A 55710-nucleotide genomic window follows, 5' to 3' on the forward strand; every position below is an offset into this window, starting at 1 on the left:
GGGTCAGGCTGTGTCCGAGCTGGAAGTGGTGTTTGCTCGGCTTTTAGCGGGAAACCTGGGTATTGAGAGGTTCCCCAGCGCCTGCGCCCGGGCACCGTTTCGTGAAATAGTTGCCTGTTCCACGCTTGGGGACATGGCGCCCCCTGATGGTGAAAGCGCCCGATGCGCGCGCCATGGCTACGCCTGCGCGAGATCGAGTATGCCCTGGAAACAGGCCCTGCCAGCACCCGAGATGTTCAAGGAGATGGATGCGCAGCTAAACCCACTTTCCTCTCGCCTTCGACAACCTCGGAAAGCCAAACTCTTTGGCTCGTTGAACAGTCCGATCAATCTCGGTGGGCAGAGCCAGTAGATCAACTATCACTTCGCCTGTCTCGCTAGCCTCATGGGCCTTAGCATTTTTTGCAAATCACTCCACCGACTTATTGCGGCGCACAATTAAGGACCAAACAAGTAGTACAAAAAAAGACAAAAGACCAATCATCAAATCAAAGCTCTTTCCCAAAATAATATCCATAGTCCACGGAAAATCAACAGGGAAAAAAGAAAAAATAACAAGAAATGAATAAAAAAACAAAGAAAATAATGAAAATAATGAGACTCCAATAAAATTGAATTTTACAACACCCCTCAAAGCACTTAAAACAACAACCCCAAAAATAGGAATTATTGTCATAAAAAGTATCACAATCGCAGCAAAAAATTTATCCATCGCCCCCAGCAATAGCCCATCGCGATATATCCACCAATTAACAGCCACCAAGCCCGCGCCAAAAGCTTCAAGCAAAAGAATTGCCAACAACACGCCTTGCGCAGTCGATGCCACTAAATTCCATTTTTTATTCATCAAAAGCCACCCTCTATTTTGGCATGATGTAATTCGTAAAAACATCCAAAATAACATTCGTCAACGTACATTTAGCCTTACAGTTCGCAACTCGGCGCAGTCTATCCCCATCAAGAATATCCTGTCTTTCGGGGTCGCCGCAGGCTTTAACTGAATCACCTTGTGTAAGTTCACAAGTTCTTTCACACTGTTTAACAGCGGACAGAGTGGAGTACGCTCCAACTCCTGTGCCTACGATTCCAACAACCGCAACTACTGGGAAAAGGCCTTGAGGGTCCATGCTCAGAAGCGGGTTGCCCCCCACATACCCAAACCGATTAAACCCACCATCCAGTCCAATCGGATCAGCCTGCGTATACCGCCCCCTCTCCGCACTGTAACTGCGGAAGTAGTTGTAGTGAAGCCCGCTTTCCTTGTCGTAGTACTGCCCCGGATAGCGCAGGTTGAAGGTCACCTCGGGGATGGGGGTGGTGCCCGTGGTGGGGTTGGTGGTTGCGTCGGTGAAGCGCTTGGATCCCAGGGTGGGCTGTTCGTCGCCGAAGGCGCTGTACGCCCATTGCCAGGCCACCTGGCCGTCGGCCTGTGTCAACTTGCGCGGGGTGTTCAGGTGGTCGCTGTGCACGGCATACGCCACCCCATTGACGATGGCGGCAATGGGCATGGGGCCGTTGGCAGTCGGCAGGTAGATGTACTGGGTGGTGCCGCTGCTGTTGCTGCCGCCCATGCCGTATTCGCCCAGCAGGGTGCCGTCCTGGCCGTAGACATACGCGAAGCCGAGCTTTTGCGCGTCGCTGCTGCCGGGGCTCCACAGACGGGTGAAGAATTCGTACGCGGTCTGGATCAGGCCTTTGTCCTGTTCTTTCTCCGCTTCTTCCTGGTCTTCGGGGTCGGCCAGGAGGTTGTTGAGGTTCTTGCCGCTGGTGGTGCTGCCCGAGCCGGAGCCGCCGCTGCCCGAGCTTGCAGCAAACAGCGGTTCGGTCTTGAACACGCGCTGGCCCAGGGCGTTGTGGGCGTACTGAGTGCTGGGGGCGTCTGCGCCCGTGCCAGTGGTGACTTTTTCCAGGCGTTCCTGGCTGTCGTACTGGAAGGTACGCAGGCCGTCGCTCAGCAGGTCGCCGGCGGCGTTGTACTGGTAGGTAACGCTGGTGCTGGCGGTGCTGGCACCTGTTTGGGTCTGGCTGAAGCCGGTCTGTCGGTTGGCCGTCAGGGTGTAGCTGCGGTTGGTGGTGGTGCCTGCGCGCTGCTGGCTGCTGGTGAGGCGGTTACCGTTGGGGTCGTAAGTGTAGGTAACGGCATCGGTGGCCGTCTTGGTGAAGCCGGTGATGCGGCCTGCGCGGTTATAGGTCACCGTCCAGGTGGCGGGGGCCTGGGTCACCGTACTGGCTTGCGCATCTGTGCTGGCGGGCTGCATCAGCGATTGCGTCAAGCTGGTGATTCGGCCTGCGGCGTCGTAGACGTAGCTGCTGAACTCGGTGGCGGTGAGCTGGCCCGCGGTGTTGTAGGTGCGGGTGGCCGGGATGGTGGCTGCGCCGCCGGGCAGGTTCCAGCTCCAGCCGGTGGGCTGACCCAGGGGGCTCCAGGTGATGCCGCTGACCAAGGGTTGGCCGGCCCAGGTGAGGCCGGTGAGTTGGCCTGTGGCGTCGTAGACGTTCTGCAGTACCTGGCCGCCCGGGTAAGTGGTGCTGGCGAGCAAGCCCGTGGTGGCGTCGTAGCTGTAGGCCAGGGTGCGGGTGTCGTTGTTGATGAGCTTCTGGGTCTGGCTCGTCACCCGGCCGTGCACGTCGCGCTGGTAGGTGGTCAGGCCGCTGGCATCTTCGATTTCGGTGAGGTAGCCCTTGCTGGCCGGGGTCTGGTCGTAGCGCAGGGTGGTGGTGCCGCCGCTGTGCACGATGGAGGTGGGGCGGCCCAGCAGGTCGCGGGTGATGGTGGTGGCCTGGCCCAGGGCGTTGGTGATGCTGGCAGGCAGACCCAGGGAGTCGTACTGGGTGCTGCTGCTGCCGCTGTCGGCGCTGGTTTCTGAAGTGGCGTTGCCCAGCGAGTCGCGGGTGTAGTTCGTCACGACCCCATTGAAGTCAGAGACCTTGGTGACGGCATCGAGAGCGTCGTAGGTCAGAGAGACGGTATACCGCCAGAATTCAGGACTTTCAATTTGCGCTATACGGCGCAAGCTATCTCTCGTATAGCTGGTGCGGTCCCCCAGGTCATTGCTGACGGTCGAGACATCTCCGTTGTAATTGAAGCTGTAGCGCGTGGCAGTCTGTGCTCCGGCAACCTCGGCCGTGACACGGTTCATGGAGCTGATGGTTCTGGCCAATTGCCACGCCAGTTGGCCCTGGCCGTTGCGCACTTGCTCGCTGGTGCGATTGCCCATGCTGTCGAGCACATAGGTCCCCGAGTTGCCCCGATTGTCGCTCCAGCCGGTCAGGCGAAAGGCAGCGTCATAGGTGTAGGTCACACTATGCCCGTGGGGCAAAGTGGCTGATGCCACCTGGCCTCCGGGACTGTAGGTGAGTGCAGTCAGCAGCCCCCCACCGGAGCTGCTGAGCAATCGGCCACGACTGTCATAGGTATAAGTGGTCACCAAGCCGTTGGGAGCGGTGTGGCTGAGCACCCGACCACCCAAATCGTGGGTGTAGCTATCTATGTGGCCGATGGCATTGGTGCGCCGGGTGAGGTTGCCCAGCGTGTCATACGCATAGCTGGTGATCCCGCCATTTGGGGCGGTTTCGGTGGCAACAAGTCCAGCGGCGTCGTAGATCCATGCCGTAGTACGGGAAGCACCCCCAGTTCCAGCTTCGGCGATAGTCTGGGTCAGCTTATTGCCGGCGCTGTCATAGGTATAACTGGTGGTTCGTGCGGAATTGGATATGGACGTAAGCAGGGGCAAGTCCGGATGCCAGGTGGTAGTGGTGGTTCTTGCTTCCGGGCGGCCATAGGCCTCCGTTACGCTCAAAGGCAGCCGACGGGCGGTGTCCCATTGGAAGGTGGTGAAGATCCCGTAGAAATCGCTCTCCCAGCCAATCAACCCATCGCTATTTTGGTTGCGCGTCTGCGCATCCGGACGTCCCAGCGCCGAATAGCCACTACCATCCGTTACCGCGAAATAACCATTTTTACGCCCGTATCGATAATTTCGGGTTTGACCCAAAGGATCAACAACGTTCGCACTGGTGCCCAAACTTGGGTACGAAACTGTATATTTGTTGACACCGCCCGCATACTCAGTGCTCACCGCGAGGCCAGCCTGATCATATGAAAATGTGGCAAACCTCTGTCCTTGAATGCTGATGCCGGTAAGAAAATGGGGACTGAAAGTGCTTTCGTAGTGATATCCTCGGGTTTCTCCGCCTGGATAGGTCACCGTCTGAAGCCTGCCATTTGCATCATATGCATAGCTGATGGACGACCCGTTTGACGGCAGAACACTTGTCAGCTTGCCTGCGTTGTCATAGTTGAAGTCCAGAGTCTGGCCAACGTGGTTGCGAACCTGTTTCAACAACCTGTTGGTGTTGTATGTGTACTGGGTCTTCCAGCCATTCTTTCTTGTATTCGAATCCAGAAGATCATTTCTAAAGATCAGCACACTGCCATCGGCTCTGCGCAGTTGATAGTCCTCACCAATTTTTAAAAAGACGTCATTGCCACCAAGAATACGCCAGGGGCCTGGGACTTCTTCGAAGGTATCTCTCACAAGATTAAAACGCTCACCATCAGGCAAATACATTTGAAGCACATTTTCATCGATGTGTTTCAAATAAGCATGGTGATTGTGGCTCCATGCGAACCCCAGCCCTGAGTTTTCATTCTCAACTGCTTTGACCCGGCTGCTACGGAACAGGCGATTCAGCTGAAGGCCAAACATCGATCCACTGGGGTGATCTACCTCAGTCTGGGCTTTTTCGCCTGTTACCGGAAAAATTGGATTTCCGACAATCCCCCCATCTGCTTTTGAAAAGCTTTGATTTGAAAAATCAAAGCTTGGCCTATTTCCGCCGCCACCGCCAATTCCTGGTGCCGCGCACATATTACCACCAGGACTACCTCCCCCATTGTCACCACTTGGAGGCTCTGGCGGAGGTGGGGGAGGAAGCAACGGTGTTACATCTATAGTTCTGACACATCCCCACTCCTTCTTCACCGCATCCTGATAAAACACCCATTCACGCCCGGAAGGATATACGATACCATTTTGATCACAATAACCGTATGCCTGTATGGTTCTATCCATGGACACGTCAGTCCATTGCGCGGTCGTGCGCCGCACATCCCACTTGTACGATGTTGGAATACCGCTAAAGACCGGATACTCCGGCTCAGGCCTTAGATTGAATCCCTCATATACGATACCATTCACACTCCACGAGGCATACCTAGCCTGAACGTCGGCAAATGCCGACGACAAGGTTTCATGGCGCGCATAACCAGGATTAACACCAGCAGAAGTTAGATAATAAACTTTTGCCTTTTTCTTAATTTGCACTTCCTGCGCAGCAGAAGCACCCGCTGCAATGGTCACAGCAAATATTGCACACCTTGCAATGCAATTAATAATACTCACAACCCCTCCCATTTCCCATTTTCCCATTTATTCAAATATATCTTCCACCGAAAATATCAGCAAAACCCTCTGCACCCCACTTTAGCAAACACACGTAAAATATTTATAAAATCCACAAATTTAATGCAACAGAATGTTCAAATCTTGTAAAACGTAGTTTGCTGGCGTCACCCATTTGGGCGATGACGACCCAGAGAGCTGGTCAGCCCCCGTCAGGCAGAGTTGCATGTTGCAGGCGGCAATGCACATGCCAAGTCCCATTCAACTCATGCAGAATGCCGCCACCTGCCCCAAGAGTAGGAAGGAGCTCCATGGAACGCGCCCTTGAACTCGCAGGTTTCTTTGCCGCACACGGCATCTGGTGCGTGGCCGAGGGGGAGCCCCTGACGCCCATGCTGGCACAGGAGTCAGCAGCCTATGGGCGCAACATGCTGCGCTTTGCGGCGGACTAGCTGAAGAAGGCGTGGCCCAGGCGCAGGACTACCTGGACCAGAACCCGGGCCAGGCGGAGCGCGCGGCAAGGGCGTGTCATCGCCCATTTCGCCCCCGCGAAAGCCTGCAGCGCGGCGCAGTGCAAGGCGCCCTGAGTGCCGCGTAGCCCAGCTACGCAAGCGAAGGGCAACGCCGCAATGCGCCGCGCTGTAGGCTTTCCCTTCGGGCTGGCCCCGGCATGCGGCGTCTGCTTTGTCGCACGGCTTGCCAATAGCTCGCTATTGGCTGCGCCGCGCTTCGCGCATCCATCCGCATGCCGGGGCCAGCGCGGGGGTGAAATGGGCGGTGACACGCCCTGTACGACGGCTTCGTCACCCTGCCCTCGGGCCGCACCGATGCGCTGATCATTCTGGTGCGCTCGTACGCCAAGCCGGCGGCCAGTTCGACCACCCTCACCATGGCCGTACCCTACCGCAACGCGCAATCGTCCGCCGGCTTTGCCGTGCACCGGCCCAAGTTCATGGGCTGGCAGGGGCCAGGCACGGCAGACTACCTGGTGCTGGGTGCCGCGTTCTTTCGCGGGGTCGAGTCGCACGAGGCGGCGGCGCCGGTGTGGGCGCAGCACAATGATGATTCGATATGAGGCAGCGCGGCGCCTCGCCTTGCGCACTGCTCAGAGCACGCAAGCCGCCCGATGAACTCCCGCGCCTGCGCCGGCCTGGTGATCTCGGCCCACTGCAGGTGGGCATAGGCCGAGTCGCGCCGCAGCCCCGCAAACTTGACCCGGTTGCGCGCAAAGGTCGAGAACGACCACCACAGAACCGAGTCGCGCCCCGGCCTGGGGGCTAGATGCAAGGCGCCCGTGCGCAGCAAGGCTTGCGCCTTGCAAGCGCGGGCAACGCCGCAGATGGCCCCCAGCGCCGGGCAACCTGAAGGGAAGGCCCTTGCCGGCGCGCCACAGTCGTTGCGCTCCTTGCTTGTGCAAGGGCACACGCTGCGTCACGCGCCTGGATTGGCACCCTGGCAAGGGCCTTCCCGACCCCGAAAACAGGGTGAACAGGCCCTACTCGGAAGGTGGGGGTGATCACCGTCACGCATGACCCGTGCCGCTTGCTGCAGCCAGCATGCCGCATGGTGTATCTTCAAAGATTCGCGCACTGCGCCGCCCGCAACACTTTGTGACACCCTGGGCATGCTACCCCCGAAGTCCCATTGAACGACACCACATTTTCTTTCCCTTCGCCAAGCCGGCCCGCGGTTGATCGCAGCGGCGCCCCTGCCCTGTTGTCCGTGGTCTGCCCCATGTTCAACGAAGAGGCCACGCTGGACCTCTTTTTCGCGCAGCTGCTGCCGGTGCTGGCGCAGACCGGCCTGGCCTTCGAGATCGTGTGCGTGAACGATGGCAGCCGCGACGGCACGCTGGCGCGGCTGCAGGCGCTCACCGCCACGGTGCCGGGCCTGCGGGTGATCGACCTGTCGCGCAACTTCGGCAAGGAGGCGGCGCTGACCGCCGGCATCGACCATGCGCGGGGTGCGGCGGTGGTGCCCATCGATGCGGACCTGCAAGACCCGCCCGAGCTCATCCTGGAGATGGTGCGCCTGTGGCAGCAGGGCTTTGACGTGGTGCTGGCCCAGCGCACGGACCGTAGCGCCGACCATGTGCTCAAGCGCAAGACGTCGGAGTGGTTCTACCGCCTGCACAACCGCATTTCCGACTCGCCGATACCGCCCAATGTGGGCGACTTCCGGTTGATGGACCGCCAGGTGGTGGATGCGCTCAAGCGCCTGCCCGAGCGGCGCCGTTTCATGAAGGGCCTGTTCGCCTGGGTGGGGTTTCGCCAGGCGACGATTCCCTACACCCGGCCGGCGCGCGCGGCCGGAGACACGAAATTCTCGGGCTGGGGCCTGTGGAACCTGGCGCTGGAGGGGCTGACCTCGTTTTCCACCGTGCCGCTGCGTGTGTGGACCTACCTGGGCCTGGTGGTTGCGCTGCTGGCGTTCTGCTATGGGCTCTTCATCGTGGGCCAGGTGCTGCTGTTCGGGCGCGATGCGCCGGGCTATGCCTCGATGATCACGGTGGTGCTGTTCCTGGGCGGGCTGCAGCTCATCGGCCTGGGCGTGCTGGGGGAGTACCTGGGCCGCATCTACATGGAATCCAAGGGCCGCCCGATCTACATCGTGCGCGAGGACGGATCTCCGGCGCAGCAAGACACACCGAAGCAACACCACCATGCGCCCTGAACTCCTTGCCCAGATGGCCGCGGTGCAGCAGACCCACTGGTGGTTTGCCGCGCGGCGCGACATTCTCTCGGCCGTCATCGACGGCCTGGCCCTGCCTTCCGGCCAGCCGCGGGTGCTGGAGATCGGCTGCGGCCCCGGCGGCAACCTGGCCATGCTGGCGCGCCACGGCACGCTGAGCGCCATGGAGTACGCGCCCGAGGCCCGCGCCGCCGCGGCCAGCCTGGGCCTGTGCCCGGTGGAGGCCGGGGGCCTGCCCGAGCCCGTGCCCTTTGCCGATGGCAGCTTCGACCTGGTCTGCCTGCTCGACGTGCTCGAACATGTGGAGCAGGACGATGCGGCCCTGGCCCGCATCGCCCGCCTGCTCAAGCCCGGCGGCCGGCTGCTGGTCACGGTGCCAGCCTACCAGTGGCTCTGGTCGGACCACGATGTGGACCACCACCACCACCGGCGCTACACCGCCGGCCGGCTGCGCGCCAAGGCGGAGCGGGCCGGCCTGGCGGTGCACCGCGTGGGCTATTTCAATACCGTGCTGTTCCCGCTGATCGCGCTGGCCCGGCTGGCGGCCAAGCTCACCGGGCGCAAGGGCGGCAATGCCGACACGGCCTTGCCCGCGCCCTGGCTCAACCGCACGCTGCGCGCCCTGTTCGGTGCCGAGCGCCCGCTGGTGGCGCGCATGGGCCTGCCGTTCGGCACCTCGGTGATTGCGGTGCTGGGGGTGCGTGCGTGAGCCTTGCGCGTTCGGCCATCAGCTTTGCTGCCGTGGGCGTGCTGTCCACCCTCACCCACGTGTGCGTGGCCACGCTGCTGATCGAGTGGCTGGGCACGCGCCCGCCTGTGGCCAATGGCGTGGCCTTCGTGGTGGCCACGCTGCTGTCCTATGTGGCCAACACGCGCTTCAGTTTTGGCGCCCGCCTGGGCGCTGCGACGGCCGGGCGCTTTGCGCTGGTGGCCTGCACGGCCGGCCTGATGAGCATGGCCATTGCCTGGCTGGTGGAGCGCGCGGGCGGCCACTATGCGCTGGGCATCGCGCTGGTGGTGGTGTTCGTGCCGGCCTTCAGCTTCATCGGCCACCGGACTTTCACCTATCGATGACCCCTTCTCAGAGCCTGCCCCCACCGGCATGGCGCATGGGCCTGCTGGCCCTGGCCCTGCTCTGCGCCCTGACGCTGCTGCTGCATGGCAGCGCGCTGCAGGCCCACTGGCGCTGGGACGATGGCACGCACCTGTTCAACGTGACGCAGTACACGCCGTGGTCCGTGTTCCTGGACCCTGAGGTGACGCGTGCGGTCTCGGGCAACCAGCTGGCGCCGTGGAACCTGTTCATCTACCAGGTGAACATCGCCCTGTTCGGCATGCGGCCGATGCCGTTTTACCTGCACCACCTGCTGTCGCTGGCCCTGGCCGCAGCCGCGCTGTACCTGCTGCTGCGCCACTGGCTCAGCCCCTGGAGGGCGCTGCTCCCCGCCGCCCTGGTGCTGCTGGGCGCTCCAAGCGTGCACATGGCCCAGCAGCTGATGGTGGGGCACTACGTGGACGGGCTGGTGTTTGCCTGCCTGGCGCTGTGGGCCCACGTGCATGCCGTGCGCCGCGGGCAATGGCGCTGGGCGGTGCTGGCCGCGGCCCTGTACCTGATGTCCACGCTGTGCAAGGAGGTGTACGTGCCGTGGATCGCGCTGACGCTGTTCGTGCCGCTGCCCGCAGGCTCGCCGCCTGGCATGGTGGCACGCTGGCGCTATGCCCTGCCCTCGCTGGCCGTGGCGCTGGGCTACGCGGTGGTGCGCATCCAGGTGTTCTCGGGCGCGGGCGGTTACCACGACAGTTCGCTCAAGGGCTGGCAGGACGTGCCCGGCGTGCTGCAGACCGTCGCCCGCATGCTGACCGAAGGCCTGCTGGGTGCGGGCGTGCTGGGCTGGGTCGCAACGGCCCTGTGCCTGGCCTGCGTGGCCGCCACGCTGGCGTCGCAGTCCGCACCGGGGCAGCGGCTGCGCGCCGCGGTGGGGCTGGCGGCTGCGGCCACGGTGGTGGTGTTTCCGCTGCTGTTCGTGGCGCGCCCGGGTTTTCAGTGGATGCTGCACGGGCGCATCCTGTTCATTCCCTGGGTGGCCCTGTGCGTGCTGTGGTGCCTGCCCTGGCCGCAGCGGCTGGCGCGCTGGCACACGGCAGCCCTGCTGGTCTTCGTCGCGGCGGCGGCGCAGCAGTCCTTGGCGCAGCGCCAGCACGACCGCCCGATCGAGGCCATGCTCGACGCGCACTATGGCTTCGTGCTCCAGCCCCCGGCCGGCCAGGTGCTGCTGCCCGCCGAGTTCAACTCGCCCGGTTACCTGAGCGCCGTGGCCATGAGCGCCTACGCGGCGCGCCAGCGGATGGAGCCCCTCACGGCGCACCCGGCGCCGGCGCTGCTGCGCCAGGAGCCTGCGGATGCCGCCGAGCGCGCCCGCATCCAGGTCTGGCAGGACGGCTGCCGCTGCTTTGCTCCCCTGGCCAGCCTGGCGCCCGCAGACCAGCAGGCGGCGCTGCAGTCGCAGCTTGCGAGCCAGGCGTTTGGCGTACCCGTGCGGCGCCCCCTGCCCTACCTTGCCAACGCATGGGGTGGTGCCATCGATACCCTCACCGTGGCCGACCGGCAGGTGCGCGTGGCGGGCTGGACACCGACCACCGGGCCGGGGCGCAAGCTGTTCTTCACGGGCTTTGCCGAGACGCCCCAGGTCACCATCACCGGCGTGCAGCGCCCCGATGTGGCCGGTGCGCACCAACGCCCCGACATGCTGGGGTCGGGCTTTCAGGCCACGCTGGATTTTTCAAGCGCCCAGGCCGCGCAGGCCGCCAGCACTGCGCTGTGCGCCATCGTGCCCGGGCAACTGCCGGGGCAGGAGCACCAGTTTCTGCTGCTGCCGATCACGGGCCGACCGCAGCAGTGCGCTGGCGTGCTGATGCCCCCAGCCACCCGGCGCATGTAACAGGATAAAAATGCAGAACCAGGCCACACCCCAACCAAGTCCCTGGAGGCGCAATCTGGCAGTGCTGGGCACCCTGTGCCTGCTGAGCTTCGCGCTGCACAGCAGCGCCCTGCAGGGCTACTGGCGCTGGGACGATGGCCTGCACCTGTTCAACGTCAGCATGTACAGCCCGTGGTCGGTGTTCTTCGACCCGCAGGTGACCCGGGTGGCGTCGGGCAACCAGGTGGCGCCTTGGAATCTGTTCATGTACCAGGTCAACCATGCCCTGTTCGGCCTGGACCCGTTTCCCTACTACCTGCACCACCTGCTGTCGCTGGCCGGCGCAGCGGGCGGCTTGTACCTGCTGCTGCGCCACTGGCTGGGGCGCTGGCAGGCGCTGCTGCCTGCGGCCCTGCTGCTGCTGGGCGCCCCGTCGGCCCACATGGCCCAGCAGCTGATGGTGGGGCATTATCTGGACGGGCTGCTGTTCGCCTGCCTGGGCCTGTGGGCCTATGTGCATGCCGTGCAGCGGGCCCAGTGGCGCTGGGCCTTGCTGGCCGCGGCGTTCTACCTGCTGTCCGCGCTGTGCAAGGAGATCTATGTCCCCTGGGTCGCGTTGACGCTGCTGCTGCCGCTGCCTGGGCGTTCGCCGTCTGGGGCTTCAGGTGCGCCTGCCGTCTCGGGCCCGCCTTCGGCGTGGGACCCGTCCTGGAACATGGCGCGCTGGCGTTTCGCGCTGCCCACGCTGGCCGTGGCCGGGGCCTATGCCGTGCTGCGCATCGGCGTGTTTTCCGGCATGGGGGGGTACCACGGCAGCGCACTTGGGAGTTGGCCGGATCTGCCCGCATTCGCAGCCAAGCTGGTGCACCTGCTCGTCAGCGGCCTGGTGGGCGACGGGGTGCTGGGCATCACCGCGGCCTTGCTGTGCCTGGCATGCCTTGTGGCTGGCCTGGCCGCACAGCCGGCACGCGGGCGCCTGGCCATGCTGGTGGGGGTGGGCACCGTCGCCGTGGTGGTGGTCTTTCCGCTGCTTTTCGTGGTGCAGCCTGGCGTGGATCCGGTCGGCCATACGCGCTACCTGTGGGCGCCCTGGGTGGCCCTGTGCGCTCTGTGGAGCCTGAAGTGGCCCGCCGCCCTGGGGCGATGGCACGCCGCGGCCTGGCTCGTCTTTGCCGCGGCAGTGGGGATGCAGTCCCTGGCGCAGCGCGAGGAGGACCGTGCCGCCAACACCATGTTCGATACCCACTATGCCTTTGCGCTGAACCCGCCGCCCGGCCAATTGCTGGTGCCTTACGAACTCGTCTCCGCGACCTCCACCAGCATCCAGATCATGTATGCGTACGCGGCGCTCAAGCGCCTGGAGCCTGGCAAGACGCATCCCGAGCCGGCGCTGGTGCGCAGGGAACCGGCCGATGCGGCCGAGCGCGCCCGCGTCCGCGTATGGGACGAAGGCTGCCTGTGCCTGGTGCCGCTGGACAGCCGGCCGACCGAAGAGCAGGAGTCCATACTGCAAGCCCACCTGGCCAATGCCACGCATGCCTTCCCCATCGACGCCCCGCCCCCGCGCGTGGCGCATGGCTACGGGGGCTCGATCGACTCGATCACCGTCGAAGGCCGCCACATGCGGGTGAAAGGCTGGACGCCGACCCTGGGCACCGGCCGCAAGATGGTGATGGGCGTCGCCTCCCCGGACATCAAGGTCCGCCTGGAGTCGCTGGTGAGCACCGAGAGGCCGGACGTGGTGCAGGCTTTGCAGCAACCGGGTCTGCTGATGTCGGGCTTCGAAGCCACCCTGGAGTTTGCGGACGAAAAGATGGCGCAGACGGCCAGCAAGATGCGCTGCGCCGTCGTGCTGGGCCACTTGGCGGGCCAGCAGCACCAGTACCTGCTGCTGCCCGTGAAAGGCCACCAGGAATGCGACGATGCGCTGATACCCGAGGCGACCCGGAAGGAGAGTCAGGCCGGATAAGCAGCCTGCGGCAGGCTGGCTTCGGGCAATAACCCAAGCGCTCTTCCGGCGCCGCTGGGGCTGGTGCCCATGCAAGCAGCCGAGGCGCCAAACATTCCGGATGCATCGGCCCGATTTCGCTCCAACCCGAAGGGCAGCGGCTTTGGCAGCCAGTGTGCGGCGTTGCGGCGCTTGCCAATAGCCGAGCTACCGCGCCTTGCACACCACCCGCCAAGGCCGCCGCGCGCCCCCTGGGAGATCACAAACAGGTTCTGAAGGCTTACCGCCCCTTGGACGACGACGGCTTGCCCGATGACAGCGGCGCCTGCTTGCTGCTGGGCGCGCCGCCGAGCTTGCCGCGCGCGGTTTCCAGCGGCGCGGGCAGGCTGCCGCGGGTGGTGGCGATGCCGCCTGCGCGCGTGGCGGCCGGGGCGGGGGGCCGGGCCTTGGGAGCGGGCACCACACGCAGGGAGCCCTCGTCGGCCAGCTTGTCGCGCATGCGGCGCGTCATGGACTGGGTACTGTTGTCCGGTGCGGTAAAGAGGAACAGCGTGCCGTGCGGGCTGGTCCAGGTGAGCTGGGTGCGCACGGCGCGGCCATTGGTGATGAGTTCGACCCATGCGCCGACGACAAATTCGGCATACGGCTCGGCCGGGGCCGCTGGCGCCGCCGCCGGGGCAGCGCTGTCCACGGGGGCCTGGGCGCTGTCGTCGTAGCCAGCGACCGCCGCCACGGAGTCCATGGGGTCGCGCGAGTCCGGCGCGCGGGAGTCCTCGGGGTCGAGGGTGATCTTGGCGAAGTTGGCGCGCTCGAAGGCATCCTGGTGCAGGCCCACCAGGCGCTCCAGGAAGGCACTGGTCTTGGCGGCCGGGTGCTCGATGGTCTGCAGGCCCTCGCGCAGCTTGACGAGCAGGCCGGGGATGGCTTCGGACAGGCGGTCGGGCTCGGTGCGGGTGAGCTCGGGCTGGGCGCTCCAAAGCAGCACGGGCACCAGGGCCAGGTAGCCGCCGGGGTCGTCCTCGCCGCCATCGGCCTGCGAGACCTGGGCCAGGGCCACCACTTCGGCCCAGGGGCCGGCGGCGAAGTCGAGCACGTCGGCGGGCACGCGCTCCAGGTCGGGGAGCTTTCGGATGTCGGCGGCGATCTTGCCGGCCAGCATCTGGCGCTGCTCGGCCTGCAGCTGGGCCTTGTCCTTCTCGACCTGGCGGGCCTTGGCCTTTTGCGCCTGCGAGTTCCAGGCGGCCTGCAGGGCCTTGAGCACGGTCTCGAACGGCGTGGCGTCCTTGATCTCGATGCCGGCCAGGTAGCCCACGGATTCGTTGAGCAGGCGGCTGAAGCGGGCGAAGCCGGGGGCCTTCTCGTCGGGGAAGGCCAGGCTGCGCTGGGTCATCTCGTCGAGCAGCACGCGCGCAGGGTGCCCGGGCTCGGTGAAGAAGCTCTGGTCGCGGCGCACCAGGTGCTTGAGCGCGGGCTCAAGGTTCTGCACGGCACGCTGCACCGACGGCAGCAGGCGCGAATCGCGGGCGATGTTCTCCATCATGCGGCCCACCACTTCGGCGGCCATGGCCGGCGGGTCGTGCGGGGCCACCACGGGCACGGTATAGATCTGCTGGTAGGGCCGGCCCGGCACGGTGTACAGCTGCTGCGGTGCGGTGCCGGGCACGGTGGAAGCCCAGCCGGCCTGGGGCACCACCTGGGGCACGGCCGCCACGGCGGCGACCTGCGGCCCGCCAGCCAGGCGGCCGACCAGGCGCTCGAGCTGGGCCATGTCCTCGATGGCCTCGGCCGCTGCCGCAACCGCCGGGTTGTTGTAGCCGCTGCTGCCGCCCAGGCCCGAATGCATGCTGGCGGGCTGCGAGGGAACCACGCCGGCCATGCCCGGCATGCCACCGCCGCCGCCATAGGAGCGCGGGTCGAACGGGTCGCCGCCGGCCAGCATCTGGCGCAGGATGCCCACGGTGAGCAGCGCCTCTTCGGCGGCTGCGGCCTGCGGCGACATCATGGGGGGCATCTGGGGCTCGCCGCTCCAGTTGTTGTTGGGGTCCCCACTCCAGTTGTTGTTGCCGCCGCCATAGCCGCCCCGGCCATAGCCGGTGTTGCCATATCCGGTATTGCCGTAGCCCGGGCTGCCATAGCCGCTGGGGCCGGCCATGGGGCCGCCGTGGCCATGGCCCACATAGCCGCCACCATTGCCACTGTGGCCGCCGCCCTGCAGGCCGCCGTAGCCGGTACGGCCACCGGGTGCGCCGACGACGGCGTAGCCCACGGGCTCCACGCCGTTGTCGCGCAGGCTTTTGACCATGCCCTTGTATTCGTCGACCAGCAGTTTGCCCAGCAGGTCGCGCATGTGCTGCATCCACAGCCCGCGCACCTCGGCGTTCACGCCGGTCTCGCCCACCACCTGCTGGAGGGCGCGGATATAGCTTTCGGGCCGCAGCGGGTTGCGCTCGGGCTGCACGCTGCGCAGGCCCTGGGCAGAGCTGACCAGGGTGTTGAGCTCGGCCAGCACCGCCTCCGTGGCGTGCGCGGCCAGTTGCTGGGCACGGGCCAGCTCCACCTGGTTCTGCACCTCGCTCTCGTCCATGAGCGAGAGCTCGCCGAAGTCCATGCCCATGTCGTCGGCAGGCCGCGCCTTGCTGCCGGGCGCGGCGGCCGGGCCTTCGGCGAATATTTCCAGCAGGGCCATCGAGTAGCCCTTGACCAGGGCCGCCTCGTGCTGGCCCAAGAGGCGCAGGCTGTCACTGGCCAGGTTGCGCTGCTGGATGTTGCGGACGGTGCTCTCTTCGGCGGTCAGCGCGCTGCGGGTGACCGCGACCAGCTTTTCCATGAGCGCCTCGCCACCACGCACGGCGTTGACCACGCAGGCACGGAAAACGGTTCTCGATCGGGACGCGGACTGGGACATGGGTCGGATGAGGGCAAGCGGGAAGGGGAAAACCGAAAAATCGTTTCCAGCTGCAATCCTACTTGACCTGAAGACCCTGTGCACAAATCCCCGCCGGCCGGTGGCCACAGAGCCCCCGGCGGCGGGCAGCGGCTTTACATATCCTTACCCACACCCCGAAAAAAGCCGTGGAGTTGGGCCGGCAAGGGTCGCCAGTGCCCCGTGCAAAACTCGCTCCGCCACAGGGGTAACAACTGGCGCGCCCAAGGCCAGCGCTCCCGCGCAAGAGCCGCCCCGCCGCGCTGGGAGCGTCCCCCTCAGGGGGGAGCCTACTTCAACGCCTTGTAGCGCATCCGCTTGGGCTTGGCGCCCTCTTCGCCCAGGCGCTTCTTCTTGTCGGCCTCGTACTCCTGGTAGTTGCCGTCGAAGAAGGTCCACTGGCTGTCGCCTTCGGCGGCCAGGATGTGGGTGGCGATGCGGTCCAGGAACCAGCGATCGTGGCTGATTACCAACACTGTGCCGGCGTACTCCAGCAGCGCGTCTTCCAGCGCACGCAGGGTTTCCACGTCCAGGTCGTTCGAGGGTTCGTCGAGCAGCAGCACGTTGCCGCCGGCGATCAGGGTCTTGGCCAGGTGCAGGCGGCCGCGTTCACCACCGGACAGCATGCCCACCTTCTTTTGCTGGTCGCCGCCATTGAAGTTGAAGCGCCCGGCATAGGCCCGGCTGGCCATGGTGAACTTGCCGATGTTGATCATGTCCAGGCCGCCGGAGATGTCTTCCCACACGGTCTTGTCGTCCGACAGGGCATCGCGGTGCTGGTCCACGAAGGCCATCTTCACCGTGGCGCCGATCACGACCTCGCCGCTGTCGGGCTGCTCGCGGCCGGCGATCAGCTTGAACAGGGTGGATTTACCGGCACCGTTGGGGCCGATGATGCCGACGATGGCGCCGGCCGGGATGGTCATGGACAGGTTGTCGATGAGCACGCGGTCGCCGAAGGACTTGGTGACGTTGTGGAACTCGATCACCTGGGTGCCCAGGCGGTCGGCCACGGGGATGAAGATTTCCTGCGTCTCGTTGCGCTTTTGGTATTCGTAGTCGCTCAGTTCCTCGAAGCGGGCGATACGCGCCTTGCTCTTGGCCTGGCGGCCCTTGGCGTTCTGGCGCACCCACTCCAGCTCCTTCTTCAGGGCCTTGGCGCGGGCTTCCTCGCCCTTGTTCTCGGACTCCAGGCGGGCCTGCTTCTGGTCCAGCCAGGTGCTGTAGTTGCCCTTGTAGGGGTGGCCGTAGCCGCGGTCGAGTTCCAGGATCCACTCGGCCGCGTTGTCCAGGAAGTAGCGATCGTGGGTGATGGCCACCACGGTGCCGGGAAAGCGGTGCAGGAACTGCTCGAGCCAGTCCACGGACTCGGCGTCCAAGTGGTTGGTGGGTTCGTCGAGCAGCAGCATGTCGGGCTTGGACAGCAGCAGCCGGCACAGCGCGATGCGGCGCTTTTCACCGCCGGACAGCAGGCCGACCTTGGCCTCCCATGGGGGCAGGCGCAGTGCGTCGGCGGCGATCTCGAGCTGGTGCTCGGAGTCGGTGCCGGCGGTGGCGATCACGGCTTCCAGGCGGGCCTGTTCGGCGGCCAGGGCGTCGAAGTCGGCATCGGGCTCGGCATAGGCGGCGTACACCTCTTCAAGCTTGGCCTTGGCGGCGAAGACTTCGCCCATGGCCTCTTCCACGCTCTCGCGCACGGTGTGCTCGTTGTTGAGCTGTGGTTCCTGGGGCAGGTAGCCGATCTTGATCCCGGGCATGGGGATGGCTTCGCCTTCGATTTCCTTGTCCACGCCGGCCATGATCTTGAGCAGGGTGGATTTGCCCGAGCCGTTCAGGCCCAGCACGCCGATCTTGGCGCCGGGGAAGAAGCTCAGGGAGATGTCCTTCAAGATCTGCCGCTTGGGCGGCACAGTCTTGGAGACGCGGTTCATCGAATAAACGTATTGGGCCATTGGGTTCCAACCTGCAAGGAGAGTTTGTTTTGCAAAAAATGATTGCGTTCAGGGGGAGATTATCAGGCCATGCGACAATACGTTCCGCGGCGGGCTCCAGTTGCCTGCCGCATCAGCACACTGCTGGGGACGAAAGAAGCAACTTCTGGGCTCCCACCCTTGAACCTCATCGGCTTGAGACTGGCTCGGCAACCTCCCCGGTTGCACGACAGGCCGATACCCGGCGCCCCGGACGGGCGCATTCAACGACATGACATTTGACGAACTGAACCTGGCTCCTGCCATCCTGAAGGCTGTACACGAAACGGGCTACGAGACGCCCACGCCCATTCAGGCCCAGGCCATCCCCGCCGTGATGGAAGGCCATGACCTTCTGGCCGGCGCCCAGACCGGCACTGGCAAGACCGCCGCGTTCACCCTGCCCATGCTGCACCGCCTCTCGCTGGGCACGGTGCCCAAGAACAAGTTCGGCGGCAAGGGCATCCGCGCCCTGGTGCTGACCCCCACCCGCGAACTGGCCGCCCAGGTGGAAGAGTCCGTGCGCGAATACGGCAAGTACCTGGACATCAACTCCACCGTCGTCTTCGGCGGCGTGGGCATGAACCCGCAGATCGACCGCATCAAGCGCGGCGTGGACATCCTGGTGGCCACCCCCGGCCGCCTGCTGGACCTGCAGCAACAGGGCTTCCTGGACCTGTCCACGGTGGAAGTGTTGGTGCTCGACGAAGCCGACCGCATGCTGGACATGGGCTTCATCCACGACGTGAAGAAGGTGCTGGCCCTGGTGCCGCGCGACAAGCAGAGCCTGCTGTTCTCGGCCACCTTCAGCGACGAGATCCGCGAGCTGGCCAACACCCTGCTCAAGAACCCCCAGAGCATCCAGGTCACGCCGCGCAACACCACCGTGCAGCGCATCACCCAGGTGATCCACCCCGTGGGCCGCGGCAAGAAGAAGCAGGTGCTGCTGCACATCATCCAGCAGCACAACTGGAGCCAGGTGCTGGTGTTCACCCGCACCAAGTTCGGCGCCAACAACGTGGCCGAGTTCCTGACCAAGAACGGCGTGAATGCCATGGCCCTGCACGGCAACAAGAGCCAGAGCGCCCGCACGCAGGCCCTGGCAGGCTTCAAGAGCGGTGACATCCGCGCCCTGGTGGCCACCGACATCGCGGCCCGCGGCATCGACATCGACGAGCTGCCGCACGTCGTGAACTACGAAATCCCCAACGTCTCGGAAGACTACGTGCACCGCATCGGCCGCACGGGCCGCGCCGGCAACAGTGGCGAAGCCGTGAGCCTGGTGTGCATGGACGAAGAAGGCTTCATGATGGAGATCGAGCGCTTCACCAAGCAGCAGATCCCCGTGCAGGTCATCGAAGGCTTCGGCCCCGAACCCGGCGAGAAGGCCGAGCCCATCGCCATGGGCCGCCAGACCATCTGGGGCGGCGCCGGCAAGCCCCCGAGCCGTGACGTGATGCAGGCTGCCGCCAAGGCCGCCCGCAGCGAAATGATGGAACGCATCCGCACCAACAAGGCCGGCCAGGGTGCTGGCGGCGGTGGTGGCGGTGACCGCGGCCCCCGCGCCGGTGGCGGCAATGGTGGAGGTGGCGGCGGCGGTGGCCGTGGCGGCCGCTCCGGCGGTGGTGCTTCGGCCAACGGCGGTGGCGGCGGCAATGGTCCGCGCGGCGCACGCGCTGGCGGTGGCGGCGGCCAGGGCGGCGGTGCACGCGCCGGCGGCCAGGCCCCGGCGCGCGGTCGCTCCGGCGGCGGTGGTGGTGGCTACGAAGGTGGTGGTGGCGGCAACCGCTACGACGACCAGCCACCACGCCCCAATGCCCACCTGGGCACCCACATGGGCCACGCCAATCCAGGCCACCGCAGCTCCGGCCATGCCGGCGGCGGTGCAGGCGGCCAGCCTGATCCGATGCGCACCAGCGTGGACAGCATGGGCGGCGGCGGCCGCCGTGGCGGCGGCGGTTATCGTGGTGGCAACAACTCTGGAGGTGGCGGCTATGGTGGTGGCGGTGGTGGCCGGGGCAACGGGTCTCGTGGGCCGGGCGGTTCTCGCGGCGGTTACGGAAGGTAATTCCCCGGCGGCGGGGGGCAGTGCGCCGCCCGAGGTGCATGTGCTGCATGCCCAGGGCCGGCGCGCGCCGGACCTGCCACCCCATCCACGGCTGCACCTGCATGCCGTGGACTTCGCCACGCTGTGCACCAAGCCTGTCGTGCCGGGCCTGCCCCAGCACGTGGACGACGTGTACATCACCCTGGGCACCACCATCAAGGCCGCCGGCAGCCAGCAGGCCTTTCGCGCCGTGGACCTGGATGCCGTGGTCGCCACGGCACGCACCGCGCTGGCAGCCGGTGCCACCCGCTGCGGCGTGGTCACCGCCATGGGCGCCGACGCCCACTCCCGCATCTTCTACAACCGCGTCAAGGGTGAGGTCGAGCAGGTGCTCAAGAGCCTGGGCTTCGCCACGCTGGTGATCGCCCGCCCCTCCCTGCTGCTGGGCGAGCGCCAGGCACTGGGCCAGGCGCCGAGGGCGGCCGAGTCGCTATCTATTAAGGCCTTCAAGGTACTGGACCCGCTGATCCCCGCCAACTACCGCGCCCGCCCGGGCGCCGACGTGGCGCGGGCGCTGGTGCGGGCCGTGCAGGCGGGGCAGACCGAGGGGGTGCCAAGGGTGCAGGTGTTGATGGGGCGGGAGCTGGAATAGCCGTCGCTTTGACGAGCCGGCTTTTGGTAGCCACCGTTGATAGTCACCATCCGAAAGGGGCCCTCCATGGACACTGCACGCCTTTTCCAGTCAGGCCGAGCCAGGCTTTGTGCTGGAGCGCCAGCAGCCTGACGACCAGATGCGCGCAGAGATCACCCCATGATCCTGCTGGACACCAGCATCTGCATCTACATCACCAGTGCCAGGCCGCCTGCGGTGCTGGAGCGCTTTGGCCAGTACCGGCTCGGCGACGCCCTTGGCCGCCCTACTGCTTGCCAGCCAGCGACTGGCGCACCGTATCCGTCTTGGCCACCACCGCCTCGGCGCACGCCGCGATGCGCTCCACATCGCAGGTGGCCAAATGCCGGTCGATCAGGGTGTCCTTGCCGGTGGAAACCCAGCTTGCTGAATAGACGATGGAGCCCGCGTCCTGCGCCGACATGGTGGCGATGCGCACGGTGAGCTGCGCCTTGGCCGCGGGCTCCTTGTAGCGCATGGAGCTGCTCTTGCGGATGCCCTCGGTCACCAAGGCACCGAGGCGCGCGGCCTGCGGGCCGTCGGCCTCGGCCACGACAGCGACGTCGCACACGGCTGCAGCCGTTTGCGCATGGGCCTGCGGCAGTGAGCCGGCGATGGCGGCGGTGATGGCAATGGCGGCTGCGATTGCATTCTTCTGGATCATTGTGTTCCCTCCCTTTCGAGTCAGGAAGGATAGGCCCCACAGAGCTGTTCACGCGTGGCGCAGGCGCCCTCATTCGTGCAAGTCTTCGTAACAGGCAGCGTTTGCCCCGGCGGCAATCCACGCCACCCTGCACGGCCCTTGCAACGGCGCGCGGAGAAAGAAGGTCGGCACTTCTGCGCGCGAAGGGGATTCAAACCAGGTCCAGCACTTGATCCACCGCCTGCCGGGGCTTGCGCGGCCAGTTGGTCGGCAAGGCCTTGCCGACGGCCAGCAGCAGCACGGGTACCTCATCCGCCTGCAGGCCGAACTCGCGGGCAACCGCCTCGGCATCGAAGCCGATCATCGGGGCCGTGCCCAAGCCTTTGGCCTGGGCCGCCTGGATGAGTGTCGCGGCGCCGAAGGTGGCGGTGCGCACGGCTTCGTCGCGGGAGCGCTGGGGCTGCCCGTCGTAGAGGCTTTTGGCGGCCCCCTGCCAGCCCGGCACCATGTCGGCCGGAAAGAAGCCCGCAGACACCGCCGGTGCCAGGCGCTCGGCGAGGCTCTGGAAGTCGGGCATCTTGCCGACGACGATGAAGGTCACCGCTGCGTCGGTGATCTTCGCCTGGTCCCAGGAGATCTTGCGCAGGCGGGCCTGCGCGTCGGGGGTTCGCACGGCGATGAAGCGCCAGTTCTGCAGGTTGAAGGAGCTGGGCGCCAAGGTGGCGAGCCGCACGAGTTCAGTGATCTCCGCGTCCTGGAGGCGGTGGGTGGGATCGAACAGGTTGGTGGTGCGCTGGGCTTCGATGGCGCGGATGACGGCTTCAGACATGGTTTTCTCCATTGAAAGGACGAAGGAATACCGAAGCGCGCCCGGTGCGCCGCTTCGATGGCGTGAGAAATGGGTGGGAGCTAGACAATGCTGTCGACGACACCGCCGTCGACCCGCAGTGCAGCACCTGTCGTGGCCGAGGCCTGCTCGGAGCTGGCGTAGATCACCATGTTGGCCACCTCGTCCACATGGGCTGCGCGGCGGATGATGGAAGAGGACCGGTGGGTCGCAATGAAGTCGGCCGCGACCTGTTCGAGGGAGGCGCCGGTGCGCTGCACTTCGGCCTGGAACATCTCTGCAACCCCCTCCGACAGGGTCGGCCCTGGCAGGACGGCATTGACCGTGACCCCCGTGCCGGCCAGGCGCTTGGCCAGGCCGCGGGACACGGCCAGCTGCGCCGTCTTGGTGAAGCCGTAATGCACCATGTCCGACGGAATGTTGAGCGCGGACTCGGACGATATGAAGACGATGCGGCCCCAGCCGCGCTGCACCATCCCCTGCGCATACTGCCGAGACAGCCGCACGCCGGACATCACGTTGGTCTGGAAGAAGCGGTCCCACTCGCTGTCGGGTGTTTCAAAGAAGTCCTGGGGTCCGAACACCCCCAGGTTGTTCACCAGGATGTCGAAATCCGCATGTTCTTGCCGAAGGCGATCGGCAGCCTGTGGCTGGGACAGGTCGCCCACGAAGCCAGAGGCCCGCGCGTTGCCCCCCAGCCGCTCGAGCGCCGCGTCGACGCCCTCCTGGGTGCGGCCATTGATGACCACCGTGGCCCCGGCATCGAGAAAGCCGCGTGCAGTGGCCAGGCCGATGCCGTGGGTCGAACCGGTCACCAGAACCTTGCGGTTTTTGAATTGGATGTGCATGTTGTGGACGCCAGGGGCGCTATGGGTAGAAGGTGCATCCATGGTATTTACCTGCCTTCTGGCGCACAATCCATCCAACTTGCAAATTACTTTTTGAGAAAATCAAAAGATGGATCGCATTGATGCGCTGCGCCTGTACGTGGCGGTGGCCGAGAGTGGTAGTTTTTCGTCCGTCGCCCGGCAGCGGTCGATTGCCGTGTCCACGGTGAGCCTGGCGGTGAACCAGTTGGAGCTGGAATTCCAGACGCGGCTCATGGCGCGCTCGACCCGCCAGCTCGCACTCACGCATGAGGGCGAAGTACTGCTTGGCGATGCACGGCGCATCGTTGCCGAGTGGGATGCAAGCCTGAGCGGGCTGGGGCAGGACCGCGTGCTTTCAGGCCCCATTCGACTGACTTCGACCAACGACTTCGGCCGGGCGCAGTTGCTGCCGCTGCTGGACGCCTTCCAGGCCCAGCATGGCGAGGTGTCGCTCACCCTGCTGCTGAGCGACAGCAACCTCGATTTGATCGAAGACCACATCGATGTGGCCCTGCGCTATGGCCCCTTGCCGGATTCGGGCTACCGCGCGCGGCTGCTGATGCCTGGCAGGCGCCTGGTCTGTGCCACCCCGGCCTACTGGGACAGCAGGGGCCGCCCGCGCCACCCCAGCGAACTGGCCGACCACAACTGCCTGGTGCTGGCGCGCCCCGGCGCGCCGCTGGTGGCCTGGCCGTTCCGGGAGGACGGCCGCCTGTTTCACGTCAAGGTGCGGGGCGACCGCCAAGGCAGCGATGGCGACCTGCTCAGGTACTGGGCCAACCAGGGCATCGGGGTGACCTTCAAGAATTCCTGCGACGTCAAGAAGGAGCTTGAGGAAGGCACGCTGGAGCGGGTGCTGGAGGATTTCGACGCCGGGCCGGTGGATCTGTACGCCGTGCACCAGGGTGGATTCCCAAGCCGCCGCGTGACCGCCCTGCTCGACTTTCTGGCCCAGGCGCTGGCATAACCTCTGTCATGGCAGAGCAAGGGGTGGCGGATGGAAATGCCCTGGCGCCACAACGGCAATTTTCCATACTATTCAGTCTGCAAATTAATTGCTAGACTTTACAGTCTGTTAAATCAACTTGCCTATCGCCATGACAACCCTTGCATCTGCTATCGTCGACAGCCCCCTCAGCGCACTTCTGGCACGCATCGTCCTCACCACGCTGTTCTGGATGGCGGGCTTGTATGGGGTGTTCAACTTCAGCGCCATCGTGCAGGAAATGGTCAACGAAAAACTCCCCGTTCCCGTGGCATTCGCAGTGGCGACCATTGCGACCCAGATCCTGGGCTCTGCCCTGGTCATCACCAATTTCCAGGGCCTTGGGTGGGTGGGCGCCGTGGGGCTGGCGGTGTTCACGCTGCTGACCATTCCCTTCGGGCATGCGTTCTGGACGTTCGACGAGCCCCGCAAGACCGCCGAGTTCCACATTGCGCTGGAACACATCACCGTCGCTGGCGGGCTGCTGCTGGCGGCGATCTACCTGGCCAAGCGATGACCGAACCTGTCGGCAAGCGAGGGCGCCCCAAGGACGGAGCCAAGCGGCAAGCCATTCTGGACGCCGCCCGACGGCTGTTCCTCGAACGCGGCGTGGAGGTCACGACCGATGAGGTGGTGGCCAGCGCGGGCGTGGCGAAAGCGACTCTGTACGCGAACTTTGCCGACAAGAACGAGCTGATCGAAGCGGTCATCCAAAGGGAGTCGGCCGCCATCATTGCCGACAGCATCGTTCACGAGGACCTTGGGTTCACCGAGCGGCTGGAGTTGTTTGGCGAGCGCTATGTGCGCTTTGGCCTCGACAAGGACATCGCCGGGTGGGACCGGCTCATCGCACACGGTGCGCGCAACGACCCGACACTGCCCAACCGCTTCTTCGATGCAGGCCCGGGCCGTTGGCACGCCCTGCTGATGCAGCTCCTGGAGTCGCCAGACGCCAGGCGGGAGCTGTCGATACCCGACACGAGCCAGGCGGCTGCCGACCTGTCAGGGCTCTGGCTGGGATTGATCGGCCTGCAGGTGCGGCTGGGTGCCGCGGCGTTGCTGAGCCCCACCGACATCACGCGGCGGGTGCGGCACGGTATCGCGGTCTTCCGCTCGCACTACCGGCGGGCGTAGGCGAAGCCTGCCCTGGGGTGGCGGTGCCGCAGCCTGAGGCGCCGGTGACGTGGATGTGCCGGCCAGTCCACTGAACCGGACTTCGGCAAAAACTTCACACCCACCTCTCAGGGATGGCGACACGGCACGCAACAATCGTGCACCATCCACGGAACTTTCGCAGCCTCGCAGCCATGCCAGCACTGCCCCGCCCCTTTCTTGCCCGTTTCACCCAGGCCGTGCTGGCAGGATCGGCCGTGGCGCTGCTGGTGCCCTTGCTGGCCGTGGTGATCGAGTTCGCCTCGCTGCCCTTGCTGCTGCCCGACGGCACACCCGACGACGGCTACACGCGCACCATCTCCACAACCCTGATGGCCTGGCCTGTGCTGTACCTGGCGGTCGCGATACTCCATGCGGCGCTGTTCTACCTGCTGGCCCGGCTGGGCCTGCTGCGCTGGCCGGTGGCAACAGGCCTGCCGGCGGCCCTGGTGGGCGCAGGCCTGCTTGCCCTGGGGGCCGGCGCGCTGGCATCCACGGCGGTTGCGGCGTCGTTCGCAGCCGGGGGCCTGGTGGTGTGGCGGATCGCGGTGCCCAGGGTGCGGGGAGCAAGGTAGCAGGCCACAGGCAGGTCAGCGGGTAAGCAGGCAGGCTATCGGGGCACAGCGGACCTGGCCCGAAGCCTGGGTGCGACAGCTTCCACACGGCGCGCGCCGGGCACTGGCGGCAGCGCCGCTCCAGTCCAGTACCACGCCCGTCAGGTCGCAGAGGTAGCCACGCGCGTCGATGGCCCTCGGTACAGCGGACAGCAGCCTTGCATTGCCGAGCGCTTGGAGCCGCGCGATCTGCCCTGCCAGAAATGCCTGCTCGCGCAGGCGCTCCAGGATCGGTGGGTCCAACAGAGCGCCCTGGTGGATTGATTGGTATCCAAAAGTGTCCAGCGGCCCGCTCAGCCAGGGCCTGGCGCAGTTGCGCAAGGGCAGGATCGCGGCAGAAAGGCACGGGCATACGGTGTCTGCGGTGGGTTGCACACGGTCCCCGAAGGGTCGCCGCATCACCCATTTGCGTGCTGCCCTTGCGGCCTGAATCTCGCCACAATGGCCCGCACATCCACTTTGGCCCTTGCGCCGGCGCACTCTGTCCATGCTGTCGATCACCCCCGCCGTCCCTCTGGCTGCCCCGCCCGCCACCATGCACTGTCGAAGGCCTTGCGGCAACGTGAGCGGGGGGCCTGCGCTGCGTGCAGGGCCTGGACTGTGCCCGCCATGGAAGGTAACGACATGTACCACTGGAAGACCGTTGAACTTCGCGGCCTCGCCTGCGTGGCTGTGGATGCCGCGGCCCGACTGGTGGGCGCCGCGGCTGTCCGTGGCGCTGGCGTTCGGGCTGGCCTGCGCAGCCCTGCTGGCGCCCAGCCTGTGGCACCTGCTGTCCATGCTGACGTCCATGAGGCCGCTGGTGCTGGCGTCCACCGTGCTGGATTGCGCCAAGTTGCTCTTCATGCTGCCGCTGCTGGCTTGGCTGATGCTGCAGGTGCGGCGACAGCAGCCGCCGCCCCCACCCGCTCCGCCAGCCGAGGCCTTCGCCACCTGAACACGTGCAGGCGCCTGCGCCCAGGCGCGCCTGCTCACCGTTGGAACCGAACACCATTCGACCCGCACCCATGAAGCTCTCCGAACTGCGAATCGCCAGCCTGGAGTTCGCCCTGAGCGCCACCCTTCCCCTGGGCGTCTGGCTCGTTCTTCTGTCGCCAGAGGCCTTTTCCGGCGAGTCCTTCCTGCGCAGCGCCGGTGCCTTCCTGAGCTATGCCTTCACCGACGCTGACGTCTCGCCCTCGGAGAGAGTGCACTACATCCTGCTGGCGGTGCTGCCGGCCATGCTGGTGCTGCTGTCCGTCGTGACGTGGCGGCAGGCCAGCCTGAAGGGGCGGTGCGAGTTCTGGTGCATCTACCTGGGGTGGGTGGCCACGGTCATTGCACTGGCGTTGTTCTACTGGCCTTCGGCCATCGCCTGCGCCATGGCGATGTACCACGCGGGCAAGCGCCCTGCAGACTGACAGATGGTGCAGCCCCTGAGCCGCTTCGCGTCTCGCTGCGTCCGCCAGAGGCAGCCGATCTTCGGACACGCCCAAGCCTGGGCAGACAGGCTTTGAGCCACGGAGATTCACCGCTTTTTCTTCTCCACCCGCAACCTCCACCCACTGCGCACCATGGCATTTGACTTCATTGCCGGCAACGGCCCCCAGGTCAGGAACCCGGCCCACCATGTGGGCAGCATCGACCACCATGAGCTGCCGGCGATCCTGCGCCTGCTTGCGCATGCCGATTCCTTTTTCCTGCACCGGATCTTCGGCCTCTACGAGGACCAGACGTTCTCGGCGCAGGAGGTCGAGCAGGCGCTCTCGCACCTGGTGCCGCTGCTGGCCCACCCGCTGGAGAGCGATGACCGGACCTTGCTGCACAAGCTCATCGCGGTGCTGGCGTACGCCAAGGTCACGCAGCAGCCGCTGCATGGCGTGGCGGACTGAGCCGTTTGCGCGCGGCCCTGCCCGCGCCTGCCACAGCGCGCACGGTCCGGGCACCACCGGGACGTGACGGGAATCACCGCTAATTACCCGGCCGCGCTACACAATGGTTTACTTTTCAATGGTCTGATGCATCCCTGTCGGGGTGCCGTTTTCGCCCTCTTCCATTTCTGATCGCACCCGGCGATGGATATCCATCGCCCTGAATTTCCGCAGCCCTTTTTTCTTCCACGGTGATGGAGGCGGGGATGGCCATGGCCGGCTGAAAGGCGCAGGCGTTGCATCGGGCATGGCGGCGGTTTATCGAAGCACAAGAACCAACTATCCAAATAGAGCAGGGAGATAAGCAATGCAAGCCACCCCATTGGGCGCCCCCCAATTACCTCAGGCCGCAAGGCCTGGCCGCGCGACGTGGCGCTCGTTACAAGTCGGATTACTGTGCCTGGCCTTTCTTCTGGCCTGTGTAATGGCGCGCCTGATTCCCGCCTTTCAATCCCCGGACGAGGTGGTTCACCTTTTCCGTGCAGATATGATCGGAAACGGCCAATTGATGCTGGAAAAACCCGCGCCGCAGGCACCGGGTTACAGCGGTGGTTATGCAGACCAGCACCTCGTGTATTTTGCGAAATGGATGGCCAGGATCGCGGGTGCCAACAAGGAAGGGCTTTCTCCCGCCTGGCTCATGGAGCAGGCCTCGCAGCACGGGTGGGCCAATGGAAGGGAGTTCGTGGACGTGGCCGGCACGGCCTATTACATACCGCTGATCTACCTGCCGCATGCCATTGGCCTTGCGGTGTCGCGCCATATGGACTGGTCGATGCGGACCAGCTACGACTTCACGCGCGCCATGGTGACATTCACCGTGCTGGCCCTGCTGGCCTGGGCCTGGCACCTGCTGCCGCCCAACCTGCTGGTGCGCGCGCTGGTGCTGATGCCGATGTCGGTGTTCCAGATCCTGTCGCCGACCATCGATGGCCTGTGCGTTGCCATCACGCTGGTGCTCGGGGGTCTGGCCATCGCGGAGTACCAGGCGCAGGACCGGGGCGGCGCCGCGCCGCCCAACCGCTGGCGGTTTGCGCTGATCGTGCTCCTTACCTTCGTGCTGGTCACTTCGCGCACCAACCTGCTGCCGCTGCTGGCGGTCCCGCTGCTGCTGCTGTGCCAGCGCTTTTCGTGGCCCCGGCTCGCCGGCTTCGTGCTGCTGTGCGCGGTCAGCCTGGGCTGGACGCTGTTCGTGCTGCTGACCACGGTGGATGGGCGCCTCGTGCGATCGCACTCCACGCTGCAGCTCGTGCGGATCTACCTGGAGGATCCGCTGTACTTCCTGGGCCTGGTCGGCAGCACGCTGGCGCATCCGGACAAGGGGCCCTTTCTTGCCTACTCGTTCATCGGCATCCTGGGCTGGCTCGACACCTTCATCCCCAAGCCCGCGATGCGGGGCATCTGGGCCGTGCTGGCCATGCTGGCGCTGCTGGTCACGGTCTATGCGCAGCGCGAGGAGCGGCAGTACACCCTGCTGCGCGCCGTTCTGGCGGGCTGCGCCATCATCAGCACGCTGCTGGCCTTCTTTGCCATTGCGGTCACCTGGAACGACCATCCCGTGCAGGTCATCTCGGGCGTGCAGGGGCGGTACTTCATCATGCCGGCCCTGCTGTTCGCGCTGGCGATCGGGCCGCTGGAACACCAACGCACGCCCATGCAGCAGGCCACGGAGTTCGGGGTGACCGGCGCGGTGGCGGCGTACTTTCTGCTGGTGCTGGGGGTCACCTTGTATGGCCGCTATCAGTTGCCGGCTTTTTGACGCGTGCCGGCACAGGCGCCCTTGCGCGCTGCGTGCGCTCGCGAACGGACGCTGGTGTGAGCCAGTGTGACACTGGCCCCATGGTTGCCGTTGGCAGCCGCTGCCGCGAGAGCCTTTGCCATGTTGAACACCACCGTTTTCCGAGTGGGCGCCTGCCTGGCAGGCGCCATGGTTGGAGTGTTTCTTCTGGTGGCCGTTCCTGGTTTCCAGTGGGGCCATGGTACGGCACTGGTGCCGCCAGACATCGCCCCCGTCGAGGTTGCGCAGGGCGATGGGGTGCTCAAGGCCCGCATCGAGACCTCCCTGCGTCTTTCCCCGGTGGTGGGCAGCACGCATATCACCGTGGATGTGGCCAAAGGCGCCGTGCTGCTCAGCGGGCCGATGGATGACCCAACACAGGCACAGCTGGCGCTGTTCATCGTGGCCAATATGCCCGGCGTCATCAGGGTCGAAAGCATCCTGTCCACGCGCGCGCAGGACCAGGCATCCGATGCCGCGCAGCGCGACGTTCTCGATGTCGAGGCAGCCAGGGCGGGCTTCCTGCGCAACGGAACACTTGGGCAGGCCGAGCGCCCCGGCGGATCAGAGCCTACCCCCTTGCAGGCTCCGCCTGGAAGCGAAACCGGTAAAGCCAGCCGCCTCGCAGACAGCGCCAGAGCAAGCCACGCCACCGGTATCCGGGCCATGGTGCATGGCGCCTTGGGCATCGCATCCGTGCATGATGAACTGCCGGTCAAGCGCTGACCCGGCGGGATGCCGCCCCGGCCGCTGTCACGCTGCCACCCCCATCAGTTCGGTGTAGATGGCCTTGTCGGCGGCATAGCAGCTGCAGGCCTGGGCCTGCATTCCCCTGCGGTCCAATACCGTCATCTCGCCCCGGCGGTAAGAGATGAGGCCGCTGTTCTGCAGCTCACCGGCAGCCACCGTGACGCCCACGCGGCGCACGCCCAGCATCAAAGCCAGAAACTCCTGGGTGACGTGAAAGCAGTTCGTGCCCGCGCGGTCCTGGCTCATCAGCAGCCAGCGCGCCAGGCGCGGGCGGATGGTGTGGTAGCGCTCGCATGCAGAGGCCATCGCCTGCTGGTGCAGCCGTACCAGCACGCTGGCCTGCAGCAGCCGCAGCAATGCGGGGTTGGTGGTCGTCTCCATGCGCAGCGCGGCGGCACCGATGCGCCAACTGGCACCTGCGCCCTGCACCAGTGCCCGCCAGGGGGTGCCAGCGGCACCCAGAATAAGCTCGGCCCCGAGCATGGCCTCGCGCCCTACCATGCCCACCTCCAGCGAGGGGTGCCGGTCTACCCCCACCACCAGCGAGACAAACCCCTCGCGCGGAAAATAGGCATGGCTCAGAGGGCTGCCTGGCGCGCTCAGTTCCGCCGACAGGGTGAGTTCGAACGACTCGCACTGCGCCAGCAGCTTCTCGCGTGCGGCCTGGGGAAGGCGCTCTATCAGTTGGTTTTCGGTGGATGCCATGGCCTTGGGTCTCGGGTCGTTCGGCACCTGAAAGGGGTAGGTACCGCCCGCCCCTGTGCGAGCCGGGGCTTCGGACAGTGGGCAGATGGCCAGTGTGGGAGCCGCAGCGGCGGTTGACTGTCTGGCAGCGCACATAGGCGCAGGCCCTCAGGTGGCAATGGTGCCGGGCAGCAGCCGGTCGTACTCCCTTTTGACGACGGCATAGCATTCGCAGGTGCGTGCTTCGAGCCCAGTGCGGTCCAGCACGCTGATGTGCCCCCGCGAGTAGCTGATCAACGCGGACTTTTGCAGCTTGAGCGCAGCCTCGGTCACGCCCTCGCGCCGCACACCGAGCATGTTGGCGATCAGTTCCTGCGTCATCACCAGCTGGTTGCCCTGCAGGCGGTCCAGGCTCAGCAGCAGCCAGCGGCACAGTTGCTGGTCCAGCGAATGGTGGCGGTTGCACACGGCCGTCTGCGCCATCTGGGTGATCAGGGCCTGGGTGTAGCGCAGCATCAGGTGCATGACCGGGCCCGAACGCGCGAACTCTTCCTTGACCACGTCGGCCCGCAGCCGAAAGCCCGAGCCCGCGCTTTGCACCACGGCGCGGCTCGGGGTGGAGCCGCCGCCCATGAAAATGGAGATGCCCACCACGCCTTCGAACCCCACCACGGCGATTTCCGCCGAAGCTCCGTCCTCCAGCACGTAGAGCAACGAGACGATGGCATTGGTGGGAAAGTACACGTACGGTGTCTTGCCCCCCGACTCATAGAGCACCTCTCCCAGCGGCAGTTTCACCGGCTCAAGCTCCGGCAACCAACGCAGCCACTCGTCCCTGGGCAGGGCCGCCAGCAACTGGTTGCGCAGGGCAGCATGGGGCGGCAAGGTCACGGGCACTCCGTTCATCGGTCGATTCGGCGGGCGGCAGGCTCAAGCAGGTATGCACAAGCCTGCGCATGGAAGAACACGAGGGTGGCTGATCGGCCCGCCCTGGTCTGTACGGTATCGCACATAGTGACCGCACGCGAGCATTCCTTTGCCGCCAGGCAAACGCCTTGGGGCCATGGAGTTTGCGCTGCGTGGCCCTTGTGTGCGACAGCGCACGGACACAGCGCTGCAGCAATGCCACCGTGCGGAGACCGCCGTGCAGCGATGGCGGCCTTCCTTGAAAAATAAAGCCGCGCGCCGGCAAGCCAGGACATCCGTGAAAGCCCCGCCGTATGCAGCAGCCTACCGAACCGGAAAAACAAGCCGCAGAGCGGGCCCAGCGCGTTGCCGAGGCCGCCGTGGCCCGCTGGGAAAGCATTGTCGAGATCCTGACCCCCATCCTGGGGCAACGGGGAGTGGCCGCCTTGTACCGCCGGACCTTGAGCCTGGCGGGCGGCCTCCATCCCTGCCTGGTGCAGGCGCAGGAGAGCGACGACCCGGTGAACTTCAAGCGCCTGCGGCGCGTGCTTGCGCAACAAGCTCCGGAGGTCGCGGCTGCCGCCACCGACGCTTCGCTGCAAACCTTCCGCGGGCTGCTGGACAGCCTGATTGGAAGCGCCCTCGCCCAGCGGCTGCTGGGCTCCGAATGGTCCCCCCTCTTCAGCGGCCCGCCCGCGCAGGACTCCAAGACATGACGAGCAAAGTGACGATCAGGCAGCTTGCGACCGGCGTTCCCGGCCTGGACGAGGTACTGGGTGGCGGACTGTCGGAGTTCTCCTTCAACCTGATTGCCGGCCAGCCTGGTGCCGGCAAGACCACGCTGGCGCACCAGATCATGTTTGCGCTGGCGACGCCCGAGCATCCGGCCCTGTATTTCACGGTGCTGGGCGAGCCGCCGCTGAAAATGCTGCGCTACCAGCAGCAGTTCGGGTTCTTCGACAGCGAGAAGGTGAACAACGCGATACGGTTCATCAATCTGTCCGATGCCACGGTGGAGGGCGATCTGGACACCGTGCTGTGGCGCATTACCGAGGAGGTGCAAAAGCAGAACCCGGCGCTGGTCTTTGTGGACTCATTCCGCTCCGTGGTCCTTTCCAACCAGGTGCTGGGCAAGTCCCAGTCCGAGCTGCAACTGTTCGTGCACCAGCTGGGCATGCTGATGACGAGCTGGCAGGCCACCACCTTTCTGATCGGCGAGTATTTCAATGAAAGGGACGCCAACCCGGTGTGCACCGTGGCCGACGGCTTGTTCTGGCTGCGGCAGAGCGTGCAGCGCAACTCCATGGTGCGAAAGCTGGAGATACTCAAGATGCGCGGCCAGTCCACGCTGCCGGGCCTGCACACCTTCCGCATCGACCACGGTGGCATCCGCGTCTTCGCGCCCGTGGGGCAGGAGTTGCAAAGCCGCAATGCGCCCCCGCTGCAGGCGGGCCAGGCCAGCCGCCTGTCCATCGGCGTGCAGGAACTCGATACCATGCTGGGCGGGGGCCTGCCGCGCGGCTACTCGGTGCTGGTGGCCGGGCCTTCCGGCTCGGGCAAGAGCATCCTGGCGGGCGCCTTCCTGGCCGAAGGCGCCCGCCAGGGAGAAACCGGGGTGATCGCCGCCTTCGAGCAGCAGCCCAGCGGCTCGCGCAACCCGGTGGTGGCAGCGCTCATCGAACAAGGCAAGGTCGGCATCGTGGACAGCCGCGCGCCCGACCTGTCCATCGACGAGATCGTGCACCTGCTCACCGCCGAGATCGCGCGGCTGAACGCCACCCGGGTCGTCATCGACTCGCTCTCGGGCTTCGAGCTGGCGCTGGCACCCACGTTCAGGGACGACTTTCGCGAGTCGCTGTCGCGCATGGTCACCGCGCTGGCCAGCACCGGGGTCACGGTGCTCATGACGTCGGAGCTGGAAGACCGCTACACCGACCTGCGCTTCAGCCCCTATGGCACTGCTTTCCTGACCGATGCCATCATCGTGCAGCGCTACACCGAGATCGACAGCCGCCTGCGCCGCCTGATCGCGGTCGTGAAGATCCGAGCGAGCGCGCATTCCGATGAAATGCGGCTGTTCAGCATCGGTGACGATGGCCTGCGCATCGGCGAGCGGCTGGCCGGCCACGAAGGACTGCTGGCCGGGCGCCCCACGCGCCAGCATGCAGCGGCCACGGTGCGCGAACGCGGAATGCCTGCCAATGCCGCCGCCTGACACGCTGCCAGCCGCGCCGGCCGAACAGGCCGCACCGATGGCCCAGGCCCTCGCACTGGTTGCGACCGACCTGCGCACGGCCTCGCAGGAGCTGACCGAGCTGCTGCTGCAGATCGACAACGCGCGCCACCTGCTGGCAGACCTGCACACGGAGCTGCAGGACGCCAAGGCGCTGGCCGAAGCCGGCACCAGCCAGAACCTGGTGGAAGCCAATGCGCACCTGGTCATCACGGCCTTGCAGAGCCAGGCGGATACCGAGCAGGCCACGCAGGAGCTGAGCGAGCTGTCGCGCGCGGCGGAGCTCGACGGGCTCACCCAGTTGGCCAACCGTGCCCTGCTGCACGACCGCTTCCACAAGGCCATGGCCCACGCCAGGCGGCACCATACGCGCCTGGGCCTGTTGTTCATCGACCTGGACAAGTTCAAGTCCATCAACGACACCCTGGGCCACGCGACCGGGGACCTGGTGCTGCAGCAAGCCGCCCGCTGCATGGAGGCGTCCATCAGGGACGTGGACACGGTCAGCCGCTACGGCGGAGACGAGTTCGTGATCCTGCTGGCGGACATTGCGGAAATCGCGGATGCCATCCTCGTGTCGAACAAGGTGGCGGCGGCCATCGCCGTGCCGATGGCCCTGGGAACCGAACGGCTGGTGGTCTCCGCCAGCATTGGCGTGTGCGTCTACCCGGACGATGGCCTCCGGCTCGATGACCTGTTGGTCTGCGCGGATGCGGCCATGTACCGCGCAAAAAAAGTCAAAGAGCACGAATCACCACCCCTGCCCTGAGGGCCCGGGATGCGCGGCGCGGGCCAATCCATCTACACCTTGCTTGATCCGGAGGTTTCCATGCACCGTTTCCTGTCCAGCAACCGCAACGAATTGATCGCGCGGTGCAAGCGCAAGGTGGCCGAGCGCCCCCAGCGCCAGGCCACCGACCAGCAACTGGCCCATGGCGTTCCCCTGTTCCTGGACCAGCTTACCCGCACACTCGCAGCGGAGAACGATGACGATGCCGCGACGAGCACAGCCATCTCGGGCCCGTCGGGCGGCGACGCGCTGGCATTGTCCGAAATCGGCGTGAGTGCCACCGCACATGGCAAGGAGCTGCTGCAGTTGGGCTACACCGTTGACCAGGTGGTTCACGACTACGGCGACCTGTGCCAGGCCATCACCGACCTGGCGTTCGAGCAGAATGCTCCCTTTGCCGTGGTGGAGTTTCGCACCTTGAACCGGTGCCTGGACAACGCCATTGCCGATGCCGTGACAGAGTTCAGCCTGCAGCGCGACGCACAGCTGTCCGCGCAACAGCTCGCGGGCGAGAAGCAGCGGCTCGGATTTCTGGTGCATGAGCTGCGCAACTCCCTGGGCACGGCCACCCTGGCCGTGCGAGCGCTGGAGCTGGGCAACATGGCCATCAACGGCGCCACCGGCGCGGTGCTCAAGCGCAGCCTGTCCACGCTTGGGCTGCTGATCAGCAGGGCAACGGCCGAGGTGCGCGGCGAGGGACATGGACAGCGCCAGTTTTTTTCCGTCGCAGCGTTCATATCCGACGTCGAACTGGCCGCTCGCCTGGACGAGGGCCTCAAAGGCGCGGCCCTGGAGGTCCGTGCCGTGGACCCTGCGCTGGCGGTCAAGGCCAACCGCGAGCTGCTGCATGCCGCGCTGGCCAACCTGCTGCAGAACGCCTTCAAGTTCACGCACGAGAACACTGTGGTGACCCTGACCGCCCATGCGTTCGGCGAGCATGTCCACATGGATGTCGAGGACCACTGCGGTGGGCTGCCCGCAGGCGGTGCCGCCAGGATGTTCATTCCGTTCCGGCAGAACGACGACAGCCGTGCCGGCCTGGGGCTGGGCTTGTCCATTGCCCGCCAAAGCATCGAGGCTGACCATGGCACCCTGACGGTGCGCGATGTTCCGGGCTCAGGCTGCGTCTTCACCATTTCGCTGCCCCGCCATTGCATGCCATAGGCCAGGCTGGCAGAGCGGCTGCCGGCGGCCAGCCTGGCCCAGCACGGTGGCCCTTCAAGGATGGATGCACTGCGCCCTGGACAGCGCGCCCTCCCGCAGTCCATGTCCTACGCGGCTGGGCAGTGCCGGCACGCTGCGCCTTGGCTACCCCGCCCCAGCAAGGCACGCGCCATCGCAGATGGATGGTTCAGCCGCGCCCTCAGCCGGCGGCCGAATCAATGGACTTGCGCAGGCGTGCTGTCGCCGCGCTGACGCGCGCTTCGAAATCCTTCCATCGGGCTGCGGTGGCCTGCTTCATCTCGGTCAGACTGTCCTGTGCCGATTGCACATCATCCTGAAGGGCGGATATGTCTTGGTTGATCTTGGTCTTGGCGTCCGTTGCAGCAACGCCGGCCTTCCGTTCCAGATCCGCTACGGCCGCCCTGCCCCTGGCAATGTCCTTGTCCGCATCGGCCAGAAACTGGTCGCGTTTGCTTGTGTCGTTGGCATACCTGAATTCGGGCATGGAGCGGATAGAGTCTTTCGTCGCGCCGGCCATCACCAATTTACCGGCGTGGTCTTGGATCCGGGAGACGGGAATCGCGACGTCGTGCCGTCCAATGCCCACAAAGCCTCCGGCGCTGACGATGATGTACGAGACGTTCCTTTCGGGAGAAATGATCAGGTCGTCCACCTTGCCCACCTTCTTTCCTGCATCGTTGTAGATGGTCTTTCCCATGAGCGTCCGCTTGACGCTCCAGCCCCTTGCAAGCTGTACCGACTCCGTTACCGTGGCATCCAGCGTCGTGGTTGCGCCTGCGACCTGCGGCCAGGCGGGTGTGGCCATGCAAAGCGCGCCACATGCAGCCAGGGCCGCCATGGCCAGGGGGGATAGTTGAATCTTCATGGTGATTTCCTCGTGTGTTGGCTTCCAGTGGGCGAAAGCAATTCGGATGCGCCACTCAACACGTTTGTAGGTACTTCGGAATGCCCCGTCTGTTCGGCAACGCACCTCCGTCGGCTGCCGTGGAGCGGCGACCGCGAATCGCTCACAGGCACGCTTTTCCGCGTGGCCCGGGGGTTCGCCACCGCACAGACCGCAAGCCCCAGATGGTGGCAAGCTCAATGCCCACTCAACGAATTGAAAGCAGCGCATGAAAACCGATAGCCAACTGCAGCGGGACGTGAGCGCGGAACTGCAATGGGAGCCCTCCATTCGAGCCGAGCACATCGGCGTGGAAGTGAAGGACGGCGTGGTCACGCTGGCAGGCCAGGTGGACTCCTACACCGAGAAGTGCAACGCAGAACGCGCGGCGCAGCGCGTATCGGGGGTCCATGCCATGGCAACGGAACTCAAGGTGCAGCTGCCAGACGATAGCCAGCGGTCTGACGCGGCGATTGCCGGTGCGGCCCAACAAGTCCTCGATTTGACCTCATCGGTACCCACCAATGCCGTCAAAGTGCTCGTGGAAAACGGCTGGATCTCGTTGACGGGCACGGTTGACTGGCACTACCAGCGTCGCGCAGCGGCTGCTGCGGTAAGGCACCTCACCGGCGTCATCGGTGTGAGCGACAAGATCGCACTCAAGCCATGGTTGACGGCAAGCGCAGTCCGGTCGGACATCGAGGCAGCGTTGATGCGCTCGTCGATCTCCGACGCAAGAAAGATCACGGTCAGGCTGCATGGAGCCGAGGTCACGCTGGCAGGAACCGTCAATAGCTGGGCAGACCGTGCCATCGCCACCAATTCGGCGTGGGGTACGCCGGGAGTGAGCAGCGTTGTGGACAAGCTGAGCCTGGCGTACTGATCGCTGCGTCGCAATCAGAAAGCCCGGTGCATGCGGCAGCGCGCACAGCATCCGACCCTTGGCTATCCAGGACGATGGACCCGCATCGGAGCATGAAATGAACACGATTGCACACCTTTCACGCCACCAACGCGCAACCCTTACCAACCTCCTTCAGGCGCGCCGCACCGAAATGCAGGTGTTGCAGGCATTGCACAGGCAAGATCTGTCGCAGGGGGAGTCTGCCCACCAGGCCCTGGCGCAGGATGCGGATGACGCACCGCGGCAGGCGGGAGACAGCACGGTGGAAGGGGTCCTGTCCGACATGCACAGCAAGGAGTTCGATGCGGTGGTCAGTGCGCTGCAACGCATCCACGCCAGGGAGTATGGGCTGTGCATCGACTGCATGGGGGCCATCCCGTTCCAGCGGCTGAGCCTTGAACCCCAGGCACTGCGCTGCGTGGGCTGCGAGAGCCGCCATGAGCGCAGCCAGAGGATGCCGGCCCATCCGATTGCGGTGACATGACCCATGACCCCATGGCCCGCTGCGCCCCATGAAATACAAGGACTATTACACCACGTTGGGGGTGCCGCGCGACGCCACGCTGGAGCAGGTCAAGAAAGCCTATCGAAAACTGGCCCGCCAGTACCATCCGGATCTCTCCAAGGACGCCGATGCCGAGGCGAAATTCAAGGAGCTGGCAGAAGCCTACGTGACCCTCAAGGACCCGGAAAAGCGCAGTGCCTACGAGCACATCGGCAAGCACGTCCCCGGCGAAGAATTTGAGCCGCCGCCCGCCTGGGAACGCCCTGCCGGCGGCAACGGCCCCACCTTCGCGGACATGGACCTGGCCGACCTGCTGGCGGCCATGGGGCACGGGCGGTCGGGCCGCCAGAGTGATGGCGGGCCGGTGCCGGGCCGCGATTTCGACACCACGGCGCGCATCAGCCTGGAGCAGGCGCACCAGGGAGCCAAGCTCACCCTGGAGCTTGACGACGGTGGGGCCGGGCGTGCGCTGGAAGTGACGATACCGGCGGGCATGCGCGATGGCCAGAAGCTGCGCCTGCGTGGGCAAGGTGGCAAAGGGCACCAGGGCGGCAACAATGGGGACATCTACCTGCACATTGCCCTGGCACCGCACCCGCTGTTCCAGGTGCAGCAGCACGACCTGTACTTCCACCTGGCGCTCAGCCCCTGGGAAGCCGCCCTGGGTGCGCAGGTGGAGATCCCCACCCTGGGCAAGCCCATGCTGCTGACGGTGCCCCCAGGCACCCGCCACGCCCGCAAGCTCAGGGTGCGCGGGCAAGGCCTGGCCAATGGCCATGGCGGGCGCGGAGACTTCTATGCCGTGGTGCACCTGGACATTCCGAAGACGCTGTCTGCCCGCGAGCGGGAGCTGTTCCAGGAACTGGCCGGTGCATCGGATTTCAACCCCCGTGAAGCAACCACCCTGGAGCATGCCCATGGCCCCACAAGCACATGACTGGCACTGGCTGGACCAGCGCGCCAGCGTCAGCCTGTCCGACCTGTCCCGAGCGAGCGGGCTGACCGCGCAGGAGCTGGCGGAGCTGGTCGACTATGGCGCCATCGCGCCACTGGCCTCGGAGCAGGAGGAGCCGCTGTTCAGCGCGCAGTGCCTCGTCCCGCTGCGGGCCGCGGTCAAGTTGCGCGTCATCTATGACCTGGACATCTTCACGGTGGTGCTGCTGATGGACGGACTGCAGCGCATCGAGGTTCTCACGCACCGCATCAGGACACTGGAAAGCCAGGTGCCGCGTGCCCATGGCGCATTGCCGCAGGCGATGCCGGAGCACATCGAGGTCACGGCCGAGTACAGGCCGTTTTGAGTACGGCCTGCATCGTCAGACCCGTCAGACCGCCTTGGTCAGGTACCCCATCCACGGCCAATAGGTCAGCGAGAAAATCACCAGCAGCGCGGTGGCCGCCAGCGTGATGGCGATGCCGGTGCGCACGAAGTCGCGGGCATCGAAGGTACCGGTGCCATAGGCAATCATGTTCTGCGGCGCGTTGACGGGCAGGATGAAGCCGAAGCTCACGACGAACTGCAGCAGCATGGTCATGCCGACCACGTTGATGCCCGGGGTCTGCACCGCCAGGAGCACGCTCATGATGATGGGAATCATCGTGGATGCCAGTGCCGTGGCGCTCGCGAACCCCAGGTGGATCACGATCAGGAACAGCGACAGCAGCATCAGGATGGCGAATGCGCTGGCCTGCTGCAGGCCCAGGTTCTGCACGATGAGGTGGGCCAGCCACCCGGCGGCCTGGGTCTTGAGCAGAGCCGTGCCGATGCTGATGCCGACCGCGAACAGCACCACCGTGCCCCAGGGAAAGCCGCGCTGGGACTCTTGCCAGTCCATGACGCCCAGGCGGGGCAGCAGCATCAGGGCAATCGCCGCGATGGTGGTGGAGGAGGTGTCGAAGTCGTGCAGCACCTTCTCGGTCGCCCAGAAGCCCAGCAGCGCCAGCACGATGCCCAGCAGCTTCCACTCCCTGCTGCTGGTCTTGCCGATCAGGTCGAGCTGCCGCCGTATCGTGGCCTGGCCGCCCGCGATCTCCTTCATCTCGGGCTTCATCATGCGCGTCATGATGAAATAGACGGCAATGCTCAGCAGCGCGGAGAACGGTGCTCCGGCGATGAACCATTCGAGCCAGGTGATGCTGGCCTGCAATTGCTTTTCGATGAAGCCGATGGCCACCATGTTCTGCGCGGCGGCGGTCTTGATGCCCACGTTCCACACGCTGGCGGTCTGCGCGGCGGTGATGACCAGCAGGCCGGCGAAGCGGCTGCGCCTGTCCACCTGGAAGGCCAGGATGAAGCCCATCATGATGGGCACCAGGCACGCCACCCGCGCCGTGGTGCTGGGCACGATGAACGACAGCAGAAAGCCCACCCCCATGGCACCGATGACGATATGGTTGGTGCGCGCATCGACCCGGGACAGCACCAGCAGCGCGATGCGCCGGTCGAGCCCCGTGGCCGTCATGGCCGCTGCGATGAAGCAGGCGGCCGCCACCAGCGCCACGGCACTGTTGGAAAAGCCCGAGAGGGCCAGGCCGAGTGCTGCGCCTGTGCCCATGGCTGCGCCGGCAGGCCGGGCCGCATCGGGCACGGCGGCCAGCAGGAAGATCATCAGTGCGCCAATGACCACGGCGCTCACCGCGTAGTCCAGCGCCTCGGTCATCCAGACGATGACGGCAAACGCCAGGATCGCCAGCATGGCCTGGCCGGCCGGCGGCAGGCCCTGCGCTGCAGGCATCCACAGAACGGCAAGGAGCGCGGCCACGGCCAGAAAAAGCCCGGCCGTCTTCACCACATGCCGGCCCGAATCGGGTGGCACGGGCGTGACGACTGGGAGAATGGGCGCAGCGGGTTTCATGATCTTTTCCTTGTGAGCAGCTTGCGCAATTCGCTGAACCACAGCACGGTGCTGCCCATCGCGCCGCAGACCAGCCATTGGCCAGGCGACAACGGCGCGGTGCCGAAGGCCAGGTTCAAGACCTCCAGGTGCACCACGCCCACCTGCAGCAGGGCGGACAGCGCCACCGCGCCCCACAGCCAGGGGTTGCTGGCCAGGTTGGCGAACGCACTGGCGGTGTCGGAGCGGGCGTTGAAGCAGTTGAACAGGTGGGCGAAGACCAGCACCGTGAAGCCTGCCGTGCGAGCGTTGGCCAGGTCGCGGTCGCCCTCGATCAGGCCGCCGGGCAGGTACATGTCCATGGTGAGCAGGGTGGCCGCGGCCACCACCACACCGATCTGCACCACGCCCCACCACATGGCGGCGTCGATCACCCGCTCGCCCGGGTGGCGGGGCTTGCGCGCCATGGCGTCGTCGCTGGTGGGGTCCATGCCCATCGCCAGCGCGGGCCAGGAGTCGGTGATCAGGTTCAGCCACAGGATCTGCGTGGCCAGCAGCGGCAGCACCAGCGCGCCTCCAGGAGCGGTAAGGCCGATGACGCCGGCCCCCACCACACCCAGGAACACGGTCAGCACCTCGCCCATGTTGGACGACAGCAGGTAGCGCAGGAACTTGCGGATGTTGTCGAAGATGCCGCGCCCCTCGCGCACCGCTTCGATGATGGTGGCGAAGTTGTCGTCGGCCAGCACCATGCGGGCCGCGCCCTTGGCCACCTCGGTGCCGGTCACGCCCATGGCCACGCCGATGTCGGCGGCCTTGAGCGCGGGGGCGTCGTTCACGCCGTCACCCGTCATCGCGACGATGTGGCCGTCGGCCTGCAGGGCGGCCACGATGCGCAGCTTGTGCGCGGGCGCCACGCGGGCGAAGACCGAGGTGTGGCGCACCGCCTGGGCGAAGGCGACGCCGTCCAGCGCGTCGAGCTCGGCCCCGGTGAGCGCCGTGGCGCCGGGCGGCACCAGCCCCAGGTCGGCCGCGATGCGTGCCGCCGTGCGCGGGTGGTCGCCGGTGATCATGATGACGCGGATGCCGGCCCGGCGTGCCTCGCGGATCGCCACCGCCGCCTCTTCGCGCGGCGGATCGATGATGCCCGCCGTGCCCACGAAGATGAGGCCGCGCTCCAGCGCGTCCACCTCTTGCAGGTCCTCGTGCGCGCCCAGGGGGCGGTAGGCCACCGCCAGCGTGCGCAGGGCATCGCCGGACAGGGTGTCCACATCGGCCAGGATCTTCGCGCGCAAGGTGGCGTCGAGTGCGACCACGTCCATCCCCACCCGGGCATGGGTGCACAGGCCCAGCAACACATCGGGCGCGCCCTTGCAGACGAGCACCCGCTCGCCGCCGTGCTCCAGGTCCCGCTCGATGGTGGACATGCGCTTGCGCTCGGAGGTGAAGGGGTGCTCCGCAACGCGCTCGAACCGCTGCTTGCGCCGCGCGGTGGCCCCGAGCTTGTGCTCGGCTACCAGGAACGCGGCCTCGGTGGGGTCGCCATGGACCTGCCACGCGCCGTTGTCGGCCTGCTGCAGCGATGCGTTGCCCGCCAGGCTGCCGCCACTGAGCAGCACCACCTGCTCGGCGTGCAGCGGGCCCGGCTGCAGACGCATGCCGGCCCATTGCACCTCCCCTTCGGGCGCATAGCCCACGCCCGTGACGTCCGTGGTACCCGAGGCGGTCATGATGCGCACCACCGTCATCTCCGAGCGCGTGAGCGTGCCGGTCTTGTCGGTACAGATGACCGAGGTGGCGCCCAGCGTCTCCACCGACGACAGGTTCTTGATGATGGCGTGGTGCCCGGCCATGCGCTGCACCCCCAGGGCCAGCACCACCGAGAGGATGGCTGGCAGCCCCTCGGGCACGGCCGCCACGGCCAGGGCCACGCCCAACAGCAGCACGCCGACGACCTCGGCCATGGTGTCGGGACGGGAGATGAGCAAAATGGTGCCCACCACCACGGCAGCGATGGCCAGCACGGCCACGCCCAGCATGCGCCCGATGTGGACGATTTCCCTTTCCAGCGGCGTGGGCTGCTCCACCGTGGCGGCCAGCATGCCCGCAATCGAGCCCATCTGCGTGGCCATGCCGGTGGCGACGACCAGTGCGGTGCCGCTGCCCTGGGCGACGAAGGTGCCCTTGAACACCATGTTCAGCTGGTCGCCCAGTGCTGCGGGGCCGGGCAAGGGCGCGGGGTCCTTGAGCACGGCCTCGCTCTCGCCGGTGAGCGAGCTCTCCTGCATGCGCAGGGCGGCTGCGCGCACCAAGCGGGCATCGGCGGGCGTGGCATCGCCCTCGGCCAGCACCAGCAGGTCGCCCTTGACCAACTGCGCGCTCGGCACCCGCTGCACCTGGCCGCCGCGCACCACCGAGGCCGTGGGCGCGCTCATGCGTGCCAGCGCGGACACGGCGTCGTGCGCCTTGGCTTCCTGCACATGGCCCAGGACCCCGTTGAGGAGGACGATGGCCGCGACGACGATGGCGTCCACAGGCCAGCCCTGCAGACCCTCGAACACCCACGCCAGCAGCGACACCACGATCGCGCCCAGCAACAGGTAGATGAGGGGGTCCTGGAACTGCGACAACAGGCGGCGCCAGGCGGCGGTGCGCGGGGTGGCCTGGAGTTCGTTGGGGCCGTCCAGGGCCAGGCGCTTCGCTGCTTCCTGCACGGCAAGCCCGTGCTGCAGATCGGTACCCAGTATTTTGGCCAGGTCCTCGGCCTTCTGGGTCGTAAAGTCCGGCGGCGGCGGCACGGTCATGAGAGCAGTGCAGGCACGCCCCGGCGGGGTGCCGGATCGACCGGCGGGGCATGGCCCACGCGCGCCCACATCTGCACCGTTTGCGCCGGCCCTGGCGCACCGAGCAGGCGCCTGATGCGGGCATGGGGCGCGGCCTGTTCAGGGTATTCCTGCAAAGCCTGCTGCAGGGGCTGCATCGCCAGGCCCTGTGCGGTGGCGGCGAGCTGCACCCGCACATAGGCGCGCCCGGCGCCAATCTGCGTGCGACGGTCGTTGCCCTCGGTCACCATCCACAGGAAGGCAGGCGTGGACGCCAGCTTCTTGCCGAAATCCTCGATCTGGCTGGTGGTGGCGTAATCATCGGGGGCCGGGGCCTTGCTGCGGTCGAACAGCCCGAAGCGGTTGAGCCACACGACCTTGGGGTCCAGCAGGTAGAGGCCGTCGCGGTGCTTTTCGATTTCGGCGGCCCCCACCCGCAGCACCTGGTAGGTTTCGAGCACCACACGCGGCGTGACCATCTCGATGCGCCACGCCTGCGCGGCGATGTCGCGGTGCTGGGCCATCAGGCCGGCCTGGTCCATGCCCACGAAGCCCAGCCGCGATGGATGGGGGGCGACGGCGTCGGCCATGGCCTGCCATGCGGCGGCCGGCACCGGGCGCTGGAGGTCGTACAGCTGCCGGTTGGTGCGGCGCTGCAGGACATGGGCGAACAGCGGGTCTTTCTGCACGGCGGGGTCGGGCGACAGCCGCACGCGTGCCACGGGGCGCTGGTCAATCTGCCCTGGCGCGAACTCGCCTTCGGGAAACAGCGTGATGTCGGCCCGCAGCCCGCGCTCGCGCGCCGCCATGTCGAGCAGCTCCAAAAATGTACCGTGGCTCATCATGGTCTGGCGCGAGAACGGATCGGAGGCGGGCAGCAGGCGATGCAGGTCGCAGCGCAGCAGCATCTCGCCGGGCGTGGTGAGGTCGACGCGCCACGATTGCAGGTTGTGGGAGTGCGGCGCCAGGATGGCGTAGCCCAGGATCCAGCGGCGGACATCGGCCTCCTGCCCGGGGCCCTGCCATGGCGCGATCGCGGCCGGGGGCATGGGCTGGCTGCAGCCCGCCGAGGCAGCCGTGGCGGCGATGATGGCGGCGCCACCGGTCACCCTGGCGAATTGGCGTCGATGCATGGTGCAGCTCCTTATTGGGCCCGCAGGCCAAGACGCCGTAGCCTGGCCATCCATTGCGCGGCGTCCGCGGGCTTGAGGTCGCCGCACATGCCGATCAGGGTTTCATGGACTGGTGAGATGCCGCACAGGCCCAGGATGTTGCGCTCCAGCGACTTGATGCTGTGGGCCCGGAAGTACCAGCGGTAGACGATGGCAGGCATGCCCATCGTGGCCACCACGCGAGCCGAGCGGCCTGTGAGCCCCTTCTTGCCGAAGGCGTTGCCACCGGCCTCCAGGGTGAACGCAAAGCCGGGCCGGGCCACCTGCTCCAGAAAGCCCTTGAGCAATGCCGGCATGTCGCCCAGCCACAGGGGGAAGAACAGCACGATGTGTTCGGCCCAGCGGATGTCGTCCTGTGCCTGCTGCAGTGCTGGCGGGAGCACGCCGGCCTCCCACGCCTTCTGGCTGCGCAGCAGCGGAAAGTCGAGCCCGGCCACATCGACCTGGCGCACGGCGTGGCCCGCATCGCCCGCGCCGCTGGCGTAGGCCTGGGCCAGCGCATGGCACAGGTGGGGCTCGCTCGCGTCAGGGTGGCCCTGGATCAGCACAAGCCGTTTGGGGGACATGGGAGGCATCCCGGCGGGCCGTTCCCTTGTGGCCTGGAGATCGCTCATGCCTCGATGATCACTTTGAGCGCCTTGGTCTCTGCGGCCCGGCCGAAGGTATCGTAGGCCTGCAGGATGTCCGCGAGCTGGAAGCGGTGGGTGATGAGCTGCTTGGCGTCGATGCGCCGGGACTGCACGGTCTTGAGCAACATGGGCATGGACACGGTATCGACCAGGCGCGTGGTGATGGTGATGTTGTGCGACCAGAGCCGCTCCAGGTGCAGGTCGGCCTTGACGCCGTGCACGCCCACGTTGGCGATGGTGCCGCCGGCGGCCACGATGTCCTCGCACATCGTGAAGGTGGCCGGGATGCCGACGGCCTCGATGGCCGTGTCCACCCCGCGCCCGCCGGTCAGCGCCATCACCTGCTGGGCGGCGGTGCCATCGGTGCTGTTGACCGTGGCCGTGGCGCCGAAGCGCTTGCCCACGGCCAGGCGGTTGTCGTCCAGGTCGACCATGATGATCTCCGAGGGCGAATACAGCTGCGCCGTGAGCAGCGCCGCCAGCCCGATGGGCCCGGCGCCGACGATGGCCACGGTGGAGCCGGGCTGCACCTTGCCGTTGAGCACGCCGCACTCGAAGCCGGTGGGCAGGATGTCGCTGAGCATGACCAGCGCCTCTTCGTCCGCGCCGTCGGGAATGGGGTAGAGGCTGGTGTCAGCATGCGGGATGCGCACGAACCCGGCCTGGGTGCCGTCGATGCGGTTGCCCAGCACCCAGCCACCGGTGCTGCAGTGCGAGTACATGCCCTTGCGGCAGTTCTCGCAGCGCCCGCAGGCGCTGATGCAGGAGATGAGCACCCGGTCGCCAGGCTTGAAGGTGGTGACGCCCGGGCCTACGGAGTCGATGATGCCCACGCCTTCATGGCCCAGGGTGGTGCCGGGCTGGCAGGTGGGCACGTCGCCCTTGAGGATGTGCAGGTCGGTGCCGCAGATGGTGGTGCGGGTGATGCGCACGACGGCGTCGGTGGCGTCCTGTATGGTGGGCTTGGGGCGTTCGTCCAGCTTCTTCTGGCCGGGGCCGTGGTACACGAGGGCGAGCATGGTGAGGGGTCCTTTGGGTGGTCAGGGTGCCGATCCACTGTCTGCGCCATCCGGGTGGCTGTCAGTGCGCTGGCGCACACATTCCCTCGGGGCCGTGCTTTATTCGGCCGGCATTTGATCCTGGTCAACCGTGCCGCACATGGCCATTGCGCAGGCCACTGCAACCAAAGCCCGCTAGGATGGGCCCTTTGCAGAACCCGCCTGGGCAAGTGCCCTCCTCCCACTCCCCACCTGCCGTCCCCCATGCGCCCCACCCCTGCCGACACGCCCCCGCCCCTGGACACGCTGATGGTGGCCACCTGCAACGTGCTCAACCTGGCCAACCCCGGGCGCATGTTCTACGCCAACCAGGACGCTTACACCGAGTCAGAGTACGAACGCAAGATCGAGTGGCTGGCCCAGCGCTTTCGCACGCTCAATGCCGACGTGCTGGCGGTGCAGGAGGTGTGGGACGAGGCGGCGCTGAAGGCGGCCATCGCGCACAGCGGGCTGCGCTACGATTTTGTTGCGGTGCCCGGTGCCGAGAACGACGACAAGCGCCACGGTGCCCAGGGCACGCCGCGCGTGGGCATTGCCACGCGGCTCAAGGTGGAGGCGCTGCAGTCGTTTGCGAACTTTCCGCCGGCCTTCCAGGTCGATGTGCCGGGGCTGGGCCCACACACGCGCTTCGAGCGCCCGCCCCTGGTGGCCACGCTGCGCATGAAGCATGGGCAGCGGGTGAACGTGCTCACGGCGCACCTCAAATCCAAGCGCCCCAAGTTCCTGCAGGACGCCAACGGCCACGCGCTGGAGGACAAGGACGACCGCAAGGTGGGCGCCCTGGCCTCGCTGCGCTCGCTGCTGATGCGCGGCGCCGAGGCCATGGCCCTGCGCTGCCTGGTGATCGACCTGCTGCAGCGCACCAGCGTGCCGCTGGTGGTGATGGGCGACTTCAACGACACCCCTGACAGCGTGACCACGCAGCTGATCTGCGCCACCACCGAAATCGCCTACGACCGCTCGGCCCGCGACGTGGCGCTGTTCAACGCCTACGACCTGCAGGGCGAGATGGCGCTCAAGAAGGACGTGGCCTTCTCCCACATCCACCAGGGCTCGCCCGCGGTGCTGGACCAGATCCTGGTGAGCGAGGAGTTTTTGGCCCGCGGGCGCAACAGCCTGGGCGACGTGCGCCGGGTGGACTACTTCAACGACCACCTGCACGAAGGCCGCGACCGCACGCGCTCGGACCACGGTTTCGTGCGTGCGCTGCTCCGGCTGCAGGTGGGGACGCCGCAAACCCAGCCGGCACCTACTGCCCCGCCGATGGGCTGAGCTCCGCGGGGCGCGGCATCACCCATTTGCCTTTACATACCGGGCTGTTCAGGTGCTAAATTCCTGCGCGATTCTGAGGAAGCCAGAGATGCGTTGGAAAATGATCGCGATGGCCTGCCTGGGCCTGGCAGCCCTGTCTGCAGGCGCGCAGGTGCACCGCTGCAAGCAGCCGGATGGAAAGATGGTCTACAGCGACCAGCCGTGCGCCCGCAGCCAGACCGGCGGGGTGATCCTGCCCGACCCGAGCGTGCGCGAAGTCGCCTGGGAGCAGGCGCGCAACCGGGCCCAGGGCTCGGGCAGCGCCAAGTCTGCCGCCTGCCGCTCGGCCAGGGAGGAGCTGGCCCAGCTCGCCGGCCTTCGCAGCCTGTCGCCCGAAGAAAAGCGCATCCGTTTGCGGGGCCAGGAAACACGGGTCGCCGCCGCCTGCGGCACCGAGCCGCCGGGCCCGAACCCGCAGCCGCTGGCCGGCAAGGCGCCTGCCGCCTCCGGCCCCGTGGTCTTCCTCTACTGCGATGCCGGCGTGTGCCACGACAACAAGGGCGGCGTGCACATGAAGAGCGGCCCCGACTTCGTCGATGCGGCCACGGGCAAGAAATGCGCGCGCGTGGGCGCCCAGACCATCTGCACCTGATCCGCACCGCAAGTCCCTTCGCCGCCAGGGGCATCGCGGCCGCGCGCGGCGCGCCGGCACCGCTTTGCAACACGGCGTGCCGGCTGACACAAGTCGTAACCAGCCCCCCAGTAAGATGCCGGACCAAGCCCCGGATTGAGCACGGGCGACGAGACCCATATGACCATGCCCAGAGCCAACACCTCCACCTTGCCCCAGCAACCCGACGTTCGCGCCAGCCGCTGGCCGGTCCGCACGGCCGCCGCCGCGCTGGTGGCCGTGCTGCTGGCGGCCTGCAGCAGCACGCCGCTGCCGCCCTGGAATTCGCCGGGCGCAGCCGCACCGCGCCCCAGTGCCCCGGCACCGCTGCCCCGCCCGCAGGCCGGCAAGGTGGTGCCCGCACCGCTGGGCTCGGCCCAGCAAGCGCCCGCACCCCAGCCGCAAGCGCCGGCAGGCGTCATCACCGCCCCCCTGCCGCCCGCAGCGCCCATTGTGGGCCGCAACGAGCCCCTGGCCACGCCGCCCTATGGCCCGGCCGTGATGGCCCGTTTCCCCGAGCCCACGGTGCGCTACAGCACGCCCGGCCTGGCGCCCGACCGCCGTGCCTTCACCACCAACGTGGAGCTGGAGCAATGGCTGCAGTCCGTGGCCCAGGGCACGGCCGGCGGCCCCTCGCGCGCCAGCATGCTGCGCCTGGGCACCTCGCAGCGCGGCGAGCCCCTTCTGGGCCTGCTGCTCACCCGCGCCCAGGGCAATGACCCGGCGGCCCTGGATGCCGGCAAGCGCCCCACCGTGGTGCTGATCGGCCAGCAGCACGGCAACGAGCCGGCGGGTGCCGAGGCCCTGCTGGTCATCGCCCGCGAACTCGGCCAGGGCCTGCTCGAGCCCCTGCTTGAACGCATCAACGTGATCATCGTGCCGCGCGCCAACCCCGATGGCGCCCAGGCCGACACCCGCGCCACGGCCAACGGCATCGACATGAACCGCGACCACCTGCTGCTCAAGACGCCCGAGGCCCAGGCCATCGCGCGCCTGGTGCGCGACTACCGCCCCATCCTGGTGGTGGACGCGCACGAGTACACCGTGGCCGGCCGCTACAAGGAAAAGTTCAACGCCGTGCAGCGCTACGACGCGCTGCTGCAGTACACCACCACCGCCAACTACCCCGAGTTCCTGACCAAGGCCTCGCAGGAGTGGTACCACCAGCCCATGGTGGCGGCGCTCAAGGCCCAGAACCTCTCCAGCGAGTGGTACTACACCAATGCCACGGGCGCGGACGACCGCACCCTGTCGATGGGCGGCACGCAGCCCGACACGGGCCGCAACGTGCACGGCCTGAAGAACACCGTGAGCCTCTTGATCGAGACGCGCGGCGTGGGCATCGGCCCGCTGCACATGCAGCGCCGCGTGCACACCCAGGTCACGGCCATCGCCAGCGCACTGCGCTCCACCGCCGAGCGCGCCGCCAACCTGGAGCAGGTGCGCGCCTTCGTGGTGCGCGACATCTCGGCCAAGGCCTGCCGCGACAACGTGGTCGTCGAGGCCGGCCCCACGCCCACGCAGCGCGAGGTGGTCTTCATCGACCCCGAGACCGGCATGGACCGCCCCGTGCGCGTGGACTGGAATTCGTCGCTGAACCTGCGCACCCTGAAGTCGCGCGCGCGCCCCTGCGGCTACTGGGTGTCCGACCGCGCCGCGCCCGTGATCGAGCGCCTCAAGTTGCTGGGCCTGCAGGTGCTGCGCATCGGCGAAGGCGGCTCGCTGCTGGCCGACACCTACCGCGAGACCGGGCGTGAAGTCTCGGAGCGGCGCGACGTGCTGGGCACCATCGCTGGCGATGGCGACATCATCCGCGTGCAGGTGGCCCCCGTGCGCGCCGCCATCGACGTGCCCGCCGGCAGCTACTACGTGCCCCTGAACCAGCCCCTGGCCCACCTGGCAGTGGCCGCGCTGGAGCCCGATACGCAGAACAGCTATTTCGCCAACCGCCTGGTGGAAGACCTGTCGCAGACGGCACGCATCATGTCCACGCCGTCGCTGGTGTTCGAAGAGACGGATTGAGCCCTCCATGAAGTACTCGCCTGCGCGCGACGCGAGCGGCAAGTCGCTGATCAACGGCCGGGAAGCAGCCATTGGCCTGTGGCTGATGGCTGCGGCCACAGGTCTGATGCTGTGGATGAATCCCATCGTGCCGCCTTATACCGGCAGGTCTGCGTGGCTGTTCTCAGCATTTGCGCAGATGTTCGGGCCTTAGGGCCCGGCCATCGCCATATGGTCTTTTGTGGCGCTGCTGCTTGCCCTGGGCGTGATGGGATGGATCGGCGCTGGCAAGCAGCCGCGCTGACCCGGCGAAGCCGGCTGGATCCCTTCAGGGAGTGATAGCCCTGTACCTGCTTCGCCATGGCGGTGCCGGTCGCCACCACCAGCCGCGACCTGCGGCCCCACACCAGCCTGACCGGGATCGCCATGGGTATTCGGATGCCGTCGCAGGCAGAATCGGGCCATCCGCACGAAGACCTTTCTCGCCTGCATGAGCACGCAAGACCATCCACCCCCGCTGTACCAAGGCCGTTGCCTGTGCGGCGCCATCCACTACGAAGCCCGCGCTGAGATCAAGGCGGCCTCGCACTGCCACTGCAGCATGTGTCAGAAGGCGCATGGCGCGGCCTTCGGGTCCTATGGCAATGTGCCGGTGGACCGCTTTGCCTTCACACGCGGCGCAGAGCTGGTGAAGCGCCGCGAGTCATCGCCGGGCGTCACGCGCAGCTTCTGCCCGGATTGCGGCTCGCCGCTGACCTGGCACAGCGCGCATGGCGATGCGGCGGCGTGGATGTCATTCTCGCTGGGCACGCTGAATACGCCGTTCACGCCGAAGAAGCCGCTGCGCAGCATCCACGCGGATTCGGTGCCTGCGTGGCATGTGGCGGGCGAAGCGCGCAAAGACTGAGCGGCAAACATCCCATGGACTTTCAAATCAGGCGCGCGACCGCCGACGATGCATCGCAGGTGGCATTACTGACCCGTGCCGCCTATGCGAAGTGGGTGCCGGTGATCGGGCGGGAGCCCCTGCCGATGAAGGCAGACTACGAGGCCGCTGTCAGGGAACACCGGGTCGATTTGCTGCACGTCGACGGCGTGCTCGCCGGTCTTATCGAAATGATCCCCGAGCCACAGTGGCTGCTGATCGAGAACCTGGCGGTCGCGCCCGCCTTTCAGGGCCGCGGCTGTGCACGCATCCTCCTCGCGCAGGCCGAACAGACGGCAAAGGTGCTGCAGCTCACTGGACTCAGGCTCTTCACCAACAAGCAGTTTGCATCGAACGTCGCCTTGTACCTGCACCACGGCTTCGCCGTGGACCGCGAAGAGCCTTTCATGGGCGGATTCACCGTGTACATGAGCAAGCCGTTCGCGCCCGGCAAGGCTCCGCTTGTCGCCCCGGCTTGATGGACCCACGGCGCCCATGGCACCATCCCGCCACCGCAGACCCCGGCTGATTCGGCAGCCGCGCAATGCGGCATCCAAAATCAAATCCAACGAGGGGAATGCCAATGAGGAACCGAGGCGCCAACGCCATCTGTGGCCGGCTTTGCCATGGGGTCACCAAGCCAGGAGTGCAACATGCCTGATACCTACAACGGCATAGGCACGTCCTACCTGGGCAAGTGCAAGTTCGAGCAGGACGATTCATTCGTCACCACCAAGTGGTTCCAGATCGTGGCGCCGATCTTCCCCCTGGGCAGCGTGCGGCTGCGTGACCTGGGCAGCGAGGGCGTGCCCTTTCTCAAGCGCACCACCAACTACGAGTTCATCGAGGAGGTGCCGCTCGATGTGATGCAGGTGGTGCGCACCTATGCGTACACCGTCTTCATCGTCGCCTGGTTTGGCCACTGGGCCATGGGCAACCAGCCGCCGCTGGTGCGCTTCATCATGATTACGCTGGGGATTCTGCTGCCGTTTGCGATGCGGTTCCTGTCCAAGCGCATGTCGCAGTAAAAACCGGTTCGCGGCCTCGCAAGGCCGCGCGGACATTCAGCGCCGGGGGCGCAGGCGCGCTGCCACTGGCGCGGATGGCTTTGCCGCTGCACCCGCCGCATCAGGCCGGCCGCCAGCCTCCTCTCCCACCAGCTCCTGTGCCACCTGAGCGACCAGCGTACGCAGCCAGCGGTGCGCGGGATCGTCGCGGTAGCGCACATGCCAGCCCATGTGCAGCGGAAAGGTGCCCAGGTCCACGGGCGCTGGCAGCACCTGAAGCCGCGTGTCGTGCGCCAGGCGCTGGCAGATGAGCCGGGGCAGCGTGGTGCAGTAGTCGGTCATGGCCACGATCTCGGGCACGGCCAGGAAGTGTGTGACCGATACCGCCACCTCGCGCTTCAAACCCTGGCGGTCCAGCGCCTGGAACAGGCCGGCGCGCAGGCGGCCGGGTGGCAGCACGTTGACGTGGCGCAGCTGTTCGTAGACCTTCTTCGTCAGGCGGGTGCCGACCCCGGGGTGGCCGGCGCGCACCATACAGGCCAGGCCGTCGTCGCCCAGGTGCTGCACGACCAGGTTGTCGGGCGCATCCACGATGCGGCCCAGCACCAGGGCCGTGGTGCCCGAGACCACGCCGGTCTCGGCCAGGTCGGTGCCATAGGGCGTGAGCCGCAGGCGCATGCCGGGGGCCTGCTCGCGCAGCCGCGCGGCAATGGCGGGCACCAGTGCGAACTCCATATAGCTGTTGGCCGCAATGGTCACCAGTTGGTCCGCGCTGGCCGGGTCGAACGCCTGCTGGCCCAGCACGATGCCATCGAGCACGCCCAGGGCCTGGGCGATCTGCGGCGCCAGCGCCAGGGCGCGCGCTGTGGGCTGCATGCCGTAGCGCTCGCGCACGAACAGCGGGTCTTGCAGCAGGGTGCGCAGGCGCGTGAGCGCATTGGACAGCGCGGGCTGCGTGGTGCCCAGGCGCTCGGCGGCGCGGGTGACGCTGCGCTCTTCCATCAGGGCGAGAAAGACGGGCAGGAGGTTGAGGTCATAGCGCATAGATATGCTTTTAACCGTATATCTGGAATCCAGCAAATAAATTGGATGAATTTCACCAGGGCGCGCATCCTTCGTCCTGTGCCAGCCCCGACCCATCCACTTTCGACTTTGCAAGGAACCACCATGACCACCACCGCTACCGCCACCGAAACCCTGTTCACCCCCACCCGCGTGGGCGCCATCGCGGTGAAGAACCGCATTGCCATGGCCCCGTTGACGCGTTCGCGCGCCGGCATGGATGGCGTGCCTTCGGCCCTGGCGGCGCGCTACTACGCCGAGCGCGCATCGGCCGGCCTGTTAGGGCCTGTTCACGCTCATTTCGGGGATCGCGTTGCCCGGCCTGGGGGCTGGATGCAAGGCGCCCGTGCGCAGCAAGGCTAGAGCCTTGCAAGCGCGGGCAACGCCGCAGACGGCCCCCAGGCAGGGCAACCCGGAGGGAAGGCCCTTGCCGGCGCGCCACTCGTCGTTGCGCTCCTTGCGTGTGCACATGCACACGCGGCGTCACGCGCCTAGATTGGCCCTCCGGCAAGGGCCTTCGCGACCCCGAAATGAGCGTGAACAGGCCCTAATCGCCGAGGCCACCAATATCTCGCGCCAGGCGCGCGGCTATGCCTTCACGCCCGGCATCTACACCGATGCCCAGGTAGCAGGCTGGAGGCAGGTAACCAACGCCGTGCACGCGGCCGGTGGCCGCATCGTGCTGCAGCTGTGGCATGTGGGCCGCATGTCGCACACCAGCCTGCAGGAGAACGGTGCCGCGCCCGTGGCACCCTCGGCCCTGCAGGCGGGCGGCAGCGTGTTTACCGAAGCCGGCTTCGAGGCCCCGAGCGCGCCACGCGCACTGACGCTGGACGAGATTGCCGCCATAGTCGAGGACTACCGCCAGGCCGCGCTGCGCGCCCAGGCCGCAGGCTTCGATGGCGTGGAGGTGCATGCCGCCAACGGCTACCTGCTCGAGCAGTTCCTGCGCGACAGCACCAACCGGCGTGAGGACCAGTACGGCGGCTCCATCGAGAACCGCGCGCGCCTGACGCTGGAGGTGACCGAGGCCGTGGCCGGCGTGTGGGGTGCGGGCCGCGTGGGCGTTCGCCTGTCGCCGCTGGACAGCACGCCCATGGAGACCCACGCGTACCTGGCCCAGCGCCTGGGTGCCATGGGCCTGGCCTACCTGCATGTGGTGGAGGGGCAGATGCATGCCGAGGACGGCACCAGCCGCTTCGACAACCAGGCCCTGCGCGCGGCCTTTGGCCACGGTGGCGCCTACATCGCCAACAATGGCTACGACCGCCAGCGCGCCGTGGCGGCCACGGAGTCGGGCCACGCCGACATGGTGGCCTTTGGCCGCGACTTCATCGGCAACCCCGACCTGGTGGAGCGGCTGCAGCACCGGCTGCCGCTGTTCAATGCGCCGGCATCGGGTTACTTTGGCGGTGGGGCTGAAGGCTATACCGAATTCACCACAGCGCAGGCAGCGTGAGCCTGCCGTTCACAGGATAAACACCATGACCGTACTCAATAACCTTCTGCCCGGCCCCCTGGGCTTTGGCACCGCCCCACTGGGCAACATGTTCCGCGCCATCCCCGAGGCCGAGGCCCGCGCCACCGTGGACGCGGCCTGGAACGATGGCATCCGCTACTTCGACAATGCGCCGTTCTACGGCGCGGGCCTGGCCGAGATCCGCATGGGCGAGGCGCTGGTCGGGCGGCCGCGCAGCGACTATGTCATCAGCACCAAGGTCGGCCGCGTGGTGCTGGACGAGGTGGAGGATGTGTCCGCACGCGACCTGGGCGAGAAGGGAGAGGTGTTCCGCCACGGACGTCCGAACCGCATCGTCAATGACTACTCCGAGGACGCCACGCTGCGCTCCATCGAGGACAGCCTGAAGCGGCTGAAGACCGACCACATCGACATCGCCTGGGTGCACGATGTGGCGCAGGATTTCTATGGCGACGAATGGCTCGGCGTGTTCGAGACCGCGCGCAAGGGCGCTTTCAAGGCCCTGGACCGCTTGCGCGACGAAGGGGTCATCAAGGCCTGGGGCCTGGGCGTGAACCGGGTCGAGCCCATCGAGCTGCTGCTGGACCTGC

51 protein-coding genes and 1 pseudogene (1 of these 52 only partly in view) are annotated in these 55710 nt (G+C 66.5%); 36 read left to right on the forward strand and 16 right to left on the reverse strand.

The window, feature by feature from the left end; all coding sequences use genetic code 11:
• Positions 1-409: 409 nt before the first annotated feature.
• Together AC07X5_RS22605 and AC07X5_RS22610 are read right to left on the reverse strand one after the other, a co-directional pair.
• Positions 410-847 (reverse strand): hypothetical protein, encoded by a 438-nt coding sequence (locus AC07X5_RS22605; RefSeq protein ID WP_494771924.1) that lies wholly within the window; start codon positions 845-847, stop codon positions 410-412.
• A gap of 13 nt (positions 848-860) precedes the next feature.
• On the reverse strand, positions 861-5432 hold the full coding sequence (locus AC07X5_RS22610; RefSeq protein WP_494771925.1) for an RHS repeat-associated core domain-containing protein: 4572 nt from the start codon (positions 5430-5432) through the stop codon (positions 861-863).
• 284 nt (positions 5433-5716) lie between these two features.
• Here AC07X5_RS22610 and AC07X5_RS22615 point away from each other — a divergent pair, with 284 nt between their 5' ends.
• The 7 genes from AC07X5_RS22615 (at position 5717) to AC07X5_RS22645 (ending at position 12983) form a co-directional block, all read left to right on the forward strand.
• Positions 5717-5857, forward strand: a complete 141-nt coding sequence (locus AC07X5_RS22615) for a hypothetical protein (protein ID WP_494771926.1) — start codon at positions 5717-5719, stop codon at positions 5855-5857.
• Between the two features lie 437 nt (positions 5858-6294).
• Entirely contained in the window at positions 6295-6480 is a 186-nt protein-coding gene (locus AC07X5_RS22620) for a hypothetical protein (protein ID WP_494771927.1), read from the forward strand.
• Between the two features lie 638 nt (positions 6481-7118).
• Entirely contained in the window at positions 7119-8078 is a 960-nt protein-coding gene (locus AC07X5_RS22625) for a glycosyltransferase family 2 protein (RefSeq protein WP_494772036.1), read from the forward strand.
• Complete coding sequence (locus AC07X5_RS22630) at positions 8068-8805, forward strand: class I SAM-dependent methyltransferase (RefSeq protein WP_494771928.1); 738 nt, start codon at positions 8068-8070, stop codon at positions 8803-8805. The genes AC07X5_RS22625 and AC07X5_RS22630 overlap by 11 nt, the downstream gene beginning before the upstream one ends.
• Entirely contained in the window at positions 8802-9170 is a 369-nt protein-coding gene (locus AC07X5_RS22635; RefSeq protein ID WP_494771929.1) for a GtrA family protein, read from the forward strand. Before AC07X5_RS22630 ends, AC07X5_RS22635 begins: the two co-directional genes overlap by 4 nt.
• Positions 9167-11035, forward strand: a complete 1869-nt coding sequence (locus AC07X5_RS22640; protein WP_494771930.1) for a hypothetical protein — start codon at positions 9167-9169, stop codon at positions 11033-11035. Before AC07X5_RS22635 ends, AC07X5_RS22640 begins: the two co-directional genes overlap by 4 nt.
• A gap of 61 nt (positions 11036-11096) precedes the next feature.
• Positions 11097-12983 (forward strand): hypothetical protein, encoded by a 1887-nt coding sequence (locus AC07X5_RS22645; RefSeq protein ID WP_494771931.1) that lies wholly within the window; start codon positions 11097-11099, stop codon positions 12981-12983.
• A gap of 259 nt (positions 12984-13242) precedes the next feature.
• Here AC07X5_RS22645 and AC07X5_RS22650 read toward each other — a convergent pair whose 3' ends face one another.
• Together AC07X5_RS22650 and ettA are read right to left on the reverse strand one after the other, a co-directional pair.
• On the reverse strand, positions 13243-15867 hold the full coding sequence (locus AC07X5_RS22650; protein ID WP_494771932.1) for a DUF1631 family protein: 2625 nt from the start codon (positions 15865-15867) through the stop codon (positions 13243-13245).
• A 308-nt stretch (positions 15868-16175) separates the two neighbouring features.
• Positions 16176-17837: an energy-dependent translational throttle protein EttA gene (ettA, locus tag AC07X5_RS22655; RefSeq protein ID WP_409957557.1), complete on the reverse strand. Its 1662-nt coding sequence runs from the start codon at positions 17835-17837 to the stop codon at positions 16176-16178.
• A 250-nt stretch (positions 17838-18087) separates the two neighbouring features.
• On the opposite strand from ettA, the gene AC07X5_RS22660 reads away from it, so the two are divergent.
• Both AC07X5_RS22660 and AC07X5_RS22665 read left to right on the forward strand, forming a co-directional pair.
• Positions 18088-19923, forward strand: coding sequence for a DEAD/DEAH box helicase (locus tag AC07X5_RS22660; RefSeq protein ID WP_494771933.1), 1836 nt, complete (start codon positions 18088-18090; stop codon positions 19921-19923).
• A 40-nt stretch (positions 19924-19963) separates the two neighbouring features.
• The gene (locus tag AC07X5_RS22665) at positions 19964-20554 is read left to right on the forward strand and encodes a Rossmann-fold NAD(P)-binding domain-containing protein (protein ID WP_494771934.1); all 591 of its coding nucleotides are present in this window, start codon (positions 19964-19966) and stop codon (positions 20552-20554) included.
• Between the two features lie 265 nt (positions 20555-20819).
• On the opposite strand, the gene AC07X5_RS22670 is transcribed toward AC07X5_RS22665, so the two are convergent.
• From AC07X5_RS22670 to AC07X5_RS22680, 3 genes are all read right to left on the reverse strand, one after another.
• Positions 20820-21236: a hypothetical protein gene (locus AC07X5_RS22670; RefSeq protein WP_494771935.1), complete on the reverse strand. Its 417-nt coding sequence runs from the start codon at positions 21234-21236 to the stop codon at positions 20820-20822.
• Positions 21237-21426: 190 nt separating this feature from the next.
• The gene (locus tag AC07X5_RS22675; protein ID WP_494771936.1) at positions 21427-22044 is read right to left on the reverse strand and encodes a nitroreductase family protein; all 618 of its coding nucleotides are present in this window, start codon (positions 22042-22044) and stop codon (positions 21427-21429) included.
• A gap of 80 nt (positions 22045-22124) precedes the next feature.
• Positions 22125-22910, reverse strand: a complete 786-nt coding sequence (locus AC07X5_RS22680; protein ID WP_494771937.1) for an SDR family NAD(P)-dependent oxidoreductase — start codon at positions 22908-22910, stop codon at positions 22125-22127.
• Positions 22911-23019: 109 nt separating this feature from the next.
• Between AC07X5_RS22680 and AC07X5_RS22685 the strand changes: the two genes are divergently transcribed.
• The 9 genes from AC07X5_RS22685 (at position 23020) to AC07X5_RS22725 (ending at position 30095) form a co-directional block, all read left to right on the forward strand.
• Positions 23020-23898 (forward strand): LysR family transcriptional regulator, encoded by an 879-nt coding sequence (locus AC07X5_RS22685; protein ID WP_494771938.1) that lies wholly within the window; start codon positions 23020-23022, stop codon positions 23896-23898.
• 130 nt (positions 23899-24028) lie between these two features.
• A complete protein-coding gene (locus AC07X5_RS22690) occupies positions 24029-24433 on the forward strand; it encodes a DoxX family protein (protein WP_494771939.1) in 405 nt (134 codons plus the stop codon).
• On the forward strand, positions 24430-25050 hold the full coding sequence (locus AC07X5_RS22695; RefSeq protein ID WP_494771940.1) for a TetR/AcrR family transcriptional regulator: 621 nt from the start codon (positions 24430-24432) through the stop codon (positions 25048-25050). The genes AC07X5_RS22690 and AC07X5_RS22695 overlap by 4 nt, the downstream gene beginning before the upstream one ends.
• A 173-nt stretch (positions 25051-25223) precedes the next feature.
• Entirely contained in the window at positions 25224-25643 is a 420-nt protein-coding gene (locus tag AC07X5_RS22700) for a hypothetical protein (RefSeq protein ID WP_494771941.1), read from the forward strand.
• A 682-nt stretch (positions 25644-26325) separates the two neighbouring features.
• A complete protein-coding gene (locus tag AC07X5_RS22705; RefSeq protein ID WP_494771942.1) occupies positions 26326-26619 on the forward strand; it encodes a hypothetical protein in 294 nt (97 codons plus the stop codon).
• A gap of 70 nt (positions 26620-26689) precedes the next feature.
• Positions 26690-27082 (forward strand): hypothetical protein, encoded by a 393-nt coding sequence (locus AC07X5_RS22710; RefSeq protein WP_494771943.1) that lies wholly within the window; start codon positions 26690-26692, stop codon positions 27080-27082.
• A gap of 153 nt (positions 27083-27235) precedes the next feature.
• Complete coding sequence (locus AC07X5_RS22715; RefSeq protein ID WP_409957569.1) at positions 27236-27553, forward strand: hypothetical protein; 318 nt, start codon at positions 27236-27238, stop codon at positions 27551-27553.
• Positions 27554-27899: 346 nt separating this feature from the next.
• The gene (locus tag AC07X5_RS22720) at positions 27900-29351 is read left to right on the forward strand and encodes a DUF2142 domain-containing protein (RefSeq protein WP_494771944.1); all 1452 of its coding nucleotides are present in this window, start codon (positions 27900-27902) and stop codon (positions 29349-29351) included.
• Positions 29352-29471: 120 nt separating this feature from the next.
• A complete protein-coding gene (locus AC07X5_RS22725) occupies positions 29472-30095 on the forward strand; it encodes a BON domain-containing protein (RefSeq protein ID WP_494771945.1) in 624 nt (207 codons plus the stop codon).
• Between the two features lie 27 nt (positions 30096-30122).
• Here the strand turns inward: AC07X5_RS22725 and AC07X5_RS22730 are convergent, their stop codons facing one another.
• Entirely contained in the window at positions 30123-30824 is a 702-nt protein-coding gene (locus AC07X5_RS22730; protein WP_409957573.1) for a Crp/Fnr family transcriptional regulator, read from the reverse strand.
• Positions 30825-30971: 147 nt separating this feature from the next.
• Positions 30972-31709: a Crp/Fnr family transcriptional regulator gene (locus AC07X5_RS22735; RefSeq protein WP_494771946.1), complete on the reverse strand. Its 738-nt coding sequence runs from the start codon at positions 31707-31709 to the stop codon at positions 30972-30974.
• A 314-nt stretch (positions 31710-32023) separates the two neighbouring features.
• Here AC07X5_RS22735 and AC07X5_RS22740 point away from each other — a divergent pair, with 314 nt between their 5' ends.
• The 4 genes from AC07X5_RS22740 to AC07X5_RS22755 are packed head-to-tail and all read left to right on the forward strand — an operon-like array spanning position 32024 to position 35896.
• The gene (locus AC07X5_RS22740) at positions 32024-32425 is read left to right on the forward strand and encodes a hypothetical protein (protein WP_409957575.1); all 402 of its coding nucleotides are present in this window, start codon (positions 32024-32026) and stop codon (positions 32423-32425) included.
• A complete protein-coding gene (locus AC07X5_RS22745; protein WP_494771947.1) occupies positions 32422-33924 on the forward strand; it encodes a DUF7125 family protein in 1503 nt (500 codons plus the stop codon). Before AC07X5_RS22740 ends, AC07X5_RS22745 begins: the two co-directional genes overlap by 4 nt.
• Entirely contained in the window at positions 33911-34711 is an 801-nt protein-coding gene (locus AC07X5_RS22750; protein ID WP_409957577.1) for a diguanylate cyclase domain-containing protein, read from the forward strand. Before AC07X5_RS22745 ends, AC07X5_RS22750 begins: the two co-directional genes overlap by 14 nt.
• Before the next feature lie 60 nt (positions 34712-34771).
• Complete coding sequence (locus tag AC07X5_RS22755; RefSeq protein ID WP_409957578.1) at positions 34772-35896, forward strand: sensor histidine kinase; 1125 nt, start codon at positions 34772-34774, stop codon at positions 35894-35896.
• 199 nt (positions 35897-36095) lie between these two features.
• Here AC07X5_RS22755 and AC07X5_RS22760 read toward each other — a convergent pair whose 3' ends face one another.
• Positions 36096-36782 (reverse strand): PRC-barrel domain-containing protein, encoded by a 687-nt coding sequence (locus tag AC07X5_RS22760; protein ID WP_494771948.1) that lies wholly within the window; start codon positions 36780-36782, stop codon positions 36096-36098.
• 247 nt (positions 36783-37029) lie between these two features.
• Between AC07X5_RS22760 and AC07X5_RS22765 the strand changes: the two genes are divergently transcribed.
• From AC07X5_RS22765 to AC07X5_RS22780, 4 genes are all read left to right on the forward strand, one after another.
• Positions 37030-37683, forward strand: coding sequence for a BON domain-containing protein (locus AC07X5_RS22765; RefSeq protein WP_494771949.1), 654 nt, complete (start codon positions 37030-37032; stop codon positions 37681-37683).
• A gap of 97 nt (positions 37684-37780) precedes the next feature.
• Positions 37781-38188 (forward strand): TraR/DksA family transcriptional regulator, encoded by a 408-nt coding sequence (locus AC07X5_RS22770; RefSeq protein ID WP_494771950.1) that lies wholly within the window; start codon positions 37781-37783, stop codon positions 38186-38188.
• Between the two features lie 28 nt (positions 38189-38216).
• Entirely contained in the window at positions 38217-39146 is a 930-nt protein-coding gene (locus AC07X5_RS22775) for a DnaJ C-terminal domain-containing protein (RefSeq protein ID WP_494771951.1), read from the forward strand.
• Positions 39127-39510: a chaperone modulator CbpM gene (locus tag AC07X5_RS22780; RefSeq protein ID WP_494771952.1), complete on the forward strand. Its 384-nt coding sequence runs from the start codon at positions 39127-39129 to the stop codon at positions 39508-39510. The genes AC07X5_RS22775 and AC07X5_RS22780 overlap by 20 nt, the downstream gene beginning before the upstream one ends.
• A gap of 24 nt (positions 39511-39534) precedes the next feature.
• Here the strand turns inward: AC07X5_RS22780 and AC07X5_RS22785 are convergent, their stop codons facing one another.
• Genes AC07X5_RS22785 through AC07X5_RS22805 form a run of 5 tightly spaced genes read right to left on the reverse strand, consistent with a single transcriptional unit; the run spans position 39535 to position 46685 of the window.
• Positions 39535-41064: an SLC13 family permease gene (locus AC07X5_RS22785; RefSeq protein ID WP_494771953.1), complete on the reverse strand. Its 1530-nt coding sequence runs from the start codon at positions 41062-41064 to the stop codon at positions 39535-39537.
• Entirely contained in the window at positions 41061-43847 is a 2787-nt protein-coding gene (locus AC07X5_RS22790; RefSeq protein WP_494771954.1) for a cation-translocating P-type ATPase, read from the reverse strand. The genes AC07X5_RS22785 and AC07X5_RS22790 overlap by 4 nt, the downstream gene beginning before the upstream one ends.
• Positions 43844-44998, reverse strand: coding sequence for an Acg family FMN-binding oxidoreductase (locus tag AC07X5_RS22795; protein WP_494771955.1), 1155 nt, complete (start codon positions 44996-44998; stop codon positions 43844-43846). The genes AC07X5_RS22790 and AC07X5_RS22795 overlap by 4 nt, the downstream gene beginning before the upstream one ends.
• A gap of 11 nt (positions 44999-45009) precedes the next feature.
• Positions 45010-45603, reverse strand: coding sequence for an NAD(P)H-dependent oxidoreductase (locus AC07X5_RS22800; protein ID WP_494771956.1), 594 nt, complete (start codon positions 45601-45603; stop codon positions 45010-45012).
• Positions 45604-45647: 44 nt separating this feature from the next.
• Positions 45648-46685, reverse strand: coding sequence for a zinc-dependent alcohol dehydrogenase family protein (locus AC07X5_RS22805; RefSeq protein WP_409957587.1), 1038 nt, complete (start codon positions 46683-46685; stop codon positions 45648-45650).
• A gap of 243 nt (positions 46686-46928) precedes the next feature.
• Here AC07X5_RS22805 and AC07X5_RS22810 point away from each other — a divergent pair, with 243 nt between their 5' ends.
• From AC07X5_RS22810 to AC07X5_RS22840, 7 genes are all read left to right on the forward strand, one after another.
• The gene (locus AC07X5_RS22810; protein WP_494771957.1) at positions 46929-47996 is read left to right on the forward strand and encodes an endonuclease/exonuclease/phosphatase family protein; all 1068 of its coding nucleotides are present in this window, start codon (positions 46929-46931) and stop codon (positions 47994-47996) included.
• 88 nt (positions 47997-48084) lie between these two features.
• Positions 48085-48627, forward strand: coding sequence for a DUF4124 domain-containing protein (locus AC07X5_RS22815; RefSeq protein ID WP_494771958.1), 543 nt, complete (start codon positions 48085-48087; stop codon positions 48625-48627).
• Positions 48628-48786: 159 nt separating this feature from the next.
• Complete coding sequence (locus AC07X5_RS22820; RefSeq protein ID WP_494771959.1) at positions 48787-50667, forward strand: M14 family metallopeptidase; 1881 nt, start codon at positions 48787-48789, stop codon at positions 50665-50667.
• 7 nt (positions 50668-50674) lie between these two features.
• Entirely contained in the window at positions 50675-50860 is a 186-nt protein-coding gene (locus AC07X5_RS22825) for a hypothetical protein (protein ID WP_494771960.1), read from the forward strand.
• A gap of 276 nt (positions 50861-51136) precedes the next feature.
• Positions 51137-51553: a GFA family protein gene (locus tag AC07X5_RS22830; protein WP_409957592.1), complete on the forward strand. Its 417-nt coding sequence runs from the start codon at positions 51137-51139 to the stop codon at positions 51551-51553.
• Between the two features lie 14 nt (positions 51554-51567).
• Positions 51568-52050, forward strand: a complete 483-nt coding sequence (locus AC07X5_RS22835; protein WP_494771961.1) for a GNAT family N-acetyltransferase — start codon at positions 51568-51570, stop codon at positions 52048-52050.
• A gap of 174 nt (positions 52051-52224) precedes the next feature.
• Positions 52225-52599, forward strand: a complete 375-nt coding sequence (locus AC07X5_RS22840; RefSeq protein ID WP_409957594.1) for a hypothetical protein — start codon at positions 52225-52227, stop codon at positions 52597-52599.
• 36 nt (positions 52600-52635) lie between these two features.
• Here AC07X5_RS22840 and AC07X5_RS22845 read toward each other — a convergent pair whose 3' ends face one another.
• A complete protein-coding gene (locus AC07X5_RS22845) occupies positions 52636-53622 on the reverse strand; it encodes a LysR family transcriptional regulator (RefSeq protein WP_494771962.1) in 987 nt (328 codons plus the stop codon).
• 123 nt (positions 53623-53745) lie between these two features.
• On the opposite strand from AC07X5_RS22845, the pseudogene AC07X5_RS22850 reads away from it, so the two are divergent.
• The 3 genes and pseudogenes from AC07X5_RS22850 to AC07X5_RS22860 form a co-directional block, all read left to right on the forward strand.
• Positions 53746-53922, forward strand: a pseudogene (locus AC07X5_RS22850) (oxidoreductase); the annotation flags it as partial.
• 214 nt (positions 53923-54136) lie between these two features.
• Positions 54137-55099 (forward strand): alkene reductase, encoded by a 963-nt coding sequence (locus AC07X5_RS22855; protein WP_494771963.1) that lies wholly within the window; start codon positions 54137-54139, stop codon positions 55097-55099.
• A gap of 25 nt (positions 55100-55124) precedes the next feature.
• Positions 55125-55710 carry the 5' portion of an aldo/keto reductase gene (locus tag AC07X5_RS22860; RefSeq protein ID WP_494771964.1) on the forward strand. It continues 431 nt past the right edge of the window, so 586 of the gene's 1017 nt are visible here — the first part of the coding sequence; it begins with the start codon at positions 55125-55127; the stop codon falls past the right edge of the window.

It is taken from the genome of Acidovorax sp. GW458-11-26-14-TSB4, assembly GCF_059423865.1.

What these genes read in the sequence shown, in the direction of transcription:
- AC07X5_RS22690 (WP_494771939.1), top strand. Translation starts at nt 24,029, where the DNA reads ATGACAACCCTTGCATCTGCTATCGTCGACAGCCCCCTCAGCGCACTT.
- AC07X5_RS22740 (WP_409957575.1), top strand. Translation starts at nt 32,024, where the DNA reads ATGCAGCAGCCTACCGAACCGGAAAAACAAGCCGCAGAGCGGGCCCAG.
- ettA (WP_409957557.1), bottom strand. Translation starts at nt 17,837, where the DNA reads ATGGCCCAATACGTTTATTCGATGAACCGCGTCTCCAAGACTGTGCCG.
- AC07X5_RS22790 (WP_494771954.1), bottom strand. Translation starts at nt 43,847, where the DNA reads ATGACCGTGCCGCCGCCGCCGGACTTTACGACCCAGAAGGCCGAGGAC.
- AC07X5_RS22695 (WP_494771940.1), top strand. Translation starts at nt 24,430, where the DNA reads ATGACCGAACCTGTCGGCAAGCGAGGGCGCCCCAAGGACGGAGCCAAG.
- AC07X5_RS22795 (WP_494771955.1), bottom strand. Translation starts at nt 44,998, where the DNA reads ATGCATCGACGCCAATTCGCCAGGGTGACCGGTGGCGCCGCCATCATC.
- AC07X5_RS22765 (WP_494771949.1), top strand. Translation starts at nt 37,030, where the DNA reads ATGAAAACCGATAGCCAACTGCAGCGGGACGTGAGCGCGGAACTGCAA.
- AC07X5_RS22680 (WP_494771937.1), bottom strand. Translation starts at nt 22,910, where the DNA reads ATGCACATCCAATTCAAAAACCGCAAGGTTCTGGTGACCGGTTCGACC.
- AC07X5_RS22685 (WP_494771938.1), top strand. Translation starts at nt 23,020, where the DNA reads ATGGATCGCATTGATGCGCTGCGCCTGTACGTGGCGGTGGCCGAGAGT.
- AC07X5_RS22755 (WP_409957578.1), top strand. Translation starts at nt 34,772, where the DNA reads ATGCACCGTTTCCTGTCCAGCAACCGCAACGAATTGATCGCGCGGTGC.
- AC07X5_RS22775 (WP_494771951.1), top strand. Translation starts at nt 38,217, where the DNA reads ATGAAATACAAGGACTATTACACCACGTTGGGGGTGCCGCGCGACGCC.
- AC07X5_RS22725 (WP_494771945.1), top strand. Translation starts at nt 29,472, where the DNA reads ATGTTGAACACCACCGTTTTCCGAGTGGGCGCCTGCCTGGCAGGCGCC.
- AC07X5_RS22845 (WP_494771962.1), bottom strand. Translation starts at nt 53,622, where the DNA reads ATGCGCTATGACCTCAACCTCCTGCCCGTCTTTCTCGCCCTGATGGAA.
- AC07X5_RS22770 (WP_494771950.1), top strand. Translation starts at nt 37,781, where the DNA reads ATGAACACGATTGCACACCTTTCACGCCACCAACGCGCAACCCTTACC.
- AC07X5_RS22650 (WP_494771932.1), bottom strand. Translation starts at nt 15,867, where the DNA reads ATGTCCCAGTCCGCGTCCCGATCGAGAACCGTTTTCCGTGCCTGCGTG.
- AC07X5_RS22840 (WP_409957594.1), top strand. Translation starts at nt 52,225, where the DNA reads ATGCCTGATACCTACAACGGCATAGGCACGTCCTACCTGGGCAAGTGC.
- AC07X5_RS22830 (WP_409957592.1), top strand. Translation starts at nt 51,137, where the DNA reads ATGAGCACGCAAGACCATCCACCCCCGCTGTACCAAGGCCGTTGCCTG.
- AC07X5_RS22825 (WP_494771960.1), top strand. Translation starts at nt 50,675, where the DNA reads ATGAAGTACTCGCCTGCGCGCGACGCGAGCGGCAAGTCGCTGATCAAC.
- AC07X5_RS22835 (WP_494771961.1), top strand. Translation starts at nt 51,568, where the DNA reads ATGGACTTTCAAATCAGGCGCGCGACCGCCGACGATGCATCGCAGGTG.
- AC07X5_RS22780 (WP_494771952.1), top strand. Translation starts at nt 39,127, where the DNA reads ATGGCCCCACAAGCACATGACTGGCACTGGCTGGACCAGCGCGCCAGC.
- AC07X5_RS22810 (WP_494771957.1), top strand. Translation starts at nt 46,929, where the DNA reads ATGCGCCCCACCCCTGCCGACACGCCCCCGCCCCTGGACACGCTGATG.
- AC07X5_RS22700 (WP_494771941.1), top strand. Translation starts at nt 25,224, where the DNA reads ATGCCAGCACTGCCCCGCCCCTTTCTTGCCCGTTTCACCCAGGCCGTG.
- AC07X5_RS22800 (WP_494771956.1), bottom strand. Translation starts at nt 45,603, where the DNA reads ATGTCCCCCAAACGGCTTGTGCTGATCCAGGGCCACCCTGACGCGAGC.
- AC07X5_RS22730 (WP_409957573.1), bottom strand. Translation starts at nt 30,824, where the DNA reads ATGGCATCCACCGAAAACCAACTGATAGAGCGCCTTCCCCAGGCCGCA.
- AC07X5_RS22820 (WP_494771959.1), top strand. Translation starts at nt 48,787, where the DNA reads ATGACCATGCCCAGAGCCAACACCTCCACCTTGCCCCAGCAACCCGAC.
- AC07X5_RS22675 (WP_494771936.1), bottom strand. Translation starts at nt 22,044, where the DNA reads ATGTCTGAAGCCGTCATCCGCGCCATCGAAGCCCAGCGCACCACCAAC.
- AC07X5_RS22715 (WP_409957569.1), top strand. Translation starts at nt 27,236, where the DNA reads ATGGCATTTGACTTCATTGCCGGCAACGGCCCCCAGGTCAGGAACCCG.
- AC07X5_RS22805 (WP_409957587.1), bottom strand. Translation starts at nt 46,685, where the DNA reads ATGCTCGCCCTCGTGTACCACGGCCCCGGCCAGAAGAAGCTGGACGAA.
- AC07X5_RS22610 (WP_494771925.1), bottom strand. Translation starts at nt 5,432, where the DNA reads ATGGGAAAATGGGAAATGGGAGGGGTTGTGAGTATTATTAATTGCATT.
- AC07X5_RS22760 (WP_494771948.1), bottom strand. Translation starts at nt 36,782, where the DNA reads ATGAAGATTCAACTATCCCCCCTGGCCATGGCGGCCCTGGCTGCATGT.
- AC07X5_RS22785 (WP_494771953.1), bottom strand. Translation starts at nt 41,064, where the DNA reads ATGAAACCCGCTGCGCCCATTCTCCCAGTCGTCACGCCCGTGCCACCC.
- AC07X5_RS22615 (WP_494771926.1), top strand. Translation starts at nt 5,717, where the DNA reads ATGGAACGCGCCCTTGAACTCGCAGGTTTCTTTGCCGCACACGGCATC.
- AC07X5_RS22750 (WP_409957577.1), top strand. Translation starts at nt 33,911, where the DNA reads ATGCCGCCGCCTGACACGCTGCCAGCCGCGCCGGCCGAACAGGCCGCA.
- AC07X5_RS22670 (WP_494771935.1), bottom strand. Translation starts at nt 21,236, where the DNA reads ATGATCCAGAAGAATGCAATCGCAGCCGCCATTGCCATCACCGCCGCC.
- AC07X5_RS22605 (WP_494771924.1), bottom strand. Translation starts at nt 847, where the DNA reads ATGAATAAAAAATGGAATTTAGTGGCATCGACTGCGCAAGGCGTGTTG.
- AC07X5_RS22620 (WP_494771927.1), top strand. Translation starts at nt 6,295, where the DNA reads ATGGCCGTACCCTACCGCAACGCGCAATCGTCCGCCGGCTTTGCCGTG.
- AC07X5_RS22630 (WP_494771928.1), top strand. Translation starts at nt 8,068, where the DNA reads ATGCGCCCTGAACTCCTTGCCCAGATGGCCGCGGTGCAGCAGACCCAC.
- AC07X5_RS22745 (WP_494771947.1), top strand. Translation starts at nt 32,422, where the DNA reads ATGACGAGCAAAGTGACGATCAGGCAGCTTGCGACCGGCGTTCCCGGC.
- AC07X5_RS22710 (WP_494771943.1), top strand. Translation starts at nt 26,690, where the DNA reads ATGAAGCTCTCCGAACTGCGAATCGCCAGCCTGGAGTTCGCCCTGAGC.
- AC07X5_RS22735 (WP_494771946.1), bottom strand. Translation starts at nt 31,709, where the DNA reads ATGAACGGAGTGCCCGTGACCTTGCCGCCCCATGCTGCCCTGCGCAAC.
- AC07X5_RS22640 (WP_494771930.1), top strand. Translation starts at nt 9,167, where the DNA reads ATGACCCCTTCTCAGAGCCTGCCCCCACCGGCATGGCGCATGGGCCTG.
- AC07X5_RS22720 (WP_494771944.1), top strand. Translation starts at nt 27,900, where the DNA reads ATGCAAGCCACCCCATTGGGCGCCCCCCAATTACCTCAGGCCGCAAGG.
- AC07X5_RS22815 (WP_494771958.1), top strand. Translation starts at nt 48,085, where the DNA reads ATGCGTTGGAAAATGATCGCGATGGCCTGCCTGGGCCTGGCAGCCCTG.
- AC07X5_RS22660 (WP_494771933.1), top strand. Translation starts at nt 18,088, where the DNA reads ATGACATTTGACGAACTGAACCTGGCTCCTGCCATCCTGAAGGCTGTA.